Origin of the sequence: Lysobacter sp. Root916 (assembly GCF_001429785.1) — a bacterium.
Taxonomy (GTDB): domain Bacteria; phylum Pseudomonadota; class Gammaproteobacteria; order Xanthomonadales; family Xanthomonadaceae; genus Lysobacter.
Map to the genome: position 1 here is coordinate 1 of NZ_LMJF01000012.1, position 53,927 is coordinate 53,927.

Below are 53,927 nucleotides of genomic sequence, written 5' to 3' on the forward strand. Positions count from 1 at the left end.
GACGCCGAGCAGCCGCGCCCGGTCTGGCTGCGCGATGGTGGCACCCTGGTGCTGTGGCTTCTACCGATATCAAAAGAAGGCTAAGGGGCGAGAGACGCTACTTGCTGTCAGCGATGAGATCAGGGCTCCGGCGGCGCACGCAACATCGGCTTGACCAGCATCGCGATGCCCGCCAGCAACAGCAGCACGCCCGTTCCCAGGGTCCAGTAAGCGCCGTGGTTGCCGGGCGCCATATGACTGTTCCAATAGGCGCCGCCCGCGCCGAACACCACCAGTACCGCGCCGAAGCCGAAGCTGCCCAGGCCGAGCAGCAACGCCAGCCACACCGGCAGGCGCAGGAACACCATGCCCCATGCGGCCAGCACCAGCACTGCGTAGGCCATGATCGCTCCCTATCGCCGACCGCCCTAAGTTAGCGGCAGCGCGGTCCGCCAACAATGCGCGACAGGGCCTGCCGCTCGGTGTCGGCGCAATGGCCGGCATACGCCCAGCCGGCACCGGTCGGGCCCCAGAGCCGGGGCTCGGCCGCCGCCCCGTACAATGCGCGCCATGACCGCCGCCACCGCCATTCCCGCCGCGCAACTGCGTCTGTCCGTCGCCCCGATGATGGACTGGACCGACACCCAGTGCCGGGTCTTCCACCGCGCGCTGGCGCCGCATGCGCGGCTGTATACCGAGATGGTCCACGCCAATGCGGTGATCCACGGCGATCGCGACCGTTTGCTGGCGATGGATCCGGTCGAGCATCCGGTGGCGCTGCAGTTGGGCGGCAGCGAGCCGGCGCTGCTGGCGCAGGCGGCGCGGATCGGCGCCGAGCGCGGGTTCGACGAGATCAATCTCAACTGCGGCTGTCCCTCCGACCGCGTCCAGGCCGGGCGGTTCGGCGCCTGCCTGATGCGGGAGCCGGCGCTGGTGGCCGATTCGGTCGCGGCCATGGTCGCGGCTTGCGACGTGCCGGTGACGGTGAAGTGCCGGCTCGGGGTCGACGACGACCAGCATTACGAGGTGTTCCTGGCCTTCATCGAGCGCGTCGCCGCGGCCGGCTGCGGCATGTTCGTGGTGCATGCGCGCAATGCCTGGCTCAAGGGGCTGTCGCCGAAGGAAAACCGCGAAGTGCCGCCGCTGCGCTACGACTGGGCCTACCGACTGAAGCAGGACCATCCTGAGCTGCAGGTGATCGTCAACGGCGGCATCGCCAGCCAGGCCGACGCGACCGCGCACCTGGCCCACAGCGACGGCGCCATGCTCGGCCGCGCCGCCTATCACGATCCCTATTTGCTGCATCGGCTGGACGTGGCCTGGTTCGGCGGGGAGCTGCGCAGCCGCGCCGAGCTGCTGCGCGGGCTGCGGCCCTATGTCGAAGGCCAGCTCGCGCGCGGGGTCGCGCTCAAGCACATCACCCGCCATGTGCTCGGCCTGTTCCACGGCGAGCGCGGCGGGCGCGCGTTCCGGCAAGTGCTCAGCGAGGGCGCGCACCGGCCCGGCGCGGACTGGTCGTTGGTGGAACGCGCGCTGGCGCTGACCGAAGCGCGGGCCGACGCGGCATGATCGGTCGCGATCGCGAGGCCTTCCTGGCGATCGCGCGCGACTGCGTGCCGGACTTCGGGCCGGCCACCGCGCGCGCCGCCTTCCTGGTCGCGCCCGACGGCTTCGCGCGCGCCGAGCAGTCGGCCGGCGACAACCGCTACATGGCTGCGGCCGAGGGCTTCGATCCGGGCCTGGCCAGCGCCCAGCACCGCGAGCTGCAGCGCGCGCTGTCGGCGCTGCTGCCGACCGTGTGTTTCGCCGGCGACCCGGACACGCCCGACGCGCTGTTCCCCAACAACGTCTACGCGACCGCGCCCGGCCGCACCCTGATCGGGCGCATGCGCCACCCGGTGCGCCAGCGCGAGGCCGCGCGCGCCGACATCCGGGCTTTTTTCCGCGAGGTGCTGGGCTACACCGAGATCGACCTCTCGACCCAGCCGCACCCCTGCGAGCTCACCGGCGCGCTGGTGATCGACCGCGCGCGCGGGCTGGGCTACTGCGGTCTGTCCGAGCGCTGCGACGCCGAGGGCGCGCGTCTGATGCACGAGGCCCTGGGCCTGCGCGCGACCCTGCTGTTCGACCTGGCGCCCGGCGAATACCACACCAACGTGGTGTTGGCGGTGCTGGCCGGCCGCGCCGCCCTGATCTGCCCGGGCGGCTTCGCCGACCCGGCCGCGGCCGCCGCGATCGCCGAGGTGTATGCGCCGCATGCGATCGAACTGAGCCCGGCCGAGCACGCCGCCTTCGCCGGCAACGCGATCGCGCTGTCGCCGGACCGGGTCTGGATGAGCACGCGCGCGGCCGAGGCCCTGAGCGCGGCCAGCCGGGCCGGGCTGGAGCGCGCCGGCTTCGCCGTGGCCGCGGTCGCGCTGGACGCGATCGAAGCCGGCGGCGGCTCGCTGCGCTGCTGCGTGGGCGAGATCTACTGAGGCCGTTGACCACGATGTCATCGCCGCGGGGCAAGTGCGGCGGTCGCGGCCCTCGAATTCCAGTACCGGACGGTTTCGCCGACGCTCCGCGCCATTGCTCGCAAGTACGGGCCTGAATGGTGGCTGGGAGGTAAAGAAAAAGTTCAGACCGGATTCACCGCTCCGTTTCGAGAATGCCACCTCATCCAGCGCCCGTGCGCTATTGTTCCGTCACGTTGTCCTGCCGAGTCCCCATGAAGATCCTGTCCGCCCGAGTCATGGCTACGCTGCTGCTCGCCGCTACCGCGGTCGGGGCGGGCGACGCCTGGGCGCAGGACCGGGGCGGTCGCGGCCAGGGTCAGGGCCAGGAGCGGCGCGACCGCGACGACGGCCATGACCGGCACGAAGGCCATCGCGCGTTGTCCGATGCTGTGCGCCGCGTCGAACGCGAAAGCGGCGGCGGCCAGGTCCTGAGCGCCGAGCGCGTGCCGTTCGACGGCCGCGACGTCAATCGGGTCAAGGTCGTCGATCCCAGCGGTCGGGTCCGGATCTACATGGACGACCCGCAGCAGGGCCGCGAACGGCGCGACGACGGCGGCCGTACACGCGGCGACGACAACGACAACGACTAACCTCTGGCGTAGAGGTCGCGCCCTCCGGCGCGGTCGACTGATAAGGGAGTGCCCATGCGAATTCTGTTGGTCGAAGACGAAGCACCGCTGCGCGAGACTCTGGCCGCGCGCCTGAAGCGGGAAGGCTTCGCTGTGGATGCCGCCCAGGACGGCGAGGAAGGCCTGTACATGGGCCGCGAAGTCCCGTTCGACCTGGGCATCATCGACCTCGGCCTGCCCAAGATGTCGGGCATGGAGCTGATCAAGGCCCTGCGCGACGAAGGCAAGAAGTTCCCGGTCCTGATCCTGACCGCTCGTTCGAGCTGGCAGGACAAGGTCGAGGGCCTCAAGCAGGGCGCCGACGACTACCTGGTCAAGCCCTTCCACGTCGAAGAGCTGCTGGCGCGCCTCAACGCGCTGGTGCGCCGCGCCGCGGGCTGGAGCAAGCCGACCCTGGAATGCGGGCCGGTCATGCTGGACCTGGCCGCGCAGACGGTCAGCGTCGCCGGCACCAACGTCGACCTGACCAGCTACGAATACAAGGTGCTGGAGTACTTGATGATGCACGCCGGCGAGCTGGTCTCGAAGGCCGACCTCACCGAGCACATCTACCAGCAGGATTTCGACCGCGACTCCAACGTGCTCGAAGTCTTCATCGGCCGCCTGCGCAAGAAGCTGGACCCGGACGGCGCGATGAAGCCGATCGAGACCGTGCGCGGCCGCGGCTACCGCTTCGCCATTCCGCGCAGCGGGGAGTAAGGACGGGCTTCGTCCGGCCGCGGCCGGGCGAGGACGTCGGGCCGGGCATGCGGGCGGACGCCATTTCCAGCGAACCTAAGCGACCGGGCGCGAACACGATTCGCGCCCGGTTTTCGTTGCTGCGCCAGAGGCCACGGCCATGAGCTGGGGCCAAGCGCGCTCGCTGCGCGCCCGCCAGCTGCTGGCGGCCAGCCTGGGCCTGCTGGCCTTCCTGGCCCTGGCCGGCTACGCCCTGGACCGCGCCTTCCTCGACACCGCCGAGAACAACCTGCGCGAGCGCCTGCACGGCTACGCCCTGGCCTATGCGGCCAAGGGCGACTTCGACCGCAGCGGCGAGTTCGTCGAACCTTATGAGCCGATCGACCCGCGCTTCGATCAGCCCGGCAGCGGTCTGTACGCCGAGTTGGTGCTGCCCAACGGGCATTGGGACTCGCCCTCGGCGCAGGGCCCGCTGCTGCCGGCCGCGTCCATGCTCAAGCCCAGCGAGCGCCGCTTCGAGGGCCCGCTGCCGATCACCGAGATCAACGGCGACGTCGGCGAGGCCTACCGCTACGGCATCGGCCTGACCTGGGCCGCGGGCGGCGATCCGCGCGCCGAGTTCCCGTACACGATCTACATCCTCGAGAACACGACCTCGCTCAGCGGCCAGGTCGCGGTATTCCGCGGCGCCCTGTGGCGCTACCTGGGCGGCGCCGGCTTCATTCTGCTGCTGCTGCAGGCGCTGATCATGCAGTGGAGCCTGCGCCCGCTGCAGCGCGTGATCGACGAGCTCAAGCGCGTGCAGCGCGGCCTGGCCTCGCGCATGAGCGAGCGCCACCCGCGCGAGCTGGAGCCGCTGACCGAGAGCATCAACGCCTTCATCGAGAGCGAGCGCGAGAACCTGGACCGCCAGCGCAACACTCTGGCCGATCTCGCCCACAGCCTGAAGACGCCGCTGGCGGTGCTGCGCGCGCGCCTGGACGACAACGCGCCCGACGGCGAGCTGCGCGAGGACGTGGACCTGCAACTGCGGCGCATGAACGACCTGGTGTCCTACCAGCTCGCGCGCGCGGCCTCGGGCGGCCACGCCCTGTTCGCCGCGCCGGTGGCGATCGAGCCGCATGCCGAGCAGATCGTGCGCGGCTTGGAAAAGGTCTATGCCGGCAAGGGCGTGCTGTGCGAGTTCGACGTCGCGCCCGACGTGCAGTTCCACGGCGAGCCGGGCGACCTGCAGGAGCTGCTGGGCAACCTGCTCGAGAACGCGTTCAAGTGGGCGCATTCGCGCGTGCTGCTGACGGTGACCCCGGGCGAAACCGCGCCCAACCGCCGCCCCGGCCTGTTGCTGGCGGTGGACGACGACGGCCCCGGCATACCGGCGGAGAAGGTCGCCCTGATCCTGCAGCGCGGCGTGCGCGGCGACGAGCGCGTGCACGGCCACGGCATCGGCCTGGCGATCGTGCAGGACCTGGTGCGCGGCTACCGCGGCACCCTGGACGTGGTGCCGTCGGAAGAGCTGGGCGGCGCGAGGTTCGAGGTCAAGCTGCCGCCGGGGCTTTGAGGGGCGGTACGGGTTAAGAGCAAATCCCCCTCGATCCCCCTTTTGCAAAGGGGGAAGACCAGCGGCCGTCGGGCGAGTCGCGATTCCAAATCGAACCGCCTGAGTCCCCCCCTTTGAAAAAGGGGGGGTAGGGGGGATTTGCTGTTGTTGTTGCCGTTGCTCTCGCCCCGATTCCCCACCCCTCAACCAAACGGCGACGCCCCATAGAAGCGCCGCAGCTGCGCCGCGATCTCCGGCATCGCCGCGCGCAGCAGGGCGGGGTCGCTGAAGTGGTACTCGGTCGCGACCGCGAAAAACTCCTCCGGCGCTTCGGCTGCGTAGGGATCGATCAGGGTCTCGCGACCGGAATCGACCTCGTCGACGAAGCCGTCGTACACGCGCTGGAAATCGCGCGCCCACTCGCGCTGCCAGGGGCGCGGCAGCGGCGGGGTGCCGTCGAGCAGACCGTCGAGCGCGTCGAGCTTGTGCGCGATCTCGTGCGCGGCCACGCAGAAGCCCGCGCGCGGGTCCTCGCAGTCGGCCAGCACGTCGGCCCAGGACAGGATCACCGGCCCGGCGTCCCAGGCTTCGCCGATCAGCTCGTCCTGCCATTCGTGGAGCACACCGGCGGCGTCGATGTGGCTGCGATTGACCCGGAACGCATCCGGATAAACGATCAGCTGCGACCAGCCGCGCAGGCCTTCCTCGCCGAACTCCAGCAAGGGCAGGCAGCACAGCATCGCCAGCATGCAGCGTTGGCGATCGTCGAGGCTGAGCTCGCCGATCGGGCTGATGGTCTTCTCGTGCACGAAGCGCGCGACCAGCTCGCGCAGGCGCGCGTCGCGCGGCGCGTCCAGCGCTTGCGCCCACGGCACCGCCGCGCGTGCGTCGCGCCAGAGATCGTCGGCGATGGGCGGCGGGCGCCGCAGACGGCGCAGAAGTTCGAACACGGCGGGCGAGGGCGCGGCGGAGGGAGCGACAGGCTAACCGCAAGCGTTCGCCGACGCACAAACGGACGCGCCAAGAGAGCGAATGGGTGGACTAGGGCAACAGCCAGAGCGCGGCGCGCTCCAGTGGGTCGGGCTTAGCGGAACATGCCCGGCAGGAAGCTATGCCAGCGCGGCGACTGCAGACGGCCGTTGTTGGCGTCGCTGTGCACCGTGGGCTTGGCCTTGGGATCGGTGCGCGTGGGCGCGACCACGGCGCGATTGTTCGCGCGCACCGTGTCCTTCTTCTGCGAGGCGCTTTCCGGGCAGCTTTCGTTCGCGCTCAGCTTGACCTCGCGCGCGGCGACGCTCGCACTGGCGAGGGCGATCAGCAGGCAGAAGCAGATCCGTAGCATGGCGGAATCCTCGTTAGCCCGGATGGGTATCGCCACCGGACAGATCCGGACTATAGCGCGAAACTGTGCGCCCCGTTGCGGCAACCCATGCTGCGTCGCAGCAGGTTCGGACGAACGGTTCGGGCAGACTCCGGACATGAGCCCGCCGCGCCCGCCCCTGACCGCTCCCGCCCTGCGCCGGGCCCTGATCGCCGGCGCCCGCCGGGTGATCGCCGGGCGCGACACTTTGAACAAGATCAACGTGTTCCCGGTCGCCGATGGCGATACCGGCAACAACCTGGCGCACACCCTGGGCAGTTTGCTGAATGGGGCTTTGAGCCGGCGCAGTCGGCATATCGGCGAGCTGCTGCTGCGCATCGGCGACGACGCCATCGACGGCGCGCGCGGCAATTCCGGCGCGATCCTGGCCCAGTTCCTGCACGGGGTGGCCGAGCATGCGCGCGGCCAGCCGGTGCTGGACGCGGCCGCGCTGGCGGCCTCGGTGCGGCACGGCGCCGACAGCGCGCGCGCGGCCCTGGCGCATCCGGTCGAGGGCACCATCCTGAGCGTGATCGGCGCCTTCGCCGACGCCCTGGACGAAGCCGCGCGCGAGGCGAGCGGCGAGGGCGACCCGCGCCCCGGCTTCGCCAGCGCGCTGGCCCGCGCCCGCATCGCCCTGGCGCGCACGCCGCAGCAGATGGCGCTGCTGCAACGCGCCGGCGTGGTCGATGCCGGCGCGCAGGGTTTCGTCGACCTGCTCGAAGGCATCGCCGAGTTCGTCGACGGCGGCCCACGCGCGCTGCGCGTGCATGGCGCGGTGGCGGCCGCCAACGAAGCGCCCAGCGCGAACGAAGGCCATGCGCCGCACGAGGGCGTCGATCCCGAGCGGCGCTGGTGCAGCGAATGCCTGCTGCTGGGCGAAGGTATCGAACGCGATCGCCTGCGCGCCGCGTTGGAAGCGATCGGCGCCGATTCGCTGGTGCTGGCCGGCGGCGGCACGCGCATGCGCGTGCATGCGCACGTCGGCGCGCCGCAGCATCTGTTCGATGCCTGCGCCGCGTTCGGCACGGTCGAGGGCATGAAGGCCGACGACATGCTGTTGCAGCAGCGCAGCGCGGAATCCTCGCAACGCGTGGCGGTGGTGACCGACAGCGCCGCCGACTTGCCCGAGGCCGTGCTGGAGCGCCATGCGCTGCACGTGGTGCCGGTGCGCGTCAGCGTCGACGGCCGCGATTATCTGGACAAGGTCGGTCTGGCCACGGCCGAGTTCTACCGGCGCATGGCCTCCGCCGCCGACCTGCCCAAGACCAGCCAGCCGCCGCCCGGCGATTTCCGGCGGCCCTTCGATTTCCTGCTCGCCCATCATCCGGAAGTGGTGTACGTGGGTTTGTCGCGCGCGGTTTCCGGCACGCTGCAGTCCGGCGAGCAGGCGGCCACGCGCGCCGACCCGCTGCGGGTGCGCGTGTTCGACAGCGTCAACGCCGCCGGCGGCCAGGGCCTGCTGGCCTGGCGCGCGGCCGAGCTGGCCGAGGCCGGCGCCGACCTGCCCGCGATCCTGGCCGAGCTGGAACGGTTGCGCCCGCTGACCCTGACCTGGGCGATGGCGCGCGACATCTCGCACGCGGTGCGTGGCGGCCGTATTCCGGCCTGGGCCGGTCCCGCGGTGCGCTACAGCGGCCTGACCCCGGTGGCGCGGATGAAGGCCGACGGCCGTCTCGGCGTCAGCGGCGGGCTGCTGACGCGGCGCAGCGCGCCGGAGAAGTTCGCGCGCTACGTCGCGCGCCGGCTGCCGCGCGACGCGTCTTGGCGCGCGATCGTCGGCCATTGCGACGCGTACGACGATGGCGCGCGCCTGCTCGAATGCCTGCGCCGCCGCATCGATCTGGCCGAAGCGCACCTGGTCGAAACCGGTCCGGCGATCGGCGCGCACGCCGGACGCGGCGCGCTGCTGGTATCGGTGCAGCCGGCGCCCTGACCCATCCGCGTTGTGATGTCGCAGCGGCGCAAGCCGCGCCCGCGCCCATGCGGCCCCGGTGTAAGTCCCGATGTCGGCACGCTATCGCCACCGCAGGCGTCCAAACCGCAGGCGTTAAAAATGCACCCATGCGGCCAGGCTCGCGCCCCTAGCGAGGTTCGCGGTCGCGGCTTGCGCCGCTCCTACCCCAGGGCCGCGGTACGCATGCGGACGCGGCGCTCGCGCATAATCCGCGTATGCCGTCCCCGTCCCTGACCTCGATCGCTCCGGCGACCTACGCGCTGATCCTCGCCGCCTATTTGATCGGATCGCTGTCCGGCAGCCTGCTGCTGGGGCGCCTGCGCGGCGTGGACATCCGCCAGCTGGGCAGCGGCAACGCCGGCGGCACCAACGCCTTCCGCACCCAGGGCCTGCGCTTCGCCTTGGGCGTGGTGGTCATCGATATCGGCAAGGGCATGCTCGCGGCCTGGCTGGCGCTGCGCTATGCGCCGGTGGCCAGCACCCTGAGCGTGACCGCGCACGGTTATGCGGCCGCGTTCGCGGCCGTGCTCGGCCACGTCTGGCCGCTGTGGCACGGCTTCCGCGGCGGCAAGGGCGCGGCGACCGTGGTCGGCGGCCTGTTGGTGTTGTGGCCGTTCGCCATCCCGGCGCTGCTGATCGTATGGGTCGCGACCCTGGTGCTCAGCGGCTACGTCGGCCTGGCCACCGTGCTGGCGGCGCTGTGCCTGCCGCTGCTGGCCTGGTGGAGCGACGCCGGCGAGCCGCGCCTGTGGTTCGCCTGCGCGGCGGCGCTGCTGATCGTCTACACCCATCGCGGCAATCTCGCGCGCCTGCGCGCGGGCACCGAGTCGCGCTTCGCGCGCGCGCGCCTGCTGCACCGCCTGCGCCGCGGCTGATGGACGAGCGCGCGCTGTTGCAACGATTGATCGCCGGTCCGGCTTCGGGCGACGCGCTCGCGCGCGTGTCCGGACAGACCCGCGCCGCGGTGTGGAAACGCATCGAGGCGCTGCGCGAAGCCGGGGTCGCGATCGAGGCCAAGCCCGGTCGCGGTTACGCGCTCAGCCAACCGCTGGACTTGCTGGACGCCGCTGCGATCGTGGCGGCGCTGCCTGCGCGCGAACGCGCGCGACTGGCCGAGCTCGAAGTGGCCTGGAGCATCGACTCCACCAACAGCGAACTGCTGCGCCGCGCCACGCCCGCGCAGGGCGCGACGGTGCTGCTGGCCGAGCGCCAGACCGGCGGCCGCGGCCGGCGCGGGCGCGAGTGGGCGTCGCCGCTGGCCGCGCATCTCTATCTGTCGCTGTCGCGCGGCTTCGGCGGCGGACTCGCGCGCCTGGGCGGATTGAGCCTGGTCGCCGGCATCGCCGCGGTCGAGGCCCTGCACGGCCTGGGTTACGACGGCGTGCGCCTGAAATGGCCGAACGATCTGGTCGTGCTGGACGCGCGCGGCCTGCGCAAACTCGGCGGCCTGTTGATCGAAGGCGGCGGCGAGCACGCCGGTCCGGCGCGCGCGGTGATCGGCCTGGGGCTCAATGTGCGCATGCCGGCGGCCGCGGCGGCGGCGATCGACCAGCCCTGGTGCGATCTGGCCACGCTCGGCGACGGCACGGCGACCGCGCGCGACGCGGTCGCGGCGGCGCTGCTGGCGCGCCTGCTGCCGGCGCTGGACGAGTTCGACGCCGACGGCCTGGCGCCGTTCCTACCGCGCTACGCGGCCCTGGACGCGCTGGCGGGCGCAGCGATCGCGGTGCACGGCGGCAACGGCCAACGCCAGGACGGCGTCGCGATCGGCCTGGCCGAGGATGGCGCCCTGCGCGTGCGCCTGGACGATGGTTCCCTGCAGAATTTCCACGCCGGCGAAGTCAGCGTGCGGCGCGCGCCTGGAGCGAGCGCATGAGCGCCTGGCTGTTCGATCTCGGCAACACCCGGCTCAAGTGCGCGCCGCTGCAGGCCGACGGCCGCGTCGGCGCCGCGCTGGCCTTGCCGCATCGCGAGGAAGACGTGGCCGCCGCGCTGGCGCAGGCCTTGCCCGCGCGCATCGAGGTCGCCTATCTGGCCAGCGTGGCCGCGCCCGGCCTGCGCTTGGCGGTACTCGACGCGCTCACCACGCGCTGCGCGCGCATCGCGGTCGCGCGCACCCAGGCGCGCCTGGGCGCGGTGCGCATCGCCTACGTCGATCCGCGCAAGCTCGGCGTGGATCGTTTCCTGGCCCTGCTGGGCACCCACGCGCGCGGCGACGGCGCCAGCCTGGTCTGCGGCGTCGGCACCGCCCTGACCGTGGACCTGATTGACGCCGACGGCCTGCACATGGGCGGCCGCATCGCGCCGTCGCCGACCCTGATGCGCGAGGCCTTGCACGCGCGAGCGGCGCAGCTGCCCGAGCAGGGCGGCGACTACGTCGATTTCGCCGCCGACACCGAAGACGCGCTGGCCTCGGGTTGCGACGGCGCCGCGCTGGCCCTGATCGAGCGCAGCCTGGACGCCGCCCAGCAGCGCCTGGGCCAACGCCCGCGCCTGCTGCTGCACGGCGGCGGCGCCGAGGCCCTGCAGCCGCATCTGCCCGAGGCCGTGCCGGCGGCGGGGCTGGTGCTGGACGGGCTGGCGATCTGGGCCGCGGTCGAGCGCGAGGGCGCAGGCGTGGACGGCGTTGCCGCCTGATCCCCGCGCGCGCCCGTCCGGCGGGCGCAGCGTGCTGATGCGCACACTTGCTGCCTAGAATCGACGCGTGATCCGCCTGGAACCCAGCCCATGCTGCTGCGCGCCCTGATCGTCCTGTTGCTGGTGCTGAACCTGGGCGTCGCCGCGTGGTGGTGGTGGCGCGATTCCGCGCCCGCCCCCGTGCCCGCCGCGGCCCCCACCGGTGTCGCACCGCTGCGTCTGTTGAGCGAGACCGCGCCGCGCCCGCGCACGGCCGTCAAACCCGCGCGCGCGCAGGTGGTGCCGGCGGCCGTCGCCAGCGCGCCCGATCCGGCCGTGGCCGCCGCCGCGAACTGAGCATGGCGCATCGCTAGCGCACAGCGCGACGTCGTCCGCTTCGGCGTCGTTGCCATCGGCTCGATACGCACGCGCCGCAGCACACGATGCGCCAGTCGGCGCCAACGCCGCATCGGCGGCCATGTGACGCTCGCGATCGCATTGCGCACGCGCACGCAGCGAATATGACGCGCGTCGCAACGCGCGCGTTCGAGGCCCGTGCGAACTGGGAGCGCGTGCGGCCCAGGGCATAGAATCGCGCCATGCTGGTCCGCGCGCTGCTCGTACTGTTGTTGATGCTCAACCTCGGCGTGACCGCGTGGTGGGGCCTGCGCGCGCCGGTGTCGCCGCCTGCGCCCGATGCGCAGCCGCTGGGCATCGCCCGTCTGCAATTGCTCAGCGAGCGCGATGCGCCGGCCGCGCGCGCGAACGCGCGCCCCGCGATCGGCGCGCCCAGCGCCGCGCTGCGCGATGCCACCGCGACCGTGCCGCCGCCAGCACCCGCCCCGGCATCGCCACCGGCGGATGCCGCGCCCACGTCCACGCCCGAGGCTACCGCGCCCGCGCCCGAACCCGTGGCCGCGCTAGCCAAGAACGCGCGCTGCTACAGCTTCGGTCCGTTCGAGAGCGCCGACCTGGCCGGGTCCGCGCGTCAATACCTGCAACCGCTGGCGCAACGCATCGCGGTGCGTGAGCAACGCGCCGCGCCCGCGCGCGGCTGGCGCGTGCTGCTGCCGCCGCAGCCCTCGCGCGAGCAGGCGCAGGCGGTTGCGCAGCGCATCGCCGCCGCCGGTTTCAACGATTACTTCGTGGTCGCCGACGGCGCCGAAGCCAATGCGATCGCGCTCGGCCGTTACCGCACCGAAGACGCCGCGCGCAAACGCGCGCAAGCCCTTAATGCGGGCGGCTTCGCGGCCCAGGCCGAACCGCTGGGCGACGCCCGCGCCAGCACCTGGCTGGACGTGGTCGCGGGCGAGGGCTTCGATCCCGACGCCGCCCAAGCGGCGATCGCGGTGCAGCGCCGCGGCATCGACTGCGCGAAGCTGCGCTGAGTCGCGGCACGCCTGGGGCATTTCCGGGGCGCATCCGCACCGGAATCCGCCACCCGACGTGCGCACGGGCTAGAATGTCGCCCTTCGCCGGCATAGCTCAGTTGGTAGAGCAACCGCCTTGTAAGCGGTAGGTCGTCAGTTCGATTCTGACTGCCGGCACCAAGGCCCAGGCTTGGTCGTTCCCAAGACAACCTGGCGATGACAGCAAACCTCGCAGTGGCGGGTTTTTTTGTGTCTGGTCGTCCTGGGTCGCCTGCTGCAGCGGCTTAGGGGTGAGGCCAGGCCACCACCACCAGCGTCATTCGCTACGCTGCCTCGCACAGCAAAGGCAAGCCGCCGGCGCGCCCTTCACTCGCGGGAGGCGCGTGCGCGTTTTCCACCCTTGCGTTTCGTGGTCTCGCGACTTTTAGCGAAGTCCGGGAAGGCCTCCGCTATCGGCTCCGCATCCGGCAAGATGTAGAACACTCCGCCGCGCTCGAACGTCGGACGGATGATCTGCTCGTAAAACTCGGGCGAGACGTTGATGCAGCCATGAGTGACGCGGTTGTCGTCCGGCGAAGGCGATGCAAGGCGTTCGGGGCGTCTCTCTTCGGGGACGCCAGTGGCGATAGGGTGGATGGAGACCGCGGAATCGTAGTCCACCCACAGCACGCGGCCTGCGTCGATCGACGGGCCGAAACCGCCCACGAAGCGACCGGCAGGCGTGGTGCGATCCCGGCCTGGAATCTCGCGCAGCGCTAAACCGGCGACGCCGGGGGCCGTGTGATCGCCGACCGCCGAGCCAAACAGCCCGGGTGCCGCGCCGCGTAGCCGGCCGTCGCCGCCGAACACCAAGATCTGCGCGGAGGCCTTGTCGATGACCGCGAAGGGGTAGCCGTGGCTGTCCTTGGCTGCGACCACCCAGCCCGCGAGCTCGATGACCGTGGCGGATACGTCTTGATCTGGCGGAAGCTGGTCGGCGGCGGCTACTGGTCGCGTAGGGGCCTCCTCGGCGCTGGCCGCGTCGAAGCTCGCGAACGCCAGCACCAATGCCAGCGCACCATGAATGGCCCGGATCGCAGGGCGTGTGCTCGTACGGATGGGACGGTTCCTTAGAACGAAGACTGGGCAAAGACCAAGGACGCCGGTGGCCGGCAAAGGCCACCGGGTCCCGATTCAGGTCGTTCGTCGCGAGTCGTGCAAGAGCGATTAGCCGCGCGGCTTACGGCGCGGCGCCGCTTCGAGCTGCTGGACGCGGCTTTCCATTTGATCCAGGCGCTGGTTGGCCTGCTGGGCGGACTGATTGGCGGATTCGGCGCTCTGGGCCGCGCCCTGCACCTTCGTGTCGAGTTGGTCGAGGCGCGAGTTGATCCCTGCGAACTCTTCTTTATAGGTGGCACAGGCGCCGAGGCTCAGAGCTATGATCGCCACGCCGAGCGTACGTGCCACCACCAGATGTTGCTTGGTCAAAAACATTCCAATCTCCTTCGTCGGGGGAACCTGGAATATAGCGGCCTTTTTATCGGTGTCATGACCCGTCTTCAGCTGAGGTTGAAGTACGTGGATGGATTGTGAAGATGTGGCAATTAGTGAGAGCTGTAGCCTGAATTCATCGGGTTCCGCGAGAATTCGCAGCGTTTGATCGACTATCGCAAGCTGATCCGCAGTCACCATCCACATTCAAGGTGAGCAGCAGGTCTCAATGAGCGAGCGGTTTGGCACGGATCGATCTTCAGGGACTTCTTCGACTCCCCTATTCATCAGCAAGGAAGGCCATGCCGGCCCTCATGCGCCTAGGTGGTCGACATAGTCTCCCGGCATCGCTGTTGCGCCGCGCGCAATGTCCGCTTTGAGCCGGAAGCGGACATTAACGTCGCCCAGGCGGGTCCGCCCTGCCGAATGTCCCTTATCAGCCAGTAGCGGTCATCTGCAGCTCCTCAGTCCAGCCGCGCCGCAAAGCGCGATCGTGACAGGCCTTAGCTGGAGACATTTTCTCGCGCAGCTATTCTCTCGACCAGCGTGTTGATCGCCGCCTCCATCGCACGGGCAGTCTTGTCGCCGCTCTGGTTGGTGATGACGAAAATGCCAAGGTCGTACTTCGGCACGATGTAGATGTAGCACTGCGAGCGGGGCACGCCACCATGATGGGCATAGTAGGCGCCCTTCAAGCGATCGCCGCCAATGATGTTCCAGAAATAGCCGATGCTGAACTCGGAATCGAATTCGACGAGGGTACGGTGCGATTCCGTCACGACGGGCCCGCCGGCCAGCTGGAACTTGAGGTACTTCACCATTTCCGGGGCGGTCGCCTTTACGTTCCCTGATGCTCCCCAAGGCAGCTCCGGCATGGGCGTGGTCGGTACCGCGTTGTCACTGTGGTAGCCGACCGCAAGCCGGGGCGCCTCAGCATCGCTCAGCCTGATTCTAAGGTCCGCCATCGCCGCGGAATCGCGAAAGAACCCGCGTAACACCGACTCGTAGTCGCTCTTGTAAACCATCTCCAGGATATGCGCCGCCAGTTGGGTTCCAGCACTGGAGTAAGCGTAATCCTTTCCGGGCACCTGGCGAATCTCGACGGAATGCAGGTCCTTGAAGAAATGCGCTTTGCCATAGCCGGTGTAAATGGCATTGAGTTCGCGAGGCGTGCGCTGATCGGTGAAGTCCTCGAGCACCCTGTTCGCGCGTTCTGGCAACATATTCGGCAAGCCGCTCGTATGCGACAACAGGTGACGGATGCGAATGGGATTGCCCTTGTACTGCAGGTTCGGATAATCGCCGTGCAGATACTTCCGAACGTCGTCGTCCAGCTCCAGCCTGCCCTCCAGGACGGCATTAGCCATCAGGGTCCCCGCCATGGTCTTGCTCAACGAACCGATTTCGTAGAGGGTTGCATCGGTCGGAGGTCCAGGCTTGCCGGCTTCCATGTCGCCGCGATGACGGATGAATTCTCTACCCCGATAGACGACTGCGATCGAGGTCGAGTGGAGCAACGGCTGCTGTATCAGTGCTGCGGCAACCTCATCGATGTCCGCTCCCAGGTCCTTTGCCGGCACATCCTCGCCCTTGCAGCCCGCAGCCAAGAGCACGACGGACAATACGAAGTAGTTGAACCACCGCCCGTTTCGAACAATCCTCGAAATCGCTTGCATGCGTCGGTGCTTGAAGGGCTGTGGAAAGGTCTCCCAAGATAGCTGAATGCCGAGGCTCGCGCCTGCATCTGTTCTCGCAGAGGCCGTCCCCAACCAGGTGTGTGTGGACGTCCGCTTCGGGTCGGAAGCGGACATCGCATCGGTCGTGACCTCCGCCTGATCTAAAGCTCCGCTGAGGCGATAGCAGAACTAGCGATGTAATGGCGAAGGCCGGAGACACTCGCAGGGACGGTGTCAGCGACTTCCCTCATCGGCGGGCCGCTCGCGTTTCCGGGCTCAGGCGGGAAGCCTGCCCTTGAGCGCGTTGCGCGCCGCATTCGCCTGGTTGGCGTCGGCGAATTTGGGTAGCACGACGTGCCCGCCCAGCGTGACGATCTCGAACGTCGAGGCAACCGCGCCGCCGCTCCCGCCAGTGCCAGAGGGATGCACAGGTCCCAGTGCGGCGATCTGGCGCGGGTCGATCAGATAGCCGGCAACTTCAGTCCACATGGCTCGGTCCTCCTTGGTTGGAGGCCCGATGGTAGAGCACAGTCGCAGGCCGAGGAGCCCGGTCGAACCATCCGAAGAACAGCGGCGCGGCCAATCGGTGAGTAGGTAGTGCATGCAGCGCCACGCCCTCGGGGACTCGCCGCCGGTACGCGCTGTCGATTGCCTGCTAGCCACGGGAACCCTTTGCTAGCGGGCGAATCGGACCGGATCCGGTAGTAGGCTTGAGGGGCCAATCACCCAACTCACCACCGGAGACTTCCTTGGACTTCAAGTTCGAACTGGATCGCTTGCGTTTCGAGATGAATCAACATGTCCTGCAGTTGCGCGAGGACCTGGACGTCGCGCGCGGCGACCTGCTGGCCACCAACGCCGTTCTCCACGCGGTCGTCGCGACGCACCCCGATCGGGAGCGTCTGCGCTCAGTGCTGGCGAAATTCGATGAGCAGGCTTCGGAGCGCGCAAAAGCAGGGTCCACCAAGTGTCGATACGCCTATGCGGGGGCGATGAGCAGCCTGGAATGGACGATGACGGGCGCGGATGCGAGCGTGGCCGGATAGATTCGGGCGTCCGCGAGCTTCAGCTGGGACCGCTTCAGGTCGGCCAGCCTGGCCAGGCTCGCGCGTCCCTCGGCTTGCGCCTCTTCATTCGCGACGTGCGTGCGTGGCTGTCATCGGTTCCGAGGCTTCCTTGCGCAACCACGAGCAGAACGCATCGACGGATGGATGGCGTTCGGCGCCCGCGCGACGCACGATCCAGAACGCGTAGGCGTTGGGCAGCGCGAGCGCGTAGGGACGGATCAGGCGCCCGCGTTGCAGGTCGTCCTCGACTAGCGGCGCGACGCCGAGCGCGACGCCATGGCCGGCGACCGCGGCTTCCTGGGCCAGGTAGATGCTGGAGAACACCGGCCCGCGGTTCGCGTCCACGCGCTTCGCGGCGCTGGCCTGCAGCCAGGCCGGCCAATCGGGTACGCCGACGCGGCCGAGCGCGCTTTCGTCGTGCAGCAGGGTGTGGTGGCGCAGGTCGTCGGGCTTGGCCAATGGATGCGCCGCGTCGGCGCGCAGCGTAGGCGCGCAAACCGGAAACACCGGCGCTTCCAGGAAACGTTCGGCATCGACGCCGCTGTAGCCGCCGGGTCCGTAGCGGATCGCGACGTCGGTGCCGTCGCGCACGAAGTCGCTGCGCTCGTTGCCGGTCTCGATGCGCAGGCGCAGTTCCGGATGGTCGCGATGGAAGCGATGCAGCCTGGGCGCCAGCCACTTCGCGGCGAAGGACTCGACCGTGCTCACGCGCAGGTCCGCGACCGTCGGCGCCATCGCGCGGTCCAGGGCCAGATCGAGTTGCCCGAACACCTCGCCCAGGGAGGCGGCCAGGGTCGCGCCCTCGGCGGTCAGTTCGACCGAGCGATGGCCGCGATGGAACAGCTTCAGGCCGAGGTAGGCCTCGAGGTGTTTGACCTGATGGCTGACCGCGGCCGGGGTCACGAACAACTGCGCGGCCGCAGCCTGAAAACTGAGGCAGCGCGCGGCCGCTTCGAAGGCCCGCAGGGCGTTGAGCGGAGCGGAGTGGCGGGGCTTCACGGGCGCCTCGGACTGGCGGATGCCTGGCTCCATGCTATCAAGTTATTTTTACTAATGTGATCGCGAAAACATCTCGTTTGTCGCGCCCGCACGCGCTGGCAATGATGCGTCCCTCGATACCAAGGGCGTTGGTCATGCGATTCGAAGCGTTGGGTCCCCAGGTGCTGATGTTCGTCGGCGACGGCTACGAGTCGGTCGCCACCGCCTTCCTGGCCGGAGACGAGGTCTTGTTGGTGGACGCCCTGGGCAGCGAGGAAGACGCGCGCTGGCTGCATCGCACGCTGTGCGTGGAGATGGGCAAGGCGGTGCGCATGATCGTGGCGACCCATTACATGAGCGATCACCTCGCAGGCCTGGCGCAGTTTCCCGAGGCGCTGACGATCGCGCACCGCCACCATCGCCACAGCTTCCTGTCGCAGAACCGCCGCATCGACGCGTTCTATCGCGAACCCAAGGTGGTGTTCGACCACGCGATGAGCATCCAGTGGGGGCCGCACGAGCTGCGCTTGCTGCACAACCCCGGCAAGACCATGGACCACCTCAGCGTGGACGTGCCCAGCGCCGATCTGGTCTGCGCGGGCGACAACATCGTCGGTCGCATCGTGTATCTGTCCAAGGCCGATCCGCAGCTGATCCGCGCCGCGATCGGCCGGCTCCGCCAGTTCGGTCGCGCCACGGTCGTGGGCGGGCATATGGGGCGCTTTCCCGCGGCCGTGCTCGACCACGCGCTTCATTACCTGGATCGGCTGCAGGACGCGGTCGTGCGTATCCGCGCCGAGCTCGCACCGCAGCAGGCCGATGCGCGCATCGCCGCGATCGCCATCGAGGACTGCTTGGCGGCGGGCGTGGAGGCGGTGGCGTTCGAACGCGAATGGCACCAGCGCAATCTGGAGGTCATCGTCGCCCAGTCCGTGTTCTCCTTCGATGCGGCGCTGGCCGCGCAGGCGGGGCGCGCATGAGCCGGCGTCCGCAGCCGCTCGATCGCGGCATCGCGCGCAGGCGATTCGTGGCCGGCTGCGTCGGCCTGAGCGCCGCGGCGCTGCTGCCCGCCGGGCGCATCCTCGCGGCCGCGCCGGCCGAGGGCTTGCGCATCCAACGCCTGGCCTGGGCGGGCATACGCCTGCAACTGCCGGGCGCGACCTTGTTCATCGATCCGCTGATCAATCCCGAAGCCTGGGGCCCGGCGCTGAAGGACAAACTGATTCCGGTCGGCGACGCCGTCGGCGATACCTATGTGCTCATCACTCACGCGCATCCCGATCATTTCGACGCGATGGCGGTGGCGCAGGCGCTGAGCCAGGGCGGCGCGCTGGTGCATCCGGCCGGCACCAATCCACTGCCGCTGCCCGAGAACGCGCGCGCGCGGCCCAGCGCGCCCTGGGAGCCGCAACTGCTGGGCGATTTCACCGCCACGCCCGTGCCGGCTTCGGACGGTTACGGCGATCCGCAGGTGTCCTGGGTGGTGTCGGCCGGCGGTCGGCGCATCTTTCATGCGGGCGACACGCTCTGGCATGGGCATTGGTGGCGGATCGGCCGCCAATTCGGTCCGTTCGATACGGTGTTCCTGCCGGTCAACGGCGCGCGCTTCGGTTGGCGCAAGCCGGTCAGCGGCCTGCCGGGCGTGCTGACGCCGGAGCAGGCGGTGGCCGCCGCGACCATCCTGGGTGCGCGCCGTCTGGTGCCGATCCACTACGGCGTGTCCGGGCTCGCGGAGTACGTGGAAGTCGACGATCCGATCGGACGCCTGCGCAAGGCCGCGCGCGACACGCCCATCGACATCCATCCGATGGCGCCGGGGGCGTGGCTGGACTGAGCCGCCTGCGCTCAGTCGGCGCGCGTGGTCACAGCGCCTGCTCGGGCGCCGTCGATTCGTCGCTCAGCTCCAGCGCGTCCAGGCTGCCGCGCACCGTGCCCAGCGCCTTGAGTTTGTCGGGTTGCGGGCCAGACGGGACGGTCGCCGGGCCGTGTCCGGCCCGGCGTTCGCGCCGGCGCTCAGCGCGGGCGGCGCACCGCGCGCACCTTGCCGCTGCTGCCGCCGCCGCAATAGAAGCGGTCGGCGCCGTCGGATTCCAGGCCGGACACCATCTTGCCCGCCGGCATCTCCACGCGTTCCAGCACTTCCCCGCTGTTCGGATCGACGCGGCGCAATTCGCTCTCGTCGCTTTCCCAGGTGCCGTGCCAGAGTTCGCCGTCGACCCAGGTGACGCCGGTGACGTAGCGGTTGGATTCGATGCTGCGCAACACCTTGCCGGTGTCCGGATCGACCTGATGGATCTTGCGGTCGCGATACTGGCCGACCCACAGCGAGCCCTCGGCCCAGCTCATGCCCGAGTCGCCGCCCTGGCCGGGCGAGGGAATCGTCGCCAGCACGACGCCGCTGGCCGGATCGATCTTGTGGATGCGGTCCTGCACGATCTGGTACAGATGGCGGCCGTCGAAGGCCGTGCCGGCATGCGCCGCGGTGGCGATCGATCGCGAGGTCTTGCCGCTCTCGGGATCGAGGGACTGCAGCGAATCGCCGGTGGCGAACCAAACGTTCTCGCCGTCGAAGGTGACCCCGTGCACGGTGTCCGTGCCGGGGAACGGGCCGTACTCTCGTACGATGTCTGCGTTTGAGGTTTTCATGGCTACACCGTAGCGGCTCTAGGGCAGGGCGGGGAGTAACAAGCTCGTCGCGAAACCGGGCATCGGCGGCGTGGTCCAGCGGCGCGCGCGCCCGCGCCCGTAGGACTGCGCCTTGCCCGCGGCGGCCAGGGTGTCGAGCGCGCGCTGCACATTGCGCTGGCTCGCGCCCAGTGCCAGCGCCAAGGCCGAACTCGACCAGGATTCGCCGTCGGCGAGCAAGGCCAGCACCGCCGCATGCTTCTCTTCGACCGGTCTGGCCAGCACCACCAGCTCGCGCGCATGGCGTGGATGCAGCGCGTAGCCGCGCGCGGTCGCGTCGATTTCCGCCATCGGGCGCAGCAACGCGCGCAGGCGTCCGATTTCGACGCGCAGGCGCGCGCGGTGGGTTTCGTCGACGCGTTTGAAGCCGAAGGCGTGCGCGATCAGGGCGTCGCGCGCGACATCGTCGGGCCAGGCCTCGCCCAGCGCACGCGCGAGCGCGAACAGGATAGGGCGCGAAGCCAGCGACACGCGCGTGCGGCCGTCGCTCAACGCGTATCGGCAGGCGTCGATCACGAAGGCATCCGAGGCCAACAAGGCTTCGACCTGCTGCAGTCGCAGGGGGCGCGCGCCGTCGCGCTCGATCAGATGCGCGGCCGGCGCGTCCATCACGGCCTGCGCGCTCGCGACTTCGGCGATCAGCGCGGAGATGTTGGCGTGGCGCGCGGCCCGTTCGGCGCGGATCAGCGCCGCGCGCGCGGGCTGGGTACGCAGGCGACGCATGGCGATGCCGGCCAGCACCAGTTCGTGCACGGCGCGCGCGGCGGGCGGCAGCGGTGCGGGATCGAGCTCGGCCAAGGCGCGTTCGGCCTCGTCGAGGCGGCCGATCAGGAGCAGGCGCCGGATCGCGAGCTGGCGCGCATAGGCGGCGTTCGCGCGATCGCCATGGCGCTCCAGCGTCGCGCGCGCCGCGTCCAGCGTGGGTTCGGGCCAGCCCAGATCGCGCGCGGCGAACGCGATCTCGGCCTCGGCCAGCACGCAACGGGCGCGCGCCAGCGCTTCCCTGGGGCCGAACGCGCGCGCTGCGCGGCGCACCAGCTGGCGGGCGCGATCCAGGTCGCCGAGTTGGGCCATCGCGATGCCTCGCAAGGCCAGCGCGGACGCGTCCTCGCGCAGCGCGACGTACTTCAATGCGAGCAGCGCATCGCCCGCCGCGAGCGCGCGCGCCGCCGCCGTGATCAGCGAGTCCACTGGTATTCCGCCACGTCGCTCACTCCGGCCCTCGTTCAGGCGCGCTCTAGGCTAACCCAAGGCGGCGGCGCCGCTTGCGCAGCGAGCGTGCACCCGCGGGTTTGCGCGGGCGACCCCGGCGGTCGTTTGAGTGCGACAATGGACGCTTAGCCGGCCGCGCGCTTCGCGGCGCATCCGGCCGGGGCGGCCGCGGCCGTCCTGCCATCGCATTCGTTGCCGCCAGCCGGCAGGGTCAGGAGGATCACGTATGAGTCGCAACTATCCCCCGGTTTCGCTGATCGGCGCGCCGACCGACGTAGGCGCGGGACATCGCGGCGCACGGCTGGGGCCGGAAGCGCTGCGCATCGCCGGTCTCGAAGAGGCCCTGCTCAAGCGCGGCGTCGACGTGATCGATCGCGGCAATCTCGACGGCCCGCGCAATCCCTGGCAGAAGCCGGTCGATGGCTATCGCCATTTGCCCGAGGTGGTGGCCTGGAACCGTTTGGTGATGGACGCGGTGGCGGCCGAATTGCGCGAGGGCCGCATGCCGATCCTGCTCGGCGGCGACCACTGCCTGGGCCTGGGCTCGATCACCGCGGTCGCGCGCCATTGCCGCGAAACCGGCAAGCAGCTGCGCGTGCTGTGGCTGGATGCGCACGCCGATTTCAACACCAGCCGGGTCACGCCCTCGGGCAACGTGCACGGCATGCCGGTGGCCTGCCTGTGCGGCATCGGCCCGGAAGCGCTGACCACGCTGGGCGGCGAAGCGCCGGCGATGCGCGCCGAGGATATCCGCCAGATCGGCATCCGTTCGGTCGATCCGGGCGAGAAGCAGCTGATCAAGGAGCATGGCCTGGACGTCTACGACATGCGCTATATCGACGAGATCGGCATGAAGCGGGTGATGGAGGAGGCGCTGGAAGGCATCGACGACAACACTCATCTGCACGTGAGCTTCGACGTCGACTTCCTCGATCCCAGCATCGCGCCGGGCGTGGGCACCACGGTGCCGGGCGGCCCCAACTACCGCGAGGCGCAGCTGGTGATGGAGATGATCGCCGACAGCGGGCGTCTGGCCTCGCTGGATATCGTCGAGCTCAATCCGGTGCTGGACAAGCGCAATCGCACCGCCAAGCTGTCGGTGGACCTGGTCGAAAGCCTGTTCGGCAAGTCGACTTTGATGCGCGACTGAACGCGACGTGTGCGCCGCAGCATGAACGGCGGCAGGCGCATTAGGGCCGATTCCACACGGGCTTCACATCGCCTCACGTCTCATTTCTCCAAGGTCACGCCGCCGGACGACGCGTCCGAACGGCTTACCGACCGGTACTACCGACCAAGGAGAATTCAATGAAGCGTCTGACTGCCCTGTTGCTGCTCGCCCTGTTTTCGATGGGCACCCTGACCGCCTGCAACACCGTTGCCGGCGCCGGCAAGGACGTGCAGAAGGCTGGCGAGAAGGTCGAAGAGAAGGCCGAGGAAGTGCGCGACGGCAAGTAATCGCCTCGCGTTTCTCGCAATGGAGAAAGGCCGGAGCGATCCGGCCTTTCTTTTTGCGCGCGCGCAGGCGCGCGATCGTGCGAATCGCGCATTCGCCTAGCTGAAGCGTTCATCGCGTTCATCCTCGTCAACACGCGCCTAACGCAATCGCGACCTTGCGCGAATGCCGCGCTTGCGAAGCTTGCGCCAACGGTGCAGCGCTGGACGCACCGTTCTCCCCCAAACGAGATCGAGGACTGACTGATGAACAAAGACATCATCGCGGGCAAGTGGACGCAGCTCAAGGGCAAGGCCCAGGCCAAGTGGGGCGACCTCACCGACGACGTGTTCGATGTGGCGGCGGGCGATTCCAAGTATCTCGCCGGCAAGCTGCAGGAGCGCTACGGCTGGGAACGCGAACGCGCCGAGAAGGAAGTGAGCGATTTCGAGAAGACCCTGAACTGACGATCTCGTCGATACGCGCGCGGGCCGCCTCAGACGCCGGCTAGCGCGCGGATAGCCAAGCAGGAACGCGAAGGGCCGGGTGCGCACCCGGCCCTTCGCTTTTGTGGCGATCAATAGCGCGGCGGATCGGCGACGAAGCCGCTGGGGAACGCGCGCGGCTCGCTGTTGCGGTAGTCCGGATAGCGCGGGTAACGCGGCAGCACGCCGCGCGCGACCAGGCTGTTGTAGTCGTCGTAGCGCAGCTGGGTGACCTGTGCGGGCGAGCGCGTGGCGCGATTGAATCCGGTCTGCGACACCGGCGACCATTCGCGCTGGCCGTGACCGGTGCCGATCGACTGCGTGGCCATCGCGTCGGCGCTGCGCGATTCGGCGGCGGGCGCCGCGGCCTTGGCGGCGTCGTTGCCGGCGCGGTAGCGGCCGCTGGCCTCGCGTTCGCCGCGCGCGATCGGCGCGGGGTAGTCGTAGCGGTAGACCGGACGGGCTTCCTCGAACACCGCCACGCCGATCACGCCGACGTTGTCGGGGCGGCCGGTGCGCGCGGCGTAGCTGTCGGGCAGGTCGGTGAACACGAACTGGGCCACGTCCTCCATCGACTTGCGCCAGCCGTTGATCTCGGTGCTCTGCCAGGGCTCGAGCACGTAGCCGGCCTGCGAGGGGTGGGCGTTCTGGCCGGTCACGGCGTTGACGCCGTCCACCGACAGCACCACCAGCACGCGCTGGTCGCTGGTGTTGGTCAGGCGCACGGCGTAGCGGTGGCCGGGCGCGCCGGCGATCCACTGCTGGCCGCGGTGGGGGTAGGTCGGCAGCCAGTCGCCGGCGTCGCGGTCGATCACGGCGACGTCGACCAGCGGGCGGGCGGACAGGGGTGCGCAGGCGGTGGCGGCGATCAGGGCGCCGGCCAGCAGGACTAGGGAGCGGAACATGGCGGGTTCTCCGGGGTGGGCACTGCTGCGAACGCACCGGCATCGGCGGCGGGGTTAAGCGCCGGCGTCGGCGCCGCGGCCGTTGGCGGGCGCTCAGCTTCGGCGCGCCGGCCGGGCCGGCCACGAGGGCCGGGGCCAGCGGGTAAACTGGCGGGCCCTGCTCCATCCAGGCCCGCAATGACCTCGACCCGCGTCCTGACCGGCATCACCACGTCCGGCACTCCCCACCTCGGCAACTACGTCGGCGCGATCCGTCCGGCGGTGGCCGCCAGCCGCACCCCGGGCGTGGAGAGCTTCTACTTCCTGGCCGACCTGCACGCGCTGATCAAGGTGCAGGAACCCGAGCGCGTGCAGCGTTCGACCCTGGAGATCGCCGCCACCTGGCTGGCCTGCGGCCTGGAGCCGGACAAGGTCTGGTTCTACCGTCAGAGCGAGATCGTCGAGATCCCGGAGCTGACCTGGTTCCTGACCTGCGTGGCCGGCAAGGGCATCCTCAACCGCGCGCACGCCTACAAGGCCGCGGTCGATCGCAACCGCGCCGACGGCGAGGACGACGATGCCGCGATCACCGCCGGACTGTTCATGTATCCGGTGCTGATGGCCGCCGACATCCTGGTCTTCAACGCCAACAAGGTGCCGGTGGGCCGCGACCAGATCCAGCACATCGAGATGGCGCGCGATTTCGCCCAGCGCTTCAATCATCTGTACGGCGAGCACTTCGCCCTGCCGGAAGCGGCGATCGAGGAGAACGTGGCGACGCTGCCGGGCCTGGACGGCCGCAAGATGAGCAAGAGCTACGACAACACCATCCCCTTGTTCGCGCCGCGCGAGACGCTGAAGAAGTTGATCTATTCCATCGTCACCGACTCGCGCGCGCCCGGCGAGCCCAAGGACGCCGAGACTTCCAACGTCTTCCAGCTCTACCAGGCCTTCGCCAGCGGCGCCGAGACCGAGCGGATGCGCGCGGCTTTCGCCGACGGCATCGCCTGGGGCGAGGTCAAGCAGGCGCTGTTCGAGCGCATCGACGCCGAAGTCGCGCCGCAGCGCGATAAGTACGAGACCCTGATGGCCAAGCCGGCCGAGATCGAGGCGATCCTGCGCGACGGCGCGCAGCGCGTGCGCGCGACCCATGGCGTGCCCTTCATGCAGTCGCTGCGCGCGGCGGTGGGCCTGCGCGACCTGTCGCAGGTGGTGGTGGGCGAGCGCAAGAAGGCCGCCAAGACGGCCGCGCCCAGCTTCAAGCAGTACCGCGAGAGCGACGGCAAGTTCTACTTCAAACTGGTCGACGGCGAGCGCGTGCTGCTGCAGAGCGCCGGTCACGAGTCGGCGCGCACCGCCGGCCAGTTGATCGGGCGCCTCAAGCAGGAAGGCGGCGCGGCGCTGCATCGCGCGGAGAACGCGGCGGTGCATGCGGGCGAGGAGCTGATCGGGCACCTGCACGAAGGCGTGGAGCTGGCCGAGGTGGCCGAGGCGCTGGCGCAGTTCGCGGTTGAGGAAGGCTGAGGCAAGAGCGGCCCGCACCCCGATCCCTCTACACTCACGCGGGAGAGGGGCTGGAACGCCGACGGGACGGGACGTCTTCGCTTATCGCCTGAGGGCGACCTAGACTAGCGGCCTCGCCCCACGCGTCGCTTCCATGACCGACTCCCATGGCATCGTCACCATCGATACCGGCTTCCATCGGCCGGCCTTCGATGCGGCTTATCTGATCGTCGAGCAAGGCCGCGCCGCCTACGTCGACTGCGGCACCCAGCATTCGGTGCCGGCGCTGCTGGCGGCGTTGCAGGCGCAGGGCCTGGGGCCCGAGCACGTCGACTGGTTGATCCTCACCCACGTCCATCTCGATCACGCCGGCGGCGCGGGCGCGCTGATGCGGCGTTTGCCGAACGCGCGTCTGGCGGTGCATCCGCGCGGGGCGCCGCACATGATCGATCCTTCGCGGCTGGTCGCCGGTGCCACTGCGGTCTACGGCGCCGAGGAAATCGCGCGCAGCTACGGCGAGATCCTGCCGGTCGCGGCCGAGCGCGTGGTGGCGGCCGGCGACGGCCATCGCATCGACCTGGCCGGGCGTTCGTTGCTGTGCCTGGACACGCCGGGGCATGCGCGCCATCACCTGTGCTTGTGGGACGAGCGCAGCCGTAGCTGGTTCACCGGCGACACCTTCGGCCTGTCCTATCGCGAGTTCGACAGCGCGCGCGGCGCGTTCGCGATCCCGACCAGCACGCCGGTGCAGTTCGAACCCGAAGCCTTGCAGGCCTCGATCCGCAAGCTGCTCGCGTACGAGCCGCAGACCATGCGGCTCACCCATTACGGCCCGGTCGGCGACGTCGCCCGCCTCGCTGACGATCTGATCGCGCAGATCGACGCCATGGTCGCGCTGGCGCGCGCGGCCGACGGCCACCCGGACCGGCATGCGCGTCTGGTCGCCTCGCTGGGCGAGCTCTACGTCGCGCGCGCGGCCGCGCATGGCTGCGCGATGGATGCCGCGCAGGTGCTGGCCCTGTTGGCGGTGGATATCGAACTCAACGCCCAGGGCTTGGAGGTCTGGCTGGGCCGACATTGACCGGATCGGGTGCGTATTCAGCTGTCTGAATGGCCGCAGCCTTAACCGGCGCGCGACCGCCCCGGCAGCTGTGAGGGCGGTCACAGGACGGCGGTCCCAGGGGCGGTAGCCTGCAAGGGTCTCTCCGGTACCCCCCGATGTCCCTTGCCCGCCTACGCGCCGTTTCGGCGCCCTCCGACGAGGCTCAGCGCCAGGACGCGCTGGATGCCTACGCGGTGGTAGACAGCGTTTCCGAACAAGCCTACGACGACCTGGTGCGCCTGGCCGCGACGCTGTGCGACGCGCCGGCGGCGGCGATTTCCTTGATCGATCGCGACCGCCAATGGTTCAAGGCGCGCGTCGGGCTGGACCAGTCGCAGACGCCGCGCGCATTGGCGATCTGCGATCACGCCATCCGCACCCCGGGCGAAACCTTGGTCGTGCGCGACGTCGCCGACGATCCGCGTTTCAGCACGCGCGTGGTCAGCATCGACGGCCGCCCGCTGCGCTTCTACGCCGGGGTGCCGCTGCTGAGCCCCGACGGCCATGCGCTGGGCACGATCTGCGTGCTCGACAGCCAGCCACGCGACCTGCGTCCGGCCCAGCGCGACGGCTTGGAAGTGCTGGCGCGCCAGACCCAGCACCTGTTGGAGCTGCGCCGTTACGCGATGGAGCAACGGCGCCTGCTCAACGAACGCGAAGCCTTCGCGCGCCGGCTCGAGGACGCCCAGGCCGATCTGCAGCGCCGCCACGACGAACTGCAGTACAGCGCCAGCCACGATGCCCTGACCGGCCTGCTCAACCGCGCCGCGCTGGCGCAGCTGCGCGAAAGCCCGCAGGCGATGCGGCGCCTGGAAAGCGCGCCCTACGCCTTGCTGCTGCTGGATGTGGATCACTTCAAGCAGGTCAACGATCGCTACGGCCATCTGCTCGGGGATCGCGCGCTGCGCGCGGTCGCGGATGCGGTCGCGTCCTCGGTGCGGCAGGGCGACATCGCGGTGCGCTACGGCGGCGAGGAATTCCTGATTGTGCTGCCGGACGCGCGCCTGGCGCAGTCCTACGAAATCGCCGAACGCATCCGCCAGCGGGTCGCGCGTTCCTCGCTGCCGTTCGCCTTGTCGGTGTCGGTGGGCGTGGCCGCGGGCGAGCCGGGCCGGGACACGCCCGAGCGCGTGTTCGACCGCGCCGACCAGGCCCTGTACCGGGCCAAGAACCTGGGCCGCGACCGCGTGGTCGCCGACGATACGCCGCGACGCGACTGACGCTTGCCGGGCCGCGAACGCGGGCGCAGACTGGCCTTGCGCTCAGGCGCAGGCGGCGACAAGTGGAGCTTGCCGCGATCGCAGTCCGCGTAGCCGGACACCGGACGTCAGCACGCGCTTCCGAGGGCGTGTCATGCCCAGATACATCATCGAACGCGAACTGGTCGGCGCCGGCGCGCTCACCGGCGCCGAGCTGCAGTCGATCGCGCGCAAATCCTGCGAGGTGCTGGATGGCCTGGGGCCGAAAGTGCAATGGCAGGAGTCGTTCGTGACCGACGACAAGATCTACTGCGTCTACATCGCGCCCGACGAGGACAGCATCCGTCGCCACGGCGAACTCGGCGGTTTTCCGGTCACGAGCGTGGCGCAGGTGAAACACGTGATCGGTCCGACCACGGCGGAGAGCGCCGCGGCTTGACGCCGCGCGGTCCGATCGAACCGCCGGCGCGCGCCGGACGGGCGATTGCGGCCGTTGCGATCAGTCCCAGACCTTGGGCGGCGCGCCGCGTTCGGGGTGCTTCATGCGCACCACGCAGAAGCGATGGCCGGTGGGCGCTTCCATCACCCACCAACGTTTGATGAACTTGATCTTCTTCGCGCCCAGGCGTTCCAGGCGCGCGGCCTCGGCGTCGATGTCGTCGGACTCGATGTCCAGGTGCACGCGCGAAGGATGGTCCACCCGCTGCACTTCCACGTGCAGTTCGCCGGGCGCATTGCGCAGCTCGACGTAGCTGGCGCCGTCCTCGTCGTAGCCGTCGCCCAGCGGCAGGCCGAGCGCGTTGCTCCAGAAGCCGGCGGCGCGGTCGACGTCGCCGGTCTCGCAATCGATGATGAAACCGGCCAGGCGGCTGCGGTGGGTCATACGGGGCTCCTATGCCTCGTCGAAGGCGGCGATCGGCTGCCCGAACTGGAGCAGATAGCCGTTGTTGTCGTAGATCGCGAACTCGCGCATGCCGTAGCCGAAGTCCTCGATCGGATAGCACACGCGCGCGCGTTCGCGCAGGCGACGCCACCAGCCGTCGACATCGTCGGTGCGCAGGTACAGCGAGCCGGTGAAGGCCGGTGCGAGGTCGCCCTCATGCGCGTTGAGGCCGCTGAGCATGAGTTCGACGCCGTCGCGCTCGAGCGCGGCCCAGCCGCCGGCGGCATCGCCGGCGCTGAGGCGGAACTCCAGGACCTGGGTATAGAACGCGATCGTCGCCGCCGTATCGGGCGTGCGCAGCATCGGCGTGAGCGCGCGCAGGTTCATGGCGCGTCGCCGTCGATGCCGCTGCCCGTTCGCGCCGGCGCCGCGATCACATCGGCCGCGCCAGATCGTCCAGCATCGCCTTGAGGAAGCGCGCGGCCTCGCCGCCGGTGCAGGCGCGGTGGTCGAAGGTCAGCGACAGCGGAATGACCTTGTGCGATTCGAAGCCGCCCATCACCGGGGTCATCTGGTGGCGGCCCTTGCCGGCGGCGACGATGGCCACGGTCGGCGGCACGATCACTGGGGTGGCGTAGCGGCCGGCGAACATGCCGAAGTTGGACAGCGAGATGGTGTAGCCGCTGAGCTCGGAGGCCGGAATGCTGCGGTCCTCGACTTGGGCGCGCAGGCGGTTGACCGCCTCGCGCACGCCGCGCGCGTCGAGCACGTCGGCGTTGCGCAGCGCCGGCACGAACAGGCCGTCGTCGGTGTCGACCGCGATGCCGATGTCGACGTGCGGATGCAGGGTGCGGGTCAGCTTGTCGCCGTCGAACCAGGCGTTGAGCGCGGGCACGGCCTTGCAGCCGGCCACGATCGCGCGCACCAGGCGGCCGGTGATGTCGTTGCCCGGCGCCCAGGCATGGATGTCGGCGTCGTCGCTGAGCGTGGTCGGCACGACCTTGGCGTGGGCGTCGGCCATCACCCGCGCCATGTTGCGGCGCACGCCCTTGAGCTGCTCGGGCTGGCCGCTGACGCTCACGCCCGGCGGTTGGGTGCGCATCGGCCGGCCGCTGGCCGACAGCGCGCTGCGCGCGGGTGCGGCGGCCGGGGTCGCGGCAGCCACCGGCGCGCGATCGACCGCGCGCGGCGCCGGTTCGGCCCCCGCGACGGCGCTGCCGTCGGCGGCGGCGCGCTTGACGTCGTCGCTGGTGACCACGCCGTCGCTGCCGGTCGCGCGCACGCGCGCCAGGTCGACGCCGAGTTTGCGCGCCAGCGCGCGTACCGCCGGCATCGCCTTGACCCCGCCCACCGCGACCGCCTGTTCGCTGCGCACCGCGTCGGAGGACTGCATCGCCCCGACCACGGTGCCGCTGTCGGCGCGTTCGGCGTCGGCGGCCTTGGCCGGTGCGGCCTCGGCCTGCGGCGCGGGCGCGGCCGGCGCGGCATGGCCGCCGCCGTGGTGATGGCCGGTGTCCTGGCCGTCGGCGCGCTGCGGCTGGCTGGGATCGAGTTCGAACTCGGCCAGCATGGTGCCGGTCACGACGATGTCGCCGGCGGCGCCGGCCAGCTTGAGCACCTTGCCCGAGACCGGCGAGGGCACCTCCACCACGGCCTTGGCGGTCTCCATCGACACCAGGGTGTCGTCGAGGCGGATCGTGTCGCCGACCTTCACCGCCCATTCGACGATGGTCGCGTCGGGCAGGCCTTCGCCGAGGTCGGGGAGCAGGAAGGTTTTGGTGTCGGTCATGGTTCGATCGTCTCGTTGGTTATGCGATCGCCGTCGGCCCGGGCCGGCGGCGGATAAGGTTCAGACCCACACGTCGTTGCGCGCGGTCAGGTCGCCGCCGGCTTCGCCGGTGTTGACCACGCCGCGCGGCTCGATGATGAGGGCATGGCATTCGTGTTCGGCGCGGGTGATGTGCTCGACGCCGCGCGGGACGACGTACATCTCGCCTTCGCCCAGCTCCACGTCGTGGTCGCGGAAGCCGATCTGCATGCGGCCGCGCACCACCATGAACACTTCGTCGGTGTGCTCGTGCGCATGCCAGACGAACTCGCCCTGCAGCTTGACCAGCTTGAACTGGTAGTCGTTCATCTCGGCGATCACGCGCGGCGACCAGTGCTCGCTGAAACGCGCGAGCTTGTCGGCTAGGTTGATCGCCTCGCGTGGCGCGGCGGACTCGGTCATGGCGATCCTTCGTCGAAGAGTTCCAGCGCGCGCGCCGGGATCCAGCCCTGTTCGCCGCGATCGTTCTCGGCCCACCACCACTGCGCGAGCTCGTAGTGCAGGGCCAGGATTTCGTCGGTCCGCGCGGCCAGTTCGCGGGTGTCGTAGTCGCTGAGCGCGGTGGCGGGGCCGCGCTCGCCGTCGAACAGCGCCGCCGGCACCCAGCCGCCGTGGCCTTCGTTGAGCACGGTCCAGACGAACTGCGGCCAGTCGCGGTCGCGCTCGCCCAGGGTCACGCGCTGGCCGCGCGCGACCTGGATCGGCGGCCGATCCGGCACGCGGTGGCCGACGACGACGCGTGCGCGACGCATCGCCCTGCGCTCAGCCCGCCGCCAGCGCGCGCTTGGCCGCGGCGACGATGCGTTCCACGCTGGGCAGGTACTTCATTTCCAGGCGGAACAGCGGGATGTGGGTGTCGTAGCCGGTGACGCGCTCGACCGGCGCGAGCAGGTCGTACATCGACTCCTCGGCCAGACGCGCGGCGATTTCGGCGCCGAAGCCGGCGGTCTTGGGCGCTTCGTGCACGATCACGCAGCGGCCGGTCTTGCTCACCGATTCGGCGATGGTGGCGAAGTCCAGCGGGCGCAGGGTGGCCACGTCGATCACCTCGGCGCTGATGCCTTCGCCGGCCAGCTTGTCGGCCGCTTCCAGCGCTTCCTTGACCTGCGCGCCCCAGCTGACCAGGGTCACGTCGCTGCCGTCGCGCAACACGTAGCACACGTCCAGCGGCAGCGCCTCGCCGTCGTCGGCCACCACTTCCTTGTACTGGCGGTAGATGCGCTTGGGCTCCATGAAGATCACCGGATCCGGGTCGCGGATCGCAGCCAGCAGCAGGCCGTAGGCGCGCGCCGGCGAGGACGGCATGACCACGCGCAGGCCGGGCACGTTGGTGAAGATGGATTCGTTGGCTTCGCTGTGGTGCTCGGGCGCGCGGATGCCGCCGCCCCACGGCACGCGCAGCACCATCGGGCAGTGCAGACGGCCGCGCGTGCGGTAACGGAAGCGCGCGGCGTGGCAGATGATGTGATCGACCATCGGATACACGAAGCCGTCGAACTGCGATTCGGCGACCGGCTTCATGCCCTGCGCGGCCAGGCCGACGGTGAGGCCGGCGATGGTGGTTTCGTCCAGCGGCGTGTCTAGCACGCGCTCGGAACCGAACTGCTGCTGCAGGCCGGCGGTGGCGCGGAACACGCCGCCGTTCACGCCCACGTCCTCGCCCAGCACCAGCACGGTCTCGTCGGCGCGCATCTCGTAGGCCAGGGCCTGGGTGATGGCTTCGATCAGGGTGATCGCGACCGGCGCGGCCACGGCGTTGGCGGTCTCGACCTTCACTTTGGTATCGACGTTCATCGACGACCCTCCAGGGCCAGCGCGGCCGCACGTTGCGCGAGCAGATCCGGCGGCGGATCGGCGTACAGGTAATCGAACATCGCCTCGACCGGCTGCACCGGGGTTTCCAGGTAGGCGTTGATCTCGACGTCGACCTTCTTGCCGCATTCCTCGGCCCAGGCCTTCTCTTCGTCCTCGCTCCACAGGCCCTGCGCGGTCAGATAGGCGCGCAGGCGCGGCACCGGGTCGCGGGTCCAGGCCTCTTTGACTTCGGCTTCGCCGCGATAACGGCGGGCGTCGTCGGCGGTGGTGTGGTCGTGCAGGCGGTAGGTCATGAACTCGATCACGCTGCCGCCTTCGCCCTTGCGCGCGCGCTCGGCGGCGCGGCGCATGCCTTCCAGCACCGCGATCAGGTCGTTGCCGTCCACCTGCAGGCAGTGCAGGCCGCCGGCGATGCCCTTCTGGGCCAGGGTCTTGGCGCCGGTCTGGGCCGAGCGCGGCACCGAGATCGCCCAGCCGTTGTTGATCACGCACAGGATCAGCGGCAGTTGGTAGGCGCCGGCCGAGTTCAGGGCGGCGTAGAAGTCGGTCTTGGACGAGCCGCCGTCGCCGCAGCAGGCCACGGCCAGGTTGTTTTCCTTGCGCAGCTTGAACGCCAGCGCGGCGCCGGCGGCGTGCAGGCACTGGGTCGAGATCGGCACGCACCAGGAGAAGTCCTTCCTGGGGCCGGAGAAGTCGTTGCCGCGCTCGTCGCCGCCCCAGTACAGCAGCACTTCGCGCGGCAGCACGCCGCGCATGAACTGCGCGCCGTACTCGCGGTAGCTGGGCGCGAACACGTCGTCGGGCAGCATCGAGGCGCCGATGCCGACGTGGGTGGCCTCGTGGCCCAGGCAGGCGGCGTAGGTGCCGAGCTTGCCGGTGCGTTGCAGCGCGATCGCCTTGGTGTCGAACACGCGCACGAACAGCATCTGCTTGAACAGCGGCAGCAGCTTGCTGGCGTCGCGGAACGCGGGCGGCAGTTCGGCGACGGGCTGGCCGTCGATGCCGAGGTATTGCAGGTATTCGATTTCGAACGTCGCGGCGACGGTCATCGCGGGGCAGTCCTGAATTGGGGATGGGGGAGGCCCGAACCTTCCCGCCCGGATCCAGTGCCGGCGCGCGGACCGTTCAGACTGGCTGGGTCCGCGGCGGCCGGTGAGGGCTTGCTGCGGACCTGGCGCTGTCGCAGCGGCCGCGGTGGCGGCTGTTGCGTGGTGCTGCGGATGATACCCAAACGCGTGTTAAGCGCCGTTGCGCGCTGCGGCATGCAAAAAATCGCGGAAACGACTAGGCGCGACTGCACGCGGGCGTACGGTGGGCCCCGTTTTGGGGGCGCTGCGCACCGCTTCGGGGTAGCAGCGGCGTGAGCCGCGACCGCGAAATCAAAGCGGCGGCGCTACACCGGAATCCGATTCGGCGCGGACGTGCGGGCTTGCGCGATCGCGGCTCACGTCGCTCCCACAGAGAGCAAGGGCAACCGCGGTCGAGGGCGGCGGGCCGCACAAACGAAAAGGGCGCGGCTCGCGCCGCGCCCTTTCGTTCAAAGCTTGCTACGGATCAGCGGCGGATCTGCACGCTGATGGTGTCGCTGTTGTTGCCGGCGACCGGGTCCGGGGTGGCGGCGCTGATGTTGGCGTCGAACACCAGGCTGCTGCCCACGGCCGGACGTTCCGGCACCACGACCGCCAGAGCGAACCACTGGGTACCGCGGTTCATGCTGCCGTTGCGGTTGCACTCGGCGCGGAAGCCGGTCGGCACCGCGGTGCGGGCGCAGGTCCAGCCGGCCGGGGCGGCGACCGCCGCGGCCGAGACCGCGACGTTGCCGGTCAGCACCAGCTTGGGCTGGGCGGCGGCGTCCGGGCCGGCGTTGGTCACGGGCACCAGGAAGGTCGCGATCGCGCCCTTGCGCACCGGCAGCGCGCCGCCGGCGATCTGCACCGACAGGTCGGCCTGGGTGGTCACCACGACCTGCGCCGAGGCCTGGTTGTCGCCGTTGGCCGGGTCGCGGGTCTGCGACTGCGCGGCCACCGCCATGCGCAGCGGGGTGCCGCTGGCCAGGGCCGGCAGCACCACGTTCAAGGAGAACGTGGCCGAGGCCTGCGAGGCCAGGCTGGGCGTGGTGCAGGTGACGGTGGTGGTGGTCGCGTCCTGCACTGGTGCGGCGCAGGTCCAGCCGGCCGGAGCGGTCGCGACCGGCGCCACCAGGGCGTCGAACACGAAGGCCACGGCGGCGGCGTCGGCCGCATTCGGACCGGCGTTGAACACGCCGGCGGTGTAGGTCGCCGTCTGGCCGGCGCGGGCGCTGGCCGGGCTGGCCGAGGCGCTCACCGCCAGGTCGGCGCTGCGGAAGCCGGGCACGCTCAGGACCAGGCGCACCGGGTCGTGGTCGGACACGCGCAGCGGCTGGCTGGCATCGCCGAAGCGGAACACGCCGAAGTCGGCGTTGATGCGGGCGTGGTCGACCGACAGGCCGACGTTGTCCATCACCAGCGCCTCGTTGACCAGCACGTGGTCCAGAGTCTGCGCATTGCCTTCGAACACGTACGAGTAACGCTGGGCCGGATCGGCGATCAGCTGCGAGCCGTCGACGAAGATGCTGGTCAGCGGGCTGTCGACGTAGGTCAGGACCTGGTCTTCGGCGGCTTCCTCGCCCTTGATGATGCCCAGCACGTCGGTGTAGCCGTCGTTGAACTCGAATGCGTTGAAGTCGCCGATCAGCACGATCTTCTCGTTCGGGTTGGCCTGCTGCATCTGCTCGATCAGGCCGGCCAGGTAGGCCGCCTGCGCGCCGCGCTTGGCGCGCACGCGCGCGCCCTCGGTGGACCAGCCGTTGCCGCCGGAAGCGACATCGTCGATGCCGTTGAGCGAACGCAGGTGGTTGGCGATCACCGTGATCGGATACGAAGCGCCGTTGTCCTGGTGCACGATCGCGCGCAGCAGCAGCGGCGGACGGTCGTTGAGCAGGGCGGTGCTGCCGTTCGGATTGGCGAAGGTCGCGTCCTTGCCGTACTGCACCACTTCCAGCACTTCCACGCGCGGCTGGCCGGCGCCGTTGTCGCGGGTGGCGACCAGGAAGCCGACGTTGATGCCGCCCGGGTCGTTGCCCGACACCAGGTAGGGTACGTAGGCCGGCGCGCTGGGGCAGTTGGCGTTGATGCGCTCGGCCAGGCGGCCGAGGATGCCGATGTTCTCGACTTCGACCACGCCCAGGATGTCGGGCGTCTTCAGGTACTGGCAGATCGCCGCCGAGGTCTTGCCCAGGCGCTTCTCCACCGCTTCGGGCTTCAGCGTCGGCGCGCCGTTGCTCTCGGCTACTTCGTCGAAGAAGCGCAGCAGGTTGAAGCCGCCGATGGTGATGTCTTCGTAGGCCGCGTCGGCCACCGCCTCGGGCTGCTTGCCGCCGGCGAAGGTCGGCGGCGTGGCGGTGTCGGGCAACAGCGCCCAGGTGCCGGCGAAGTAGTCGAGCACACCGAGCAGGCCGGAGATCTGGGCCTGGCCGTCGACCGACAGCGGCAGCGCGCCGATCTGGCCGCGGCTGCGCACCATCAGGCGTTCTTGGTTGGTGTCGAAGCGCGGCGGGTTCTTGCCGGCCGGGATCGGGATCGTGTCCATGATGCCGATGCCGGGCTCGCGGAACGGCACCGCTACTTCGGGCAGGCGCACGTAGAACACGCCGTCGCTGGAGGAGTTGGCGTCGTCTTCGTCGATGCTGCCGTCGGTGCCGGAGATCGCGACCGACTGGGCCACGCTCACGCGCATCGCTTCCAGGCGTTCCAGCGTGCCGGGGGTGGCGTTGGCGCCGAGCTCGGTCGAGCTCAGTTCGACCGCGGCGGGCAGGGCGACGCCGGTTTCCAGCAGCTCCACCGTCGGCGAGACCAGTTCGGTGATGCTGAGCTGGTTCGGATTCGAGGGCGGGGTGAACTCGTCGACCTTGGCGGTCACGCGCACGCGGTTACCGACCGCGGCGCTGGCCGGCGGTGCGGCGCCGGTGAACACGAACACCGCTTCGGAGGTGGCCGGGTTGCCGTCGTCGTTGGCGCTTTGCAGGAAGAAGCCGTTGTTGAACTTGCGCGCGGTGACGATGCCCTCGGTGACCACGAGCTTGTCGTCGTAGGCAGAGAGCAGGCCGGCGCCCTGGATCTGGGCGATGGTCAGCGCGACCGGCGGATCCGGTGGGTTCGGCGGCGCGGTGCCGGTGTTGCGCGGGGTCGGCGCGCCGGTGCTGAAGTCGGCGCTGTTGTTGCCGGTGTCGGTGGCGCCGTCGTTCTTGCGCAGCGCGGCCGTGGAGTTGGTCAGCGTCGCGGTGGGCGCCGTCTCCGAGCAGTTGGCGGCGGTGCCGTAACCGACGAAGTCGACCACGGTGGCGCCGCCGACCGGGCAGGCGCCGCTCAGCGACACGTTGTTGTTGACCAGCGCGACCTTGCCGGCGGTGCCGGCCATGGCCAGGGTGCCGGTCGCGTCGGGCGTGGGCAGGTCGACGGTGCCGCCGGCGCCGTCGGCCTGCTTGATGAGGTAGTAGCCGCCCGCCGGAATGCTGCCGGTCAGCGGTGTGCGCGCCCAGGTGGCGCCGGCGGAAGACGCGTATTGCACGCTCCATCCGCTCAGATCGACCGCCGTGGCGCCGTTATTGCGCAATTCGATGAAGTCGCTTTTCAGCGTGGCACCGGAATTGCCGCCCCCGCCGTAGACCTGACTGACCACGACTTGCGCATGCGCGCCGCCGGCCATCAGGAACGTCAAAGCCACGGCCGCCAGGCGGCCTAAGAACTTGTCCATGTTTTTCCCCGTTGGATGCCGCCCGCCCAAAGATTCCCCAGGAATGCTCCCCTGACGCGGGCTGGCAAGATTGTGCATCAATCGTCACAAATCGGCATTTCAGAGGCATGACGGCATACCATACGGTGATGGGGGTGGACCGTCCGGAAGGTGTGCGCTGCGGTACCCTTTGCGCCCCTAAGCGAGAACCGCGATGACCGTCGAGAAGAACCAGCGCGAACTGGAGACCGGAATCCACACCGATCTGCAGGGGCGGATCACCTATGCGGGCTATCTGCAGTTGGATCGCCTGCTGTCGGCCCAGCACGGCCGCTCCGACCCGCCGCACCACGACGAATTGCTGTTCATCATTCAGCACCAGGTGTCGGAGCTGTGGATGAAGCTGATCATCCACGAGCTCAGCGCGGCCATCGAACACCTGCGCAACGACCAGGTCTGGCAGTGCCAGAAGGTCCTGGCGCGCTGCAAGCAGGTGCTGCGTCAGCTGACCGAGCAGTGGTCGGTGCTGGAGACCCTGACGCCGTCGGAATACATGGGCTTCCGCGACACCCTGGGGCCGTCCTCGGGCTTTCAGTCGCTGCAGTACCGGCGCATCGAATTCATGCTGGGCAACAAGAACGAGGGCATGCTGCGGGTGTTCGGGCACGATCCCCAGGCCCAGGCCGAACTCGAAAGCGCGCTGGCCGCGCCCAGTCTCTACGACGAATTCCTGATGTACCTGGCGCGTTTCGGTCACGCGATCCCGGCCGCGCACCTGCAGCGCGACTGGCGCCAGCCGCATGTGGCCGATCCCGCCCTGCAGCCGGTGTTCGAACGCATCTATGAAAACACCGATGTGTACTGGCGCGAGTACGCGCTGTGCGAGGACCTGGTCGACGTCGAAACCCAGTTCCAGCTATGGCGTTTCCGCCATATGCGCACGGTGCTGCGCATCATCGGCTTCAAGCGCGGCACCGGCGGTTCCAGCGGCGTGGGCTTCCTCAAGCAGGCGCTGGAACTGACCTTCTTCCCGGAGCTGTTCGAAGTGCGCACCAGCATCGGCCCGGGCGGCGCGATCGTGCCGTGAGCGCGCGCGCGCACGAGTGCGTCGGCGCCTTGCTGGTGCGCGACGGACGCGTGTTGTTGGGCCGGCGCACGGCCGACCGCGAATTTCTCGCCGGTGCCTGGGACGTGCTGGGCGGCCATAGCGAGGACGGCGAGAGCGAACTCGACACCTTGATGCGCGAATTGGACGAGGAGGCCGGCGTGGTGCCCACGCGCTGGCGACGCCTGGACACCCTCGAGGGCGCGCAGCCCACGCCCTGGCGCCTGCATCTGTATGCGGTCACGCAGTGGCGCGGCGAGCCCTGCAACCGGCAGCCGGACGAGCACGAGGAATTGCGCTGGTGCACGGCGCAGGAGGCGGCGCGCCACCTCGCTGCGGCGCATCCGGCGTTCGCGCGCCTGCTGGGCGAGGCGCTGGCGGCCGAGGGGGCTTGAAGCGGGCGGGCGCGGGCACTGGGCTGAGATCGTCGACCGCGCAATCGCGCGCCGACGGCGCGCACGCGGCGGGCGCCGCATGCCGCGCTAGGCATTCGTTCATCCGGTCCGCAGCGTCCGCGTCGGCGCGACGGCAGCGCTGCATGTCCCAGCCAGGCGCAAGCCCAGCGGCGGGATTCGGCAAAATCGCTTCCCGTTCAGGCATTTTCGCGCGACGCGCGGCGCCGATTGCTGCGCCGCAGCAATACGCGAGCGTCTTCACAAAGGTTTGACGGGACCGACAGCACCCGGTAAATCTCCCCGATCCCGTGCCGCCGGCAAGGGTCATCTCATTCAGTTTCGACACACGGGGGACACCGCATGAGCGGAGCCGCAACGACGACGGGCGAAACGCCCATTCCGGAATTCAAGCAGGTCCTGGGGCATCCCAAGCCTCTATGGATGCTGTTCATGTCCGAATTCTGGGAACGCTTCGCGTTCTACGGCATCCGCTGGGCGATGGTCCTGTACATCGTGGCGCAGTTCCACGGCGGCGACGCCGGCTACGAGAAGCCCGCCAGCGAGCTCTACGGCGCCTACCTGGCGCTGGTCTACGCCTCGGCGATCTTCGGCGGCTGGATCGCCGACAAGCTGATCGGCTACCAACGCTCGATTCTGCTCGGCGCCTTGATCATGGCGACCGGCCTGTTCCTGCTGGCCTCGCCCACCGAGACCATGTTCAAGCTCGGCCTGGCCACGATCATCGTCGGCAACGGCCTGTTCAAGCCGATCATCTCGACCATGGTCGGCAAGCTCTACCTGCAGGGCGATGGCCGCCGCGATTCGGGCTTCACCATCTTCTACATGGGCATCAACCTGGGCGCGTTCCTGGCGCCGTTGATCACCCAGTACCTGGCCCAGAAGGTGTTCGGCGTCAACGACACGCCGGCCTACAAGGTGGTGTTCATCGCCGCCGGCGTCGGCATGGTGCTGAGCCTGATCTGGTTCTGGTTCGGTCGCGCCCAGCTCAAGGGCATCGGCCTGCCGCCCGCGGACAAGACCAGCCTGACCCGTTCCTTCATGGTCCTGGCCGGCGCGGCGCTGATCGCGATTCCGATCTTCTTCTTCCTGCTGACCATCAACGCGATGGTGCTGCAGTACATCCTGATCGCGCTGCTGATCGTGCCGGCCATCATGCTGGTGGTGGAAGGCATCCGCGAGGGCAAGGTCTCGCGCGACAAGGTGATCGCGATGCTGATCATCCTGACCTTCAACGTGTTCTTCTGGTGCTTCTTCGAACAGGCCGGCAGCTCGTTCAACTTCCTGGCCGAGAAGATCGTCGACCGCAACATCGGCTTTGAGAGCCTGTTCCAGGCGCTGGCCGGCGGCACGCAGTTCCCGGTGTCGTGGTTCCAGAGCGTGAACTCGGTGGCCATCATCACCCTGGCGCCGGTGATCGCCTGGATCTGGGTGCGCATGGGCCGCGCCAATCCCTCGATCCCGCGCAAGTTCGGCCTGGGCCTGATCTTCAACGGCCTGGCCTTCCTGCTGCTGATGTTCGCGCTGGTCAACCTGATCGCGCCGGACACCGGCAAGATCCCGTTCTGGACCCTGTTCGCGGTGTACTGGATCCAGTCGGTGGGCGAGCTGTGCCTGTCGCCGATCGGTCTGTCGATGGTGACCAAGCTGGCGCCGGCGCGCCTGACCGGCTTCGCCATGGGCGCCTGGTTCCTGTCGATCGCGATCGGCAACAACCTCGCCGGCATCTTCGCCGGCCAAGCCAGCGGCGAGACCGGCATGACCACGGCTTCGGCGCTGACCGCCTACACCATGGGCTTCTACATCCTGGCCGGCGCGGGCCTGCTGCTGTTCCTGATCGCCCCGCTGATCAACCGGTTGATGCACGGCGTCAAGTAAGCGCCGTCGCCCGCAGCCGTACCCCTAGGCGCCACGGCCGGAGAGCTCCGGCCGTGGCGTCGCCGCATTCGCAACCCGCTATCGCATGAGCGCCTTCCGATGACCGTCAGCAAACACGTCGAACCCGAATTCATCGCACCGCCGCCGGGTGAGCTGGTCGGCCACCCGCGCGCGCTATGGATGCTGTTCGGCGCCGAGATGTGGGAGCGCTTCGCCTACTACGGCATGCGCGCGCTGCTGGCCGTGTACGTGGCCAGCACCTTTTTCAGCCTGCTGCCGGAAGGCGAGGCGCGCGCCCAGGCCAGCCTGACCTACGGCGCCTACACCGCACTGATCTACGCGACCGGCCTGTTCGGCGGTTTCATCGCCGACCGCTACCTGGGCTACCGGCCGTCGATCGTGCTCGGCGGCGCGATCATGGCCGTGGGGCTGTTCCTGCTGATGATTCCGCAGCTGACCTGGTTCCTGCTGGGCCTGGCGGTGATCGTGGTCGGCAATGGTTTGTTCAAGCCCAATATCTCGACCATAGTCGGACGCCTGTATGCGCCGGCCGATCCGCGCCGCGACTCGGGCTTCACCATTTTCTACATGGGCATCAATATCGGCGGCGCGCTCGCGCCGCTGGTGTGCGGCGTCATCATCGGCGAGCGCTTCGGTTATCGCTGGGGTTTCTTCGCCGCCGGTGTGGGCATGATCTTGGGCCTGATGATGTTCCATTGGCTGCGCGGCCAGCTCGGCCGCATCGGCGAATCGCCGGTGCCCGCGCTCAACCGCGCGCGTTTGATCAAGGTGCTGCTGGGCTGCATCGCCGCGGTGCCCGTGGTCTACCTGATGCTCAGCCGCACCCAGATCGTCGGCTACATCCTGCTGGCGATGATGATCGGTCTGAGCGTGTACTTCATCGGCGGCAGCCTGCGCAGCGGCGACAAGGTACAGATGCACCGCTACACCGCGATGCTGCTGCTGTTTCTGGCCAAGATCCTGTTCTGGGGCATGTTCGAGCAGGCCGGCTCGTCGCTGAATTTCTTCGCCAAGGACCACGTCGACGCGCCGTTCAACTTCGCTTTGTTCCAGTCGGCCAACTCGGTGTTCATCATCGCGCTGGCGCCGCTGTTCGCCTGGGCCTGGCCGCGCCTGGACGAGCGTGGTTGGAACCCGTCGGTGCCGCGCAAGTTCGCGCTGGCGCTACTGCTGGTCGCGGTGGGCTTCTCGGTCCTGATCGCCGGCATCGCCTACATGGCCGACGGCAGCGGGCGCATTCCCTGGGAAATGCTGGTGCTGGCCTACCTGTTCAACACCATGGGCGAGCTGTGCCTGTCGCCGATCGGCCTGTCGATGGTGTCCAAGCTGGCCGCGCCCAAGGACACGGGCATGGCGATGGGCGCCTGGTTCCTGTGCTCGGCGATCGGCAACTACGTCGCCGGTCTGGTCGCGGCGGTGGCGTCGGGCGGCGATCTGGGCGGCTTGGCGCAGTACTCGGCCACCTATACCCACATCGCGTACGCGGGCTTCGGCATGGGCGTGGCCTTCCTGCTGTTCGCGCCGTTCATCAACAAGTTGATGCATGGGGTGAAGTAGGCCATCGGAGGTCGTTTCGCATCTGTTCGATCGGATCCGGTCTTGGAGGCCATATGACGCGCGCTGAATGGTTCGAACCCAAATGGCTGTGGCTGAAGCGTTTCGCACTGGCGGCGGGCTTGGGGCTAGTCCTCATGATCGTCGGCATTCCGACCGATGTGGTGGCGCTTACGTTCGTCGGCATCCTGTTAGCCGCGCCCTTGTTCTTCTGGCTCATGTTCATTCCCGTCCTGCATTGGAAGGATCGTTACATCGGCGGCGCGAGCAACGTATGGGGCGCGTTCCTGGTGTTCGAGACCTCTGGCTGGTCGAAGCTGTTCTATTGGTTCATCCACGTGCTGCCGGATCGTAGGCGGTCCGGGCAGTACGCGGACGCTCCTTGAGGCTGGATCGTCGGCCATCGTCGATGCGCATGGACTTGGCGGAGATACGGGAGCCGCAACCCGCTGCCTGAAGGGGAGTTCAGGCGCTGGCCGCAGGAGCAGCCGACGGCAGCGATGGATACGCCCTGGTCGCCGATCGGCTTGGCCCGAGCAGGCATTGGATGTTCAATGTGAACATGATCGAAGCCAGCCCCGAGGACCGACTGCCGCTGTGGCGCGCTTATGCGGAGTTCTTCCTCGATACCGAAATCGACGAGCCTACTTACGCCTACATCGCCCGGACGGTGGCCGAGTCCGGGCTGAGCCGGAGCGAGGCCGAGGCGGTGCTGTGGAACGAGGTGTTCCCGGCGCTGCACGCGAACTTGCGCAATCACCTGGGCGTCTGGGACGGCTGGCCGGACGAGTGGTTGCTGGCGCATCTGCGCATCGCCTCGGGGACGGCCGTGCGCTCCGGACCGCGCGCCACGGTCGCCGAGATCGAGCGTTGCTGGAATCGGATGCGCGCGTACTGGCCCGAGCCGCAAAGCGACTGAGCCGCCTGCGCTAGTCGCCCAGCGCCACCGCGCGCACACCCGAATGTCCGCGCACGAAGGCCGCGGCCAGGCGCAGGGTGGCTTCGCCGTCGCGATCGCCGCGCAGCGCGCGCACCAGCCGCGCGGGCGTGATGCCGGTCCAGCGGCTCAGGTCGTGGGTGGCGTGGGCCTGATCGCTGTAACCGTGGCGCGCGGCGGCATCGGCGATCTCGGCGCGTTCTTCGTCCAGGCTGCGCAACAGGGCTTGCAGGCGCCGCACCCGCGCGTACTCCTTCGCGGTCATGCCGACCGCGGCCAGGAAACGCGCCTGCAGGTTGCGCAGGCCCAGGCCGGCGGTGCGCGCGAGTTCGGCGATGCGCAGGTCGCCGTCGTGTTGGTCCAACTGCGCGAGCGCCTGTTCGATCGCGGCGTCCGGCGGTTGGGCGGCCGCGCGCTGCGCGAGCAGCGCCCACATTGCGTCGACGCCGTGTCCGGCGACGCAGGCGTGGGCGGCCTCGGCGAAGGCCGCGGCGAAGCCCGGGTCGAGCTCGCGCAGGTCGGGGATGCGATCGCGCAACGCGGCCAGGCGCGCGCCGGCGACCAAGGTCGAGCCGGCCGGGGTCAGGCGCACGCCCAGGCAATGCACCGGTCCGGTCGGCTGCAGGCGGATCGGGCCGCGTTGCTGAGCGGCGAACAACAGCGGCGCCTGCAACTGGGAGTCGCCGTTGGCGCCGTACAGGCGCATCGGCGCGCCCAGGTGCGCGATCAGTTCGCAGCGGCCGTCGGCATAGATCGCCTGCACTTCGGGCGCGGGCGCGTCGTCGCGCAGCCGCCACAGGCATTGCACGTGGCGGCTCAGCGACGGCGGTACGGGCTGCTCGCTGTAGTCCATGCCACCATCAAAGCCCGAGCCTGCGCGTTTTTACAAGCCGATCGCGGTGCGCCGACGCTAGCGTGGCGGTCAATCGATCACGAAAAGGGGATGCCGATGAATTTCGCCGCGAGTCTGTTGGGCCTGGGGTTACTGCTGGCCGTGTCGCCGACGGCCGCCAGTGAAGCCGCCGCCGATCTGGGCTGGATGGCCGGGCACTGGTGCAGCGAAGCCGACGGGGAGCGCATCGACGAGACCTGGCTGCCGGCGGTGGGCGGACGCCTGTACGGGGTGTCGCGCACCGCGCGCGGCGAGCGCGTCGGCAGTTTCGAGTTCCTGCGCATCGAGCCCGTGGACGGCGTGTCGACGTATCTGGCCCAGCCAGGCGGCGGCAAGGCGACCGCATTCCGGCGCAGCGAGGGCGGGCCGAATCGGGTTCGGTTCGAGAACCTTGCGCACGATTTTCCGCAGCGCATCGAGTACCGGCGCGAGGGCGAGCGGCTGCACGCGGAGATCGCGGGGCCGGGGCGGGAGGGGAAGGAACTGCGGATCGCGTTCGAGTACCGGCGTTGCGGAGAATAGGGTCTGCCCGGGCACCGCACCGCCTTCGACCTAAGGCGCTGTGGCGATGCGGTTCGCCTTCGGCTCACCGCATCCTACGAAGCTCACAGCTCTCCGTGTTGCGGGAGAGGGGCTAACGCGTAGGCGCGATGGAAGGCGTAAGCGTGCTGGAAGGCGCAAGCGCGATGGGAGGTTTGCAGTCCCTTCTCCCGCTGGCGGGAGAAGGTGCCCGTAGGGCGGATGAGAGTGGCGCATGGGGTTGGCGTTGCGCGCCTGCGCCGGCCCTCACCCCAACCCCTCTCCCGCGAGCGGGAGAGGGGCTAACGCGTAGGCGCGATGAGAGGCGTAAGCGCGCTGGAAGGCGTAAGCGCGATGGGAGGTTTGCAGTCCCTTCTCCCGCTGGCGGGAGAAGGTGCCCGAAGGGCGGATGAGGGCGGCGCACGCGGTTGGCGTTGCGCGCCTGCGTCGGCCCTCACCCCAACCCCTCTCCCGCGGGCGGGAGAGGGGCGAACCCGTAGGCGCGATGGGAGTCCCTTCTCCCGCTGGCGGGAGAAGGTGCCCGAAGGGCGGATGAGGGCGGCGCACGCGGTTGGCGTTGCGCGCCTGCGTCGGCCCTCACCCCAACCCCTCTCCCGCGRGCGGGAGAGGGCCCAGAACCGAGCGGCCCGCGAGCGGGAGAGGGGCTTGAATGCAGCGCTAGCTCTCACCCCGCCACCGGCAACTCCGCCTCGGCGCGAATCTCCAGCTCATCCAGCCGATCCAGCAAGCGGAACAGCAGTTCGCGCTCGGCGCCGTCCATGCCGTCCAGCAGGCGGCGCTCGAAGGCCAGCGCCAGCGGCGCGACCTCGTCGTAGATCTTGTAGCCGTCCGGCGACAGCTGCAGCACCGAGCGGCGGCGGTCGTCGTCGTGGGTCTCGCGGGCCAGGCGGCCGGCCTCGATCAGGCGCGCCACCGCGCGGCTGACCGCGACCTTGTCCATGGCCGTGCGCTGGGCGACCTCGTTGGCCGACAGGCCCGGATAGCGGCCCAGCACGGCCATCACCCGCCATTCGGTCACGCTCAGGGCGAAGCGCTCGGAGTAGACCCGCGCGATCGCGCTGCTGACCCGGTTGGACAGCACCGACAGGCGGTAGGGCAGGAAATGCTCGAGGTCGAGCTCGGCATGGCGGGGTCGGGGCTTGTTCATGCTGCGCTGTACCTTGCTTGCATATGGTTTCATATGAAACTATAACGGCTCTTCGCACCAGGCCGTCCCGCGCGGGTCCGGCCGCTACCTGAGAACAATGCCATGAATGCGCAGCCCAACCTCGGCATGCAGGTCACCACCTTCGAAAATCCGCTGGGTATCGACGGCTTCGAGTTCGTCGAGTTCGCCGCCCCGGCCGGTCAGGGCGAAATGCTGCACGACTACTTCCGCAAGCTCGGCTTCACCGCCGTGCTGCACCACAAGACCCGTCCGATCACGGTCTACCGCCAGGGCGGGGTCAACTTCCTGGTCAACGAAGACCCGGACAGCTTCGCCGCCGACTTCGCGCGCGCGCACGGCCCCAGCGCCTGCGGCTTCGCGATCCGCTTCCAGCAGCCCGGCACCACCGTCCTCGATGCCGTGCTCGGCAACGGCGGCGAGGCGATCGTCGACCAGGCCGATAGCCGCGCGGTCGACGCGCCGGTGGTCAAGGGCATCGGCGACTGCATGCTGTACCTGGTCGACCGCTACGGCGACAAGGGCAACGTGTACGAGGACTACCTGCCGGTGCAGGGCGCGCCGCAGAATCCGGCCGGTTTCGGTCTGACCTTCATCGACCACCTCACCCACAACCTCTACTTCGGCAACATGCAGAAGTGGTCGGACTATTACGAGCGCTTGTTCAACTTCCGCGAGATCCGCTACTTCGACATCAAGGGCGCCAAGACCGGCCTGGTGTCCAAGGCGATGACCGCGCCGGACGGCGTGGTGCGCATCCCGCTCAACGAGTCCAGCGATCCCAAGTCGCAGATCAACGAATACCTCGACGCCTACAAGGGCGAGGGCATCCAGCACATCGCCTGTTTCACCGACAACATCTACGACACGGTGGAAGCGATGCGCGCGCAGGGCGTGGAGTTCCTGGACACTCCGGACACCTACTTCGACGTGATCGATCAGCGCGTGCCCAACCACGGCGAGGACGTGCCGCGCCTGGCCAAGAACAAGATCCTGATCGACGCCGACCCGGAGACCCACCAGCGCAAACTGCTGCAGATCTTCACCCAGAACGCGATCGGTCCGATCTTCTTCGAGATCATCCAGCGCAAGGGCAACGAGGGCTTCGGCGAGGGCAACTTCCAGGCCCTGTTCGAGAGCATCGAACGCGACCAGATGCGCCGCGGCGTGCTCTAAGCTCGGCGCTTCAAGCCCCTCTCCGTCGGAAGAGGGGTTGGAGAGGGGCGGGACATGGCCGTACGCTCAAATCCGCCTCTCCCCACTGTCAGGATGGATGAACACCGAAGCGGTGGTCGAGGCGACCCTCTGGGCCCTCGGCGGCCGGACCCTCGCCCCAACCCCTCTCCCGCAGGGAGTGGGGCTCTAAGCTCCAGAGCGCAATCGCCATGAACACCGCCGCCAACGACAGCGACAACGTGATCCCGATGCCCGAGCGCGATGCGCAGCGGGTGGCCGCGCGCGGGTATCTCAGCGGCTTCGGCAACGAGTTCGCGACCGAGGTCTACACCGGGGTGCTGCCGCAGGGCCAGAACTCGCCGCAGCAGGTCGCCTACGGCCTCTACGCCGAGCAGCTGTCGGGCACCGCTTTCACCGCGCCGCGCGGCGAGAACCGCCGCAGCTGGCTGTACCGCATCCGCCCCGCGGCGATGCACGGCACCTTCGCGCCGTATCCGCAGCCGCGCCTGCACAACGATTTCGAGCACGGCCCGGTCTCGCCCGACCAGTTGCGCTGGGATCCGCTGCCGATGCCGGACGCGCCGGTCGATTTCGTCGACGGCCTCTACACCATGGCCGGCAACGGCTCGCCGGCTTCGCAACACGGCGTGGGCGTGCATATGTACGCGGCCAACCGTTCGATGGACGGGCGTTTCTTCTACGACGCCGACGGCGAACTGCTGATCGTGCCGCAGCACGGCCGCCTGATCCTGGCGACCGAACTGGGCGTGCTCGAGGTCGAGCCGCAGGAGATCGCGGTGATCCCGCGCGGCGTGCGCTTCCGTGTCGAACTGCCCGACGGTGTCGCGCGCGGTTACGTCTGCGAGAACTTCGGCGCGCTGATGCGCCTGCCGGACCTGGGCCCGATCGGCGCCAACGGCCTGGCCAATCCGCGCGATTTCCTGACCCCGAACGCGGCCTACGAGGACGTCGACGGGCAGTTCGAACTGATCGCCAAGTTCCAGGGCCAGCTGTGGCGCGCCGAGCTCGGCCATTCGCCGCTGGACGTGGTTGGCTGGCACGGCAACTACGCGCCGTACAAATACGACCTGCGTCGCTTCAACACCATCGGTTCGATCAGCTTCGATCATCCGGACCCGTCGATCTTCACCGTGCTGACCTCGCCCAGCGACACCCCGGGCACGGCCAACCTGGATTTCGTGATCTTCCCGCCGCGCTGGCTGGTCGCGCAGCACACCTTCCGTCCGCCGTGGTTCCACCGCAACGTCGCCAGCGAGTTCATGGGCCTGATCCACGGCGCCTACGACGCCAAGGCCGAAGGCTTCGTGCCCGGCGGCGCTTCGCTGCACAACTGCATGAGCGGGCACGGCCCGGACGCGGCCACGTTCGAGAAGGCCAGCCACGCCGATTTGAGCAAGCCCGACGTGATCGGCGGCACCATGGCCTTCATGTTCGAGACCCGCGCGGTGATCCGCCCGACCGCGCAGGCCTTCGAGGCGCCGCACCGCCAGCGCGAGTACCAGGCTTGCTGGGCCGGTTTGCGCCGGCACTTCGAGCCGCCGCGCTCGGCCTGAGACCGCGCGGCGCTTCGCGCGCCGTTCACGCCTGGCCGCTAGGCTGCGCGCGTCTTGCATACGCTGCGCCGCAGCCGGGGTCGTAATGAAGCAGGGTTCCATCCAGTTGGGCGCGAGCGCGCTGCTGCTGAGTCTGGCGCTGACCGCCTGCGGCGATCGCGCCTCCGCCCCGGCGCCTGCGCCCACCGCAACGCCGCCGGTCAGCGATCAGCCCAGCGAAGACGTACCGCCGGCCACGGCGCCGACGCCGCTGGCGCCGGCCAAGAACGGCGGCCTGGCACGCATGGACGGCTATGGCGATCTGCGCCTGGGCAGCGACGCGGCCGAAGCCCGCAAGGCCTTGGGCGGCGACGTCGCGGGCAAGGCGGAAGAACCCGGCGGCTGCTACTACCTGAGCTCGAGCAGCCGCCCTGAGCTGCCGGGCCTGATGATCGAAGGCGAGAAACTGGTCCGCTACGACGTCGGCGAGGGCGAGGAAATCGTCGCGCCCGGCGGCGGCAAGGTCGGTATGGGCGCGGACGAGCTGCGCGCGCTGTACGCGGGACGAATCGAAACCCAGCCGCACAAGTACGTCGACGGCGGCGAGTACTGGCGCATCAAGGATGCGGCCGGCCCTGGCGTGCTGCTGTTCGAGATCGTCGACGGCAAGGCCAGCCTGTGGCGGGTGGGCCTGGCGCCGCAGGTCGATTATGTCGAAGGCTGCTCCTGACCCCAGCCCGCCGACAGGGCCGTAGGCTGCGGTGAGCGCAGCGAACCGCGGCATCGCCCTATCCGCTCGCTCGCCTTGGCCCGCAAAGCAGTCATGGCGCCTATCCGCACCGCCGATGGACGCCTAGCCCCGCACTCGGCATAGAATCGGGGCAGTGTCCGCGAGGGGAAGAGACCATGCTCGAAGCCATCGGCTTGTTCGTGCTGGGGTTGGTGCTGCTGGCGCTGGGCGGCGATTCCATCGTCAAGGGCGCGTCCGGGTTGGCCCAGCGTTTCGGTGCCTCGCCGTTCGTGGCCGGGCTGGCGCTGGTCGCCTTCGGCACCTCGCTGCCCGAGCTGGCGGTCAACCTGCAGGCGGTGGTGCGCGGCGAGCAGAGCCTGGCGCTGGGCAACGCGGTCGGCAGCAACATCGTCAATTTCGGCCTGACCCTGGGCATCGCCGCGTTCGCCGCGCCGCTGCTGGTGCGCTGGCGCTCGCTGGCGCCGCTGCTGCTGGTGCTGATCCTGGGCACCGCCGCGGTGATCGCGCTCGGCCTGGACGGCGTGCTCAGCCGCGCCGAGGGCGCGGGCATGGTGGTCGTGTTCTTCGCCGTGGTCGCCTACGCGATGGCGCGCACGCGCCGCGAGGCGCCGGAACTGCAGGACGCCATCGCCGCGTTCGCGCGCACCCGCACCGATCTGGGCTTGAACCTGCTGCGTTTCGCGATCGCGGCGGTGCTGCTGTACTTCGGTTCCAAATTCGTGGTCGGCGCGGCGCCGCGCTTGGGCGCTTCGCTGGGCCTCACGCCGCTGCTCACCGGTCTGTTGCCGGTCGCGATCGGCACCGCGCTGCCGGAAGCCGCCGCCGCCATCGCCGCCGCGCGTCGCGGCCAGGGCGATATCGTGGTCGGGCACGTGATCGGCTCCAGCCTGTTCAATCTGCTGATCGTGGTCGGCGGCATGGCGGCCTGGAACGCGGTGGCGCTGCCGGCTTCGTTCGTGCGCTTCGAACTGCCCGCGGCGATCGCGTTCGCGCTGATGCTGTATCCGATGCTGCGCGGCGATCTGCGCGTGAGCAAAGGCGAGGGCGCGGTTCTGTTGATCGCCTTGCTGGCCTGGATCGGCTTCGAACTGGCGATGCTGTATCGCTGATGCGGAGCGGGCGCCGGCGTCGGGTCGATATACTGAGGCCATGAACACGCCAGTCTCTTCGCCGCCGCCGTCGGCGCGTCCGATTCCGACCCGCGCGCTGCGCGCGCTGAGCGAGTTCTTCCGCCTGGAAGCCGCCGGTGGCCTGGTCCTGATCGCCGCCGCCGCGCTGGCCCTGATCGCGGCCAACTCGCCGCTGCACGACGCCTACGAATCGTTCCGGCAGATGCCGGTGCAGGTGCGCATCGGCGCGCTGGATATCGCCAAGCCCGCGCTGCTGTGGATCAACGACGGCCTGATGGCGATCTTCTTCCTGCTGGTGGCGCTGGAGATCAAGCGCGAAATGCTCAGCGGCCAGCTCGCCGGGCGCGCCCAGCTGATCCTGCCGTTGGCCTGCGCGAGCGCCGGCGTGGTGGTGCCGGCGCTGCTGTTCTACGCGATGAACCGCGGCGACGCCGAGGCCATGCGCGGTTGGGCGGTGCCGACGGCGACCGATATCGCCTTCGCCCTGGGCGTGCTGGCCCTGCTGGGGTCGCGCGTGCCGGCGGCGATGAAGCTGTTGCTGTCGACGATCGCGGTGATCGACGACCTGATCGCGATCCTGATCATCGCGCTGTTCTATTCGCACGGCCTGTCGATGACCGCGTTGATCTGGGCCGGCGCCGCGCTGGCCGGCATGTGGCTGTTGAACCGTCGCGGCGTGACCGCGCTGGCGCCGTACCTGCTGCTGGGCGTGGTGCTGTGGGTGTGCGTGCTGAAGTCGGGCGTGCACGCCACCCTGGCCGGCGTCGCCACCGGCCTGATGATTCCGCACGTCGACAAGCGCAACGCCATCGACGACGCGCACGAGCATTCGCCGCTGGAAACCCTGGAGCACGCGCTGCATCCCTGGGTGGCCTACGCGATCCTGCCGCTGTTCGCGTTCGCCAATGCCGGCCTGGTGCTGGGCGGGTTGAGCCTGGACGACGCTACCGCCGCGCTGCCGCTGGGCATCGTGCTGGGCCTGGTGATCGGCAAGCCGATCGGCATCGTCGGCATCGCCCTGCTGCTGCGCGCGCTGGGCTGGGTCAAGCTGCCCGCCGGCATGGACCTGCGCGCGATGCTGGGCCTGGGCCTGATGTGCGGCATCGGCTTCACCATGAGTTTGTTCATCGCCTCGCTGGCGTACCAGAACCCCCTGCATTACGAAGAGGCGGTGCTGGGCGTGCTGGCCGCCTCGGTGATCTCGGCGCTGGTGGGCTATCTGTGGTTGCGCGCGGTGCTGCCGTCGCGCGCGCAACGGAGCTAAGGGATGCGGCACGCTTTGGTGTTCGGCGCCAGCGGGCAGATCGGTCTGCCGCTGCTGGGCGCGTTGCGACGCGCCGGCTGGCGGGTCAGCGCGGTGTCGCGCCAGGACCAGCACGACGAGCCGGGGCTGCACTGGCTGCGCGGCGACTTCGCCCAACTCGAAGAACTGCCGCGCCGGGTCGATGCGATCTTCAGTTGCGGGCCGCTGGACGGCTTTGCGCGTTGGTACGCGACCTCGCGGGTCGAATCGCCGCGCGTGGTCGCGTTCGGCTCGACCAGCGTCGAGACCAAGCGCGGTTCGGCTGATCCGGACGAACGCGACGTCGCCGCGCGCTTGCGCGCGGGCGAGGCGACTTTGTTCGCCGAAGCCAGCGAGCGCGCCGCGGCCGCGACCGCGCTGCGGCCCACGCTGGTCTACGGCGCCGGCCGCGACGCCACCCTGACCCGGATCGCCGCGATCGCCCAGCGCTGGGGGCGTTTTCCGCTGCCGCGCAACGCCACCGGCCTGCGCCAGCCGGTGCACGTGGACGATCTCGCCGCGGCCGCGTTCGCCTGCGTGTCGGCGCCGGCCAGCTACGGCCAGGGTTACGCGCTGCCCGGCGGCGAGACCCTGAGCTATCGCGACATGGTCGCGCGCGTGCTGGGCGTGCTGGAGCCACCGCCGAAACTGATCGAGCTGCCGTCTCCGGTGTTCAACCTGGCCTTGCTGGCCGCGCAGGCCAGCGGCCATGCCACCGGCTTGGGCGAGGCCGCGGTACGGCGCATGCGCAGCGACCTGGTGTTCGACCTGGCGCCGGCGCAACGCGATTTCGCGTACGCGCCGCGCCGCTTCCTGCCCGAACGCTCGATGTTCGATCCGCGCTGAGGCGACGCGCTCAGAGTTCGAAATCGCCGGGCTTGGTCTGCACGTTGGGCTTGTAGCTGGCGATGGCGAGGTAGATGCGGCTGCCGTCGCTCATCTCGAAACCGTAGCCGACCGGCTGGTCGTTGCCGAACCAGGCGGTGGCGCGTTCGACGTCGCTGCCGAACACGCGCGGATCCAGGCGCGCGCCGCGCAAGGGCGAGGACTTGCCGGGATTGAGTTCGCCCAAGGACGAATAGCGCTTGAGTTCGCCGGCCGTGCCCAGCGCGATCAAGGCCAGCGGATCGACGACTTGGTCGGTGGTGGCCTTGCCGGTCGTGCCGCTGGCCTTGTCGCGCCAACGCGCGATGCCGGCTTGGGCGACGAAGGTCAACTCGTCCTTCTGGCCGGGGCGCAGCACGAAGCGGAAGCGGTCCGGACGTTCCAGCAGCAGCTCGACGCTGTCGACGCTGACCAGCGCGTGCTCGGTCTTGCCCTTGAGCGGCGGCGCGTACTGGCTGATGCGGGCGACCACGTGCGCGCTGTAGTGGGTCTTGTCCATGCTCTGGAGCAAGGTGGTGGCCGAACTGGCGGCGTGCAGGGCCAGCGGCGCAAGGCAAAACAGACCGACGGCGGCGAAGCGCAGGGGAAGTTTCATGGCGGTGTTCCCGTAGCTGGAAGGGGGACGGACGCGCGGCTCAGCGGCAGGCCATGCGCGCGATCGTGCGCAGCAGCCGCGGTGGCTGCTGCATGGTCGCCGAGCAACGCGCCGACAGATCGGGCGCGCTGGCGCCGATGGTGCGCGCGTTCGCCAGGTCGGCCGGCACCCCGTCGACGCCGGGCTGCAAGCAGCGGCCCGGCAGCAGGTTGAAGGCCATGCTGCCCGAGGTCGTGCTGACCTCGACCATGATCGGCACGCCGTTGGTATTGCACAGCTCGGCCAGGCGCATGTTCGGCGACAGCCGCGGCGGGCCGGGAACCTCGGCCGGCAGATTGACCGGCGTATTGCCCGAGCACACGCCCTCGTGCAGCAACTCGCTGTCGATGGTGCCGGTGATGCGGGTGATGGCGTGGGTGTGGTCGCGCAGGTTGGTGCGCTGGACGAAGATG

At 69.5% G+C, this 53,927-nt stretch carries 57 protein-coding genes and 1 tRNA gene (1 of these 58 running past the window's edge); 35 read left to right on the plus strand and 23 right to left on the minus strand.

Features of this window, described 5'->3' with window-relative positions:
- Positions 1-119 precede the first annotated feature (119 nt).
- A complete protein-coding gene (locus tag ASE35_RS09555) occupies positions 120-383 on the minus strand; it encodes a hypothetical protein (protein ID WP_056178609.1) in 264 nt (87 codons plus the stop codon).
- A 166-nt stretch (positions 384-549) separates the two neighbouring features.
- Between ASE35_RS09555 and dusA the strand changes: the two genes are divergently transcribed.
- The 5 genes from dusA to ASE35_RS09580 all read left to right on the plus strand — a co-directional run bounded on the left by dusA (position 550) and on the right by ASE35_RS09580 (position 5,342).
- Positions 550-1,548 (plus strand): tRNA dihydrouridine(20/20a) synthase DusA, encoded by a 999-nt coding sequence (gene dusA, locus ASE35_RS09560; protein ID WP_056178612.1) that lies wholly within the window; start codon positions 550-552, stop codon positions 1,546-1,548.
- Entirely contained in the window at positions 1,545-2,456 is a 912-nt protein-coding gene (locus ASE35_RS09565) for an arginine deiminase-related protein (protein WP_057163717.1), read from the plus strand. The genes dusA and ASE35_RS09565 overlap by 4 nt, the downstream gene beginning before the upstream one ends.
- A 257-nt stretch (positions 2,457-2,713) precedes the next feature.
- Complete coding sequence (locus ASE35_RS21965; protein ID WP_235567231.1) at positions 2,714-3,067, plus strand: hypothetical protein; 354 nt, start codon at positions 2,714-2,716, stop codon at positions 3,065-3,067.
- 54 nt (positions 3,068-3,121) lie between these two features.
- Positions 3,122-3,805, plus strand: coding sequence for a response regulator transcription factor (locus ASE35_RS09575; protein WP_055909122.1), 684 nt, complete (start codon positions 3,122-3,124; stop codon positions 3,803-3,805).
- A gap of 139 nt (positions 3,806-3,944) precedes the next feature.
- Entirely contained in the window at positions 3,945-5,342 is a 1,398-nt protein-coding gene (locus ASE35_RS09580) for an ATP-binding protein (protein ID WP_056178618.1), read from the plus strand.
- Positions 5,343-5,524: 182 nt separating this feature from the next.
- Here the strand turns inward: ASE35_RS09580 and ASE35_RS09585 are convergent, their stop codons facing one another.
- Both ASE35_RS09585 and ASE35_RS21545 read right to left on the minus strand, forming a co-directional pair.
- Complete coding sequence (locus tag ASE35_RS09585; RefSeq protein ID WP_057163718.1) at positions 5,525-6,271, minus strand: M90 family metallopeptidase; 747 nt, start codon at positions 6,269-6,271, stop codon at positions 5,525-5,527.
- A gap of 134 nt (positions 6,272-6,405) precedes the next feature.
- A complete protein-coding gene (locus ASE35_RS21545; protein WP_056178623.1) occupies positions 6,406-6,663 on the minus strand; it encodes a hypothetical protein in 258 nt (85 codons plus the stop codon).
- Positions 6,664-6,799: 136 nt separating this feature from the next.
- On the opposite strand from ASE35_RS21545, the gene ASE35_RS09595 reads away from it, so the two are divergent.
- The 7 genes from ASE35_RS09595 (at position 6,800) to ASE35_RS09625 (ending at position 12,804) form a co-directional block, all read left to right on the plus strand.
- Entirely contained in the window at positions 6,800-8,617 is a 1,818-nt protein-coding gene (locus tag ASE35_RS09595) for a DegV family protein (RefSeq protein ID WP_057163719.1), read from the plus strand.
- A gap of 236 nt (positions 8,618-8,853) precedes the next feature.
- Complete coding sequence (gene plsY, locus ASE35_RS09600; RefSeq protein ID WP_057163720.1) at positions 8,854-9,513, plus strand: glycerol-3-phosphate 1-O-acyltransferase PlsY; 660 nt, start codon at positions 8,854-8,856, stop codon at positions 9,511-9,513.
- Positions 9,513-10,514, plus strand: a complete 1,002-nt coding sequence (gene birA / locus ASE35_RS09605) for a bifunctional biotin--[acetyl-CoA-carboxylase] ligase/biotin operon repressor BirA (RefSeq protein WP_057163721.1) — start codon at positions 9,513-9,515, stop codon at positions 10,512-10,514. Before plsY ends, birA begins: the two co-directional genes overlap by 1 nt.
- On the plus strand, positions 10,511-11,275 hold the full coding sequence (locus ASE35_RS09610; RefSeq protein WP_057163722.1) for a type III pantothenate kinase: 765 nt from the start codon (positions 10,511-10,513) through the stop codon (positions 11,273-11,275). Before birA ends, ASE35_RS09610 begins: the two co-directional genes overlap by 4 nt.
- A 90-nt stretch (positions 11,276-11,365) precedes the next feature.
- Positions 11,366-11,611, plus strand: coding sequence for a hypothetical protein (locus ASE35_RS09615; protein WP_057163723.1), 246 nt, complete (start codon positions 11,366-11,368; stop codon positions 11,609-11,611).
- Positions 11,612-11,853: 242 nt separating this feature from the next.
- A complete protein-coding gene (locus ASE35_RS21185) occupies positions 11,854-12,642 on the plus strand; it encodes an SPOR domain-containing protein (RefSeq protein ID WP_057163724.1) in 789 nt (262 codons plus the stop codon).
- 86 nt (positions 12,643-12,728) lie between these two features.
- Positions 12,729-12,804 (plus strand) — tRNA-Thr (locus ASE35_RS09625).
- Positions 12,805-12,990: 186 nt separating this feature from the next.
- Here ASE35_RS09625 and ASE35_RS09630 read toward each other — a convergent pair.
- From ASE35_RS09630 to ASE35_RS09645, 4 genes are all read right to left on the minus strand, one after another.
- Positions 12,991-13,677, minus strand: a complete 687-nt coding sequence (locus tag ASE35_RS09630; RefSeq protein ID WP_343123522.1) for a L,D-transpeptidase — start codon at positions 13,675-13,677, stop codon at positions 12,991-12,993.
- A gap of 153 nt (positions 13,678-13,830) precedes the next feature.
- A complete protein-coding gene (locus ASE35_RS09635; RefSeq protein WP_057160391.1) occupies positions 13,831-14,097 on the minus strand; it encodes a hypothetical protein in 267 nt (88 codons plus the stop codon).
- Positions 14,098-14,597: 500 nt separating this feature from the next.
- Positions 14,598-15,905: a serine hydrolase domain-containing protein gene (locus ASE35_RS09640; RefSeq protein ID WP_235570043.1), complete on the minus strand. Its 1,308-nt coding sequence runs from the start codon at positions 15,903-15,905 to the stop codon at positions 14,598-14,600.
- Positions 15,906-16,046: 141 nt separating this feature from the next.
- The gene (locus tag ASE35_RS09645; protein ID WP_056178658.1) at positions 16,047-16,259 is read right to left on the minus strand and encodes a hypothetical protein; all 213 of its coding nucleotides are present in this window, start codon (positions 16,257-16,259) and stop codon (positions 16,047-16,049) included.
- Between the two features lie 260 nt (positions 16,260-16,519).
- On the opposite strand from ASE35_RS09645, the gene ASE35_RS09650 reads away from it, so the two are divergent.
- Entirely contained in the window at positions 16,520-16,816 is a 297-nt protein-coding gene (locus tag ASE35_RS09650; protein WP_056178662.1) for a hypothetical protein, read from the plus strand.
- Between the two features lie 84 nt (positions 16,817-16,900).
- On the opposite strand, the gene gcvA is transcribed toward ASE35_RS09650, so the two are convergent.
- Complete coding sequence (gcvA, locus tag ASE35_RS09655) at positions 16,901-17,836, minus strand: transcriptional regulator GcvA (protein ID WP_162259047.1); 936 nt, start codon at positions 17,834-17,836, stop codon at positions 16,901-16,903.
- Positions 17,837-17,970: 134 nt separating this feature from the next.
- Here gcvA and ASE35_RS09660 point away from each other — a divergent pair, with 134 nt between their 5' ends.
- Positions 17,971-18,795: an MBL fold metallo-hydrolase gene (locus ASE35_RS09660; protein ID WP_057163727.1), complete on the plus strand. Its 825-nt coding sequence runs from the start codon at positions 17,971-17,973 to the stop codon at positions 18,793-18,795.
- Positions 18,792-19,649 carry an MBL fold metallo-hydrolase gene (locus ASE35_RS09665; RefSeq protein ID WP_057163728.1) on the plus strand — a complete coding sequence of 286 codons (858 nt, stop codon included), beginning with the start codon at positions 18,792-18,794 and terminating at the stop codon, positions 19,647-19,649. The genes ASE35_RS09660 and ASE35_RS09665 overlap by 4 nt, the downstream gene beginning before the upstream one ends.
- Before the next feature lie 179 nt (positions 19,650-19,828).
- Here ASE35_RS09665 and ASE35_RS09670 read toward each other — a convergent pair whose 3' ends face one another.
- Positions 19,829-20,461 (minus strand): hypothetical protein, encoded by a 633-nt coding sequence (locus tag ASE35_RS09670; protein WP_056178673.1) that lies wholly within the window; start codon positions 20,459-20,461, stop codon positions 19,829-19,831.
- Between the two features lie 18 nt (positions 20,462-20,479).
- Positions 20,480-21,691, minus strand: coding sequence for a hypothetical protein (locus tag ASE35_RS09675; protein WP_057163729.1), 1,212 nt, complete (start codon positions 21,689-21,691; stop codon positions 20,480-20,482).
- Positions 21,692-21,938: 247 nt separating this feature from the next.
- On the opposite strand from ASE35_RS09675, the gene rocF reads away from it, so the two are divergent.
- The 3 genes from rocF to ASE35_RS09690 all read left to right on the plus strand — a co-directional run bounded on the left by rocF (position 21,939) and on the right by ASE35_RS09690 (position 23,614).
- Positions 21,939-22,862: an arginase gene (gene rocF / locus ASE35_RS09680; RefSeq protein ID WP_056178678.1), complete on the plus strand. Its 924-nt coding sequence runs from the start codon at positions 21,939-21,941 to the stop codon at positions 22,860-22,862.
- 158 nt (positions 22,863-23,020) lie between these two features.
- A complete protein-coding gene (locus ASE35_RS09685) occupies positions 23,021-23,170 on the plus strand; it encodes an entericidin A/B family lipoprotein (protein WP_056178681.1) in 150 nt (49 codons plus the stop codon).
- A gap of 243 nt (positions 23,171-23,413) precedes the next feature.
- A complete protein-coding gene (locus ASE35_RS09690; RefSeq protein WP_056178684.1) occupies positions 23,414-23,614 on the plus strand; it encodes a CsbD family protein in 201 nt (66 codons plus the stop codon).
- Positions 23,615-23,724: 110 nt separating this feature from the next.
- Here the strand turns inward: ASE35_RS09690 and ASE35_RS09695 are convergent, their stop codons facing one another.
- Positions 23,725-24,537 carry a hypothetical protein gene (locus ASE35_RS09695; RefSeq protein ID WP_057163730.1) on the minus strand — a complete coding sequence of 271 codons (813 nt, stop codon included), beginning with the start codon at positions 24,535-24,537 and terminating at the stop codon, positions 23,725-23,727.
- 177 nt (positions 24,538-24,714) lie between these two features.
- Here ASE35_RS09695 and ASE35_RS09700 point away from each other — a divergent pair, with 177 nt between their 5' ends.
- The 4 genes from ASE35_RS09700 to ASE35_RS09715 all read left to right on the plus strand — a co-directional run bounded on the left by ASE35_RS09700 (position 24,715) and on the right by ASE35_RS09715 (position 28,759).
- Positions 24,715-26,040 carry a tryptophan--tRNA ligase gene (locus tag ASE35_RS09700; RefSeq protein WP_057163731.1) on the plus strand — a complete coding sequence of 442 codons (1,326 nt, stop codon included), beginning with the start codon at positions 24,715-24,717 and terminating at the stop codon, positions 26,038-26,040.
- A gap of 133 nt (positions 26,041-26,173) precedes the next feature.
- Positions 26,174-27,100 carry an MBL fold metallo-hydrolase gene (locus ASE35_RS09705; RefSeq protein WP_057163732.1) on the plus strand — a complete coding sequence of 309 codons (927 nt, stop codon included), beginning with the start codon at positions 26,174-26,176 and terminating at the stop codon, positions 27,098-27,100.
- Positions 27,101-27,237: 137 nt separating this feature from the next.
- Positions 27,238-28,341, plus strand: a complete 1,104-nt coding sequence (locus ASE35_RS09710; RefSeq protein WP_057163733.1) for a sensor domain-containing diguanylate cyclase — start codon at positions 27,238-27,240, stop codon at positions 28,339-28,341.
- A gap of 133 nt (positions 28,342-28,474) precedes the next feature.
- Positions 28,475-28,759 carry a DUF4242 domain-containing protein gene (locus ASE35_RS09715; protein ID WP_056178699.1) on the plus strand — a complete coding sequence of 95 codons (285 nt, stop codon included), beginning with the start codon at positions 28,475-28,477 and terminating at the stop codon, positions 28,757-28,759.
- A 60-nt stretch (positions 28,760-28,819) separates the two neighbouring features.
- Here the strand turns inward: ASE35_RS09715 and ASE35_RS09720 are convergent, their stop codons facing one another.
- The 8 genes from ASE35_RS09720 to ASE35_RS09755 all read right to left on the minus strand — a co-directional run bounded on the left by ASE35_RS09720 (position 28,820) and on the right by ASE35_RS09755 (position 37,619).
- Positions 28,820-29,203, minus strand: a complete 384-nt coding sequence (locus tag ASE35_RS09720; RefSeq protein WP_056178701.1) for a VOC family protein — start codon at positions 29,201-29,203, stop codon at positions 28,820-28,822.
- A 9-nt stretch (positions 29,204-29,212) separates the two neighbouring features.
- Positions 29,213-29,590 carry a VOC family protein gene (locus ASE35_RS09725; protein WP_056178704.1) on the minus strand — a complete coding sequence of 126 codons (378 nt, stop codon included), beginning with the start codon at positions 29,588-29,590 and terminating at the stop codon, positions 29,213-29,215.
- A 46-nt stretch (positions 29,591-29,636) separates the two neighbouring features.
- Positions 29,637-30,992, minus strand: a complete 1,356-nt coding sequence (locus tag ASE35_RS09730) for a dihydrolipoamide acetyltransferase family protein (RefSeq protein WP_056178708.1) — start codon at positions 30,990-30,992, stop codon at positions 29,637-29,639.
- Positions 30,993-31,052: 60 nt separating this feature from the next.
- Positions 31,053-31,433 (minus strand): cupin domain-containing protein, encoded by a 381-nt coding sequence (locus tag ASE35_RS09735; protein WP_056178711.1) that lies wholly within the window; start codon positions 31,431-31,433, stop codon positions 31,053-31,055.
- Positions 31,430-31,783, minus strand: coding sequence for an SH3 domain-containing protein (locus tag ASE35_RS09740; protein ID WP_056178715.1), 354 nt, complete (start codon positions 31,781-31,783; stop codon positions 31,430-31,432). Before ASE35_RS09740 ends, ASE35_RS09735 begins: the two co-directional genes overlap by 4 nt.
- Positions 31,784-31,793: 10 nt before the next feature.
- On the minus strand, positions 31,794-32,825 hold the full coding sequence (locus tag ASE35_RS09745; RefSeq protein WP_056178718.1) for an alpha-ketoacid dehydrogenase subunit beta: 1,032 nt from the start codon (positions 32,823-32,825) through the stop codon (positions 31,794-31,796).
- On the minus strand, positions 32,822-33,895 hold the full coding sequence (pdhA, locus tag ASE35_RS09750; RefSeq protein WP_057160406.1) for a pyruvate dehydrogenase (acetyl-transferring) E1 component subunit alpha: 1,074 nt from the start codon (positions 33,893-33,895) through the stop codon (positions 32,822-32,824). The genes ASE35_RS09745 and pdhA overlap by 4 nt, the downstream gene beginning before the upstream one ends.
- 505 nt (positions 33,896-34,400) lie before the next feature.
- Positions 34,401-37,619, minus strand: coding sequence for a lamin tail domain-containing protein (locus ASE35_RS09755; RefSeq protein WP_057163734.1), 3,219 nt, complete (start codon positions 37,617-37,619; stop codon positions 34,401-34,403).
- A gap of 193 nt (positions 37,620-37,812) precedes the next feature.
- Between ASE35_RS09755 and ASE35_RS09760 the strand changes: the two genes are divergently transcribed.
- The 6 genes from ASE35_RS09760 (at position 37,813) to ASE35_RS09785 (ending at position 43,488) form a co-directional block, all read left to right on the plus strand.
- Complete coding sequence (locus ASE35_RS09760) at positions 37,813-38,685, plus strand: tryptophan 2,3-dioxygenase family protein (protein WP_056178727.1); 873 nt, start codon at positions 37,813-37,815, stop codon at positions 38,683-38,685.
- Positions 38,682-39,098, plus strand: coding sequence for an NUDIX domain-containing protein (locus ASE35_RS09765; protein WP_057163735.1), 417 nt, complete (start codon positions 38,682-38,684; stop codon positions 39,096-39,098). Before ASE35_RS09760 ends, ASE35_RS09765 begins: the two co-directional genes overlap by 4 nt.
- A gap of 360 nt (positions 39,099-39,458) precedes the next feature.
- Positions 39,459-40,994, plus strand: coding sequence for an oligopeptide:H+ symporter (locus tag ASE35_RS09770; protein ID WP_056178732.1), 1,536 nt, complete (start codon positions 39,459-39,461; stop codon positions 40,992-40,994).
- A gap of 99 nt (positions 40,995-41,093) precedes the next feature.
- The gene (locus tag ASE35_RS09775) at positions 41,094-42,572 is read left to right on the plus strand and encodes an oligopeptide:H+ symporter (RefSeq protein ID WP_057163736.1); all 1,479 of its coding nucleotides are present in this window, start codon (positions 41,094-41,096) and stop codon (positions 42,570-42,572) included.
- A 53-nt stretch (positions 42,573-42,625) separates the two neighbouring features.
- Complete coding sequence (locus ASE35_RS09780) at positions 42,626-42,955, plus strand: hypothetical protein (RefSeq protein ID WP_056178739.1); 330 nt, start codon at positions 42,626-42,628, stop codon at positions 42,953-42,955.
- Between the two features lie 170 nt (positions 42,956-43,125).
- The gene (locus ASE35_RS09785) at positions 43,126-43,488 is read left to right on the plus strand and encodes a hypothetical protein (protein ID WP_235570044.1); all 363 of its coding nucleotides are present in this window, start codon (positions 43,126-43,128) and stop codon (positions 43,486-43,488) included.
- 10 nt (positions 43,489-43,498) lie between these two features.
- On the opposite strand, the gene ASE35_RS09790 is transcribed toward ASE35_RS09785, so the two are convergent.
- Entirely contained in the window at positions 43,499-44,359 is an 861-nt protein-coding gene (locus ASE35_RS09790; RefSeq protein ID WP_057163737.1) for a helix-turn-helix transcriptional regulator, read from the minus strand.
- A gap of 96 nt (positions 44,360-44,455) precedes the next feature.
- Here ASE35_RS09790 and ASE35_RS09795 point away from each other — a divergent pair, with 96 nt between their 5' ends.
- Entirely contained in the window at positions 44,456-44,920 is a 465-nt protein-coding gene (locus ASE35_RS09795) for a DUF6265 family protein (protein WP_057164004.1), read from the plus strand.
- A gap of 682 nt (positions 44,921-45,602) precedes the next feature.
- On the opposite strand, the gene ASE35_RS09800 is transcribed toward ASE35_RS09795, so the two are convergent.
- Complete coding sequence (locus ASE35_RS09800; RefSeq protein ID WP_056178748.1) at positions 45,603-46,085, minus strand: MarR family transcriptional regulator; 483 nt, start codon at positions 46,083-46,085, stop codon at positions 45,603-45,605.
- 102 nt (positions 46,086-46,187) lie between these two features.
- On the opposite strand from ASE35_RS09800, the gene hppD reads away from it, so the two are divergent.
- The 6 genes from hppD to ASE35_RS09830 all read left to right on the plus strand — a co-directional run bounded on the left by hppD (position 46,188) and on the right by ASE35_RS09830 (position 52,841).
- Complete coding sequence (gene hppD / locus ASE35_RS09805; protein ID WP_056178751.1) at positions 46,188-47,279, plus strand: 4-hydroxyphenylpyruvate dioxygenase; 1,092 nt, start codon at positions 46,188-46,190, stop codon at positions 47,277-47,279.
- Positions 47,280-47,527: 248 nt separating this feature from the next.
- Entirely contained in the window at positions 47,528-48,853 is a 1,326-nt protein-coding gene (hmgA, locus tag ASE35_RS09810) for a homogentisate 1,2-dioxygenase (RefSeq protein WP_057160656.1), read from the plus strand.
- A gap of 85 nt (positions 48,854-48,938) precedes the next feature.
- Positions 48,939-49,562, plus strand: coding sequence for a hypothetical protein (locus ASE35_RS09815; protein ID WP_057163738.1), 624 nt, complete (start codon positions 48,939-48,941; stop codon positions 49,560-49,562).
- A 176-nt stretch (positions 49,563-49,738) separates the two neighbouring features.
- A complete protein-coding gene (locus ASE35_RS09820; protein ID WP_057160414.1) occupies positions 49,739-50,692 on the plus strand; it encodes a sodium:calcium antiporter in 954 nt (317 codons plus the stop codon).
- A 40-nt stretch (positions 50,693-50,732) separates the two neighbouring features.
- Positions 50,733-51,977, plus strand: coding sequence for a Na+/H+ antiporter NhaA (nhaA, locus tag ASE35_RS09825; RefSeq protein ID WP_157489395.1), 1,245 nt, complete (start codon positions 50,733-50,735; stop codon positions 51,975-51,977).
- A gap of 3 nt (positions 51,978-51,980) precedes the next feature.
- Positions 51,981-52,841, plus strand: coding sequence for a nucleoside-diphosphate sugar epimerase (locus ASE35_RS09830; protein WP_056178761.1), 861 nt, complete (start codon positions 51,981-51,983; stop codon positions 52,839-52,841).
- Between the two features lie 10 nt (positions 52,842-52,851).
- Here the strand turns inward: ASE35_RS09830 and ASE35_RS09835 are convergent, their stop codons facing one another.
- Both ASE35_RS09835 and ASE35_RS09840 read right to left on the minus strand, forming a co-directional pair.
- Positions 52,852-53,475, minus strand: coding sequence for a hypothetical protein (locus tag ASE35_RS09835; protein ID WP_057163739.1), 624 nt, complete (start codon positions 53,473-53,475; stop codon positions 52,852-52,854).
- Positions 53,476-53,515: 40 nt separating this feature from the next.
- Positions 53,516-53,927 carry the 3' portion of a hypothetical protein gene (locus tag ASE35_RS09840; protein ID WP_157489396.1) on the minus strand. It continues 374 nt past the right edge of the window, so 412 of the gene's 786 nt are visible here — the last part of the coding sequence; its start codon lies off the right edge, out of view; its stop codon occupies positions 53,516-53,518.

Coding starts and splice junctions, on each gene's coding strand:
- ASE35_RS21185 (WP_057163724.1), top strand. CDS start 11,854: ATGCTGGTCCGCGCGCTGCTCGTACTGTTGTTGATGCTCAACCTCGGC.
- ASE35_RS09735 (WP_056178711.1), bottom strand. CDS start 31,433: ATGACCGAGTCCGCCGCGCCACGCGAGGCGATCAACCTAGCCGACAAG.
- ASE35_RS09700 (WP_057163731.1), top strand. CDS start 24,715: ATGACCTCGACCCGCGTCCTGACCGGCATCACCACGTCCGGCACTCCC.
- ASE35_RS21965 (WP_235567231.1), top strand. CDS start 2,714: ATGGCTACGCTGCTGCTCGCCGCTACCGCGGTCGGGGCGGGCGACGCC.
- ASE35_RS09770 (WP_056178732.1), top strand. CDS start 39,459: ATGAGCGGAGCCGCAACGACGACGGGCGAAACGCCCATTCCGGAATTC.
- ASE35_RS09835 (WP_057163739.1), bottom strand. CDS start 53,475: ATGAAACTTCCCCTGCGCTTCGCCGCCGTCGGTCTGTTTTGCCTTGCG.
- hmgA (WP_057160656.1), top strand. CDS start 47,528: ATGCCCGAGCGCGATGCGCAGCGGGTGGCCGCGCGCGGGTATCTCAGC.
- ASE35_RS21545 (WP_056178623.1), bottom strand. CDS start 6,663: ATGCTACGGATCTGCTTCTGCCTGCTGATCGCCCTCGCCAGTGCGAGC.
- ASE35_RS09705 (WP_057163732.1), top strand. CDS start 26,174: ATGACCGACTCCCATGGCATCGTCACCATCGATACCGGCTTCCATCGG.
- ASE35_RS09815 (WP_057163738.1), top strand. CDS start 48,939: ATGAAGCAGGGTTCCATCCAGTTGGGCGCGAGCGCGCTGCTGCTGAGT.
- ASE35_RS09610 (WP_057163722.1), top strand. CDS start 10,511: ATGAGCGCCTGGCTGTTCGATCTCGGCAACACCCGGCTCAAGTGCGCG.
- ASE35_RS09580 (WP_056178618.1), top strand. CDS start 3,945: ATGAGCTGGGGCCAAGCGCGCTCGCTGCGCGCCCGCCAGCTGCTGGCG.
- ASE35_RS09745 (WP_056178718.1), bottom strand. CDS start 32,825: ATGAACGTCGATACCAAAGTGAAGGTCGAGACCGCCAACGCCGTGGCC.
- nhaA (WP_157489395.1), top strand. CDS start 50,733: ATGAACACGCCAGTCTCTTCGCCGCCGCCGTCGGCGCGTCCGATTCCG.
- ASE35_RS09670 (WP_056178673.1), bottom strand. CDS start 20,461: ATGAAAACCTCAAACGCAGACATCGTACGAGAGTACGGCCCGTTCCCC.
- ASE35_RS09830 (WP_056178761.1), top strand. CDS start 51,981: ATGCGGCACGCTTTGGTGTTCGGCGCCAGCGGGCAGATCGGTCTGCCG.
- ASE35_RS09615 (WP_057163723.1), top strand. CDS start 11,366: ATGCTGCTGCGCGCCCTGATCGTCCTGTTGCTGGTGCTGAACCTGGGC.
- ASE35_RS09740 (WP_056178715.1), bottom strand. CDS start 31,783: ATGCGTCGCGCACGCGTCGTCGTCGGCCACCGCGTGCCGGATCGGCCG.
- ASE35_RS09665 (WP_057163728.1), top strand. CDS start 18,792: ATGAGCCGGCGTCCGCAGCCGCTCGATCGCGGCATCGCGCGCAGGCGA.
- ASE35_RS09755 (WP_057163734.1), bottom strand. CDS start 37,619: ATGGACAAGTTCTTAGGCCGCCTGGCGGCCGTGGCTTTGACGTTCCTG.
- ASE35_RS09775 (WP_057163736.1), top strand. CDS start 41,094: ATGACCGTCAGCAAACACGTCGAACCCGAATTCATCGCACCGCCGCCG.
- hppD (WP_056178751.1), top strand. CDS start 46,188: ATGAATGCGCAGCCCAACCTCGGCATGCAGGTCACCACCTTCGAAAAT.
- ASE35_RS09800 (WP_056178748.1), bottom strand. CDS start 46,085: ATGAACAAGCCCCGACCCCGCCATGCCGAGCTCGACCTCGAGCATTTC.
- rocF (WP_056178678.1), top strand. CDS start 21,939: ATGAGTCGCAACTATCCCCCGGTTTCGCTGATCGGCGCGCCGACCGAC.
- ASE35_RS09660 (WP_057163727.1), top strand. CDS start 17,971: ATGCGATTCGAAGCGTTGGGTCCCCAGGTGCTGATGTTCGTCGGCGAC.
- ASE35_RS09565 (WP_057163717.1), top strand. CDS start 1,545: ATGATCGGTCGCGATCGCGAGGCCTTCCTGGCGATCGCGCGCGACTGC.
- ASE35_RS09645 (WP_056178658.1), bottom strand. CDS start 16,259: ATGTGGACTGAAGTTGCCGGCTATCTGATCGACCCGCGCCAGATCGCC.
- ASE35_RS09820 (WP_057160414.1), top strand. CDS start 49,739: ATGCTCGAAGCCATCGGCTTGTTCGTGCTGGGGTTGGTGCTGCTGGCG.
- ASE35_RS09575 (WP_055909122.1), top strand. CDS start 3,122: ATGCGAATTCTGTTGGTCGAAGACGAAGCACCGCTGCGCGAGACTCTG.
- ASE35_RS09710 (WP_057163733.1), top strand. CDS start 27,238: ATGTCCCTTGCCCGCCTACGCGCCGTTTCGGCGCCCTCCGACGAGGCT.
- ASE35_RS09790 (WP_057163737.1), bottom strand. CDS start 44,359: ATGGACTACAGCGAGCAGCCCGTACCGCCGTCGCTGAGCCGCCACGTG.
- ASE35_RS09725 (WP_056178704.1), bottom strand. CDS start 29,590: ATGAACCTGCGCGCGCTCACGCCGATGCTGCGCACGCCCGATACGGCG.
- ASE35_RS09760 (WP_056178727.1), top strand. CDS start 37,813: ATGACCGTCGAGAAGAACCAGCGCGAACTGGAGACCGGAATCCACACC.
- ASE35_RS09690 (WP_056178684.1), top strand. CDS start 23,414: ATGAACAAAGACATCATCGCGGGCAAGTGGACGCAGCTCAAGGGCAAG.
- ASE35_RS09685 (WP_056178681.1), top strand. CDS start 23,021: ATGAAGCGTCTGACTGCCCTGTTGCTGCTCGCCCTGTTTTCGATGGGC.
- birA (WP_057163721.1), top strand. CDS start 9,513: ATGGACGAGCGCGCGCTGTTGCAACGATTGATCGCCGGTCCGGCTTCG.
- ASE35_RS09640 (WP_235570043.1), bottom strand. CDS start 15,905: ATGTCCGCTTCCGACCCGAAGCGGACGTCCACACACACCTGGTTGGGG.
- ASE35_RS09795 (WP_057164004.1), top strand. CDS start 44,456: ATGAATTTCGCCGCGAGTCTGTTGGGCCTGGGGTTACTGCTGGCCGTG.
- plsY (WP_057163720.1), top strand. CDS start 8,854: ATGCCGTCCCCGTCCCTGACCTCGATCGCTCCGGCGACCTACGCGCTG.
- ASE35_RS09635 (WP_057160391.1), bottom strand. CDS start 14,097: ATGTTTTTGACCAAGCAACATCTGGTGGTGGCACGTACGCTCGGCGTG.
- ASE35_RS09715 (WP_056178699.1), top strand. CDS start 28,475: ATGCCCAGATACATCATCGAACGCGAACTGGTCGGCGCCGGCGCGCTC.
- ASE35_RS09730 (WP_056178708.1), bottom strand. CDS start 30,992: ATGACCGACACCAAAACCTTCCTGCTCCCCGACCTCGGCGAAGGCCTG.
- ASE35_RS09555 (WP_056178609.1), bottom strand. CDS start 383: ATGGCCTACGCAGTGCTGGTGCTGGCCGCATGGGGCATGGTGTTCCTG.
- ASE35_RS09695 (WP_057163730.1), bottom strand. CDS start 24,537: ATGTTCCGCTCCCTAGTCCTGCTGGCCGGCGCCCTGATCGCCGCCACC.
- dusA (WP_056178612.1), top strand. CDS start 550: ATGACCGCCGCCACCGCCATTCCCGCCGCGCAACTGCGTCTGTCCGTC.
- pdhA (WP_057160406.1), bottom strand. CDS start 33,895: ATGACCGTCGCCGCGACGTTCGAAATCGAATACCTGCAATACCTCGGC.
- ASE35_RS09780 (WP_056178739.1), top strand. CDS start 42,626: ATGACGCGCGCTGAATGGTTCGAACCCAAATGGCTGTGGCTGAAGCGT.
- ASE35_RS09595 (WP_057163719.1), top strand. CDS start 6,800: ATGAGCCCGCCGCGCCCGCCCCTGACCGCTCCCGCCCTGCGCCGGGCC.
- ASE35_RS09720 (WP_056178701.1), bottom strand. CDS start 29,203: ATGACCCACCGCAGCCGCCTGGCCGGTTTCATCATCGATTGCGAGACC.